The following is a 52,851-nucleotide window of genomic DNA, read 5'->3' as shown; positions in this document are numbered from 1 at the left end:
TCTAAGGTAGGAACTTGATGGGATAAAAACCAATAAAAAAGCCCCACAATGAAAATTGCAGGGCTTAGGAGGTAATCAGAAAAGCATCTTCAACAGAAGATCGTATATTGCTATGTAGAAATCAACATAGATATCAATCACCCAAGAAGACCATTTATAGATAACATTAGGCAATGCAACAGCTTCTTTGGTGAACTCTACAGCAACTGCCACTATAAATGGTATGTTTAGTAATACCCATATGTAAGCTACAATCATGGTGTAACCTATCACTCCCATCATAGGTGCAGGAAAATATTTAGACCCATTCTCGACTACATTATACACAAAACTAAAATAGGCATTTTCTTTGTAATCTTCCGCACCGCAATGGGGACATGCCTTTGCAGTAGTGCTTACCTTACCATTACATTCTATGCATTCAGTAATTGACATCACGACCTCCATTGTCTTTTATTCAAAAATAGCAGCAGTATCAACATTGGTAAAGCCATCTCTTATTGATGGAATGCTGTTAACAACATCAACAAGAACCTTTGGAGATAAAGCTTTACCGTACCTATCGTAAGTAATAGTTCCCGTTGAGTGCCCTAACAGTGCTGCAACTAGATGGGACTCAGTACCTTTTTGCTTCAGTATATTGGCACCAGTATGCCTAAAGGAGTGGTATGAGAGCCTTTTCCCTTGGCTAATCTCTAGCTTTCTTAACAAAACAGTGAACCATGTAGACACTTTGGCACCATACCCGTACTCTTTTGAGTATTTAAGCATTGGGAACAAATGCCCATCATGTTTGTTCACATAATCCAAGAACCCTAAAGCCATCAAGTCATGGTGTATTGGTATCAGTCTTTCACTATTAAGGTTCTTTAGCCTCTGATATTCATTTCCTGCTCTTATATGAATACACCATGTACCCTCTATCTTGTAAACGTCACTGGTGTAAAGCTGTGCTAGCTCATTCAATCTGGCTGAGGTGTAATAGCCAAGGTACGTTAGCCAGTACCTATCAGCCCTTAAGATATTCTTTGAAGCATCTTTGTACTTCCTTTCTCCTATGTCTACCTTTCCTTCTACATAGGAAAATATCTTTTGAAGATCACTATCACTGAAAGCTTCCCTGTAAGAAGACTTCAACCTTTTCTGGTGTATCCGTGTCTTCCTGAATGGATTGTTTTCTATATACCCTTCCTTAATAGCATGGTTAAAAACTGCAATATACATAGCCATGTAATTATTGAAGGTTACAGTGCTTATAGTGCTACCACCCTTATTGAGGTTGACCACCTGCTTTACTGACATTCCCTTAGTCAACTGCCTTTGAAACCTTGGAGGAAACTTCAACAGGGTATCTTGTAGCAAGCGAACATCGTCTCGTGTATACAAGTCCACCTGCTTATCACCTATTATCTTGAATAGGATATTAAGGACAGGGTCTTTCCCATCTACGGTTCTTCCTTGATAGCCCATCAACGTGAGGTGTCGTTTGTAGGCTTTGAAGAGATCGCTTAGCAGGGGCTTTTGAGATACCTCAACAGGTACTTGGTGCCCTCCCCTTGGCAGAGATGCACAGGACAGCATCCTCATTGCCTCCATGAACGCTTCAGGAAGCCGCCTGTTGGCCTCTCTCTTCGATTTCGTACTGAGGGAGCGTCTGTACTCCTTTCGTCCGAATTGGGCTTGCTGATTCTTATTGAGAACGATTCTCAGGTAATAGGTCTGGTGCCTATCCTTCATCAGGTACGCCATTTTGACTGTCTCCTTGTACCACCTATCAAGATTTCTGGTAGTTGGAGAGCAGTAAAACCATTCATTAACAGTAACTTACCTATTATCCTATCAAGGTTAGACTCGATCAGCTTCGATTCACACCTTCTCGGCTCAAGCGTCGAATACGACGCCGATCAGGATCGGCTGATCATCAAGAAAGTGCCCAACCAGCTTCGCGACCAGCTGAAGCAGAAGTAAGGGCCACCGCGGCACGGGGCCTGAAAAACAGGCGCATCTTTCCTCCAATCCAGCGCCGCCCAGCGCGAGGTTGGCTACCCTTTATGCAGTGCCTGCGCCTTGGCGCAGCCTGGTCTTCCAGATATGGAAGCCAGAGGAGAAGCCAGCCAAGGGGATACAATGAGCCGTATTCTGATCGTCCAGGGACATCCGGACACTACTCAGCCGCACCTTTGCCATGCGCTGGCCGACCATTACCGGGAAGGGGCGGATTCAGCGGGGCATGACGTGCACCAGATCAGCATTGCAGCACTTGATTTCCCGCTGCTTAAAAGCCAGCAGGAATGGCAGCATGAAGCCCTGCCGCCCACGCTGGAGGCCGCCCAACAGGAGTTCAAGTGGGCCCAGCACCTGGTGCTGATCTTCCCGCTGTGGCTCGGCGGCATGCCCGCACTGGTCAAGGGGTTTCTCGAGCAGGTGGCGCGCCCGGGGTTCGCCTTCCAGTATCAGGACAATAATCCGCTTGGCAAGAAGGGCCTAACGGGCCGCTCGGCACGAATCATCGTGACCATGGGCATGCCAGCACTGGTCTATCGTCACTTCTTCCGGGCTCACAGCGTCAAAGCGCTGGAGCGTAACATCCTCGGCTTCGTCGGCTTTGCGCCTATACGCGAGACCCTGGTCGGCAGCGTCGAGACGATGAGCGACAAGACCCGCCAGGCCTGGTTTCGCAAACTGCTGGAACTGGGCAAGATCGCCCAATAGCACGCGCTGCGTACATTACTGGAATCGCCTGTTTTAGCAGTACAGCCGCGCCAGCACCGGCGCCTACAGATTCGGTTCTCAACACACCAGGCCTCGCCAGAGGCATGCAACGCCAGTTATGGGCGGCGTCACAGGCAGGACATCGGAGATTGACGCTATTGAAGGCGCACGGAAAACCGGCGAGCAGGGTTTGCCGCTCGCCGTATCTACTGAATGAGCGCTTGGAGCGCTACTTGACCTCGACCTTGCGCCGATTGGCTTCCTTCTGCTTGGGCAGGGTCAGTTCAAGCACGCCATCGCTGAAGCTGGCCTCGACCCGGTCGGTGTCGACATCACAGGGTAGCGCCAGGGTCCGGTAGTAGCTCTTTCGTGAAATCTCGCTGCGATAATACTCGCCGGTCTCCTCCTTGGTTTCCTGCTTGCTCTCACCCTTGATCGTCACGCTGTCTTCGGTGACGGAGATGTCCAGGTCCTCGCGCTTGATGCCGGGTAGCTCCGCCTTGACGAGCAGTTCGGCGTCCCGGTCGATGACGTCGACCTTCGGCAAGTCCTGTGGCTCCAGCGCACCTAGGCCCGACCATCGCGGATGTTCGCGGCGCCACATCGATGGCATCCAGCCTCGCTCGAACATCTTGTCGAACATGCGTTCCATTTCTTGAAACGGGCTCAACGCCTGATTCTGGGGTTGTACCAGCGACTGGTTCGGCTCGGTTGGTCCCTTTTGGACTGCAGCGCTGGAGGGATTGATATGCTTGACGTTTTTGCGGGCCATGATGTGCCCTCCTGATGAGTGAACCAATACCCGTCAGAAAAGATAGTCAGGCCCCCGCAACGACTCATTGACGCGCATCAAGAAAGCGACGGGGGCCACGGGACATGAGCACAAATTCAGTCGCCGGCATGAGCGCCTAAGAGCCATTACAAACGAGCGCTTTCATGCCTTGTCTCGCCAGCCATCAGTCGTGTGACTCACAGGCCGGAAGGATAGGTCTCTGGCACCTCTTCCGTGCGCCATGGCCCGCCGGTGTCGAAGGGCTCCACCGCAGTCGTCTCATCAAGGTGAAAGATGGCATCGAACTGCCTGGCCAGCGAGGCGCGAAAGTAGTGGCTGCCCCGCTCGGTCTCCGGGCGATAGATCACGCCGATGGCGCGCTCGAGCGATGTCGCGTTGAGCGGCTCTGCCTCTCCCCCACGCATTCCTTGAGTCTGGTCGCGCTCGATGCCGCCGCGGCCAGGCAACTGATTGATCCTTGATATGGGTCACGCACTTGCTTTGTCGGCAGGCACGCCGCAGGGTACAGCCATGCGAAATGATAGTGAGCGAAGGGAGGGCAAACGATGAACAGCGCCAAGGTGGTCTACATCACGGGCGGTGCCCAGGGCATCGGCCGGGGCATGGCGCTTGGGCTGTTGTCGCGGGGCTACCGGGTGGTGATCGCCGATCTCGACCGGGAGGCCGGCGAGGCCTGCCTGGCCGAGCTGGGCGAATGCGTGAAGGGACAGGCGGTTCCAGGCGACCCTGAGGCTCTGAGCTTCCAGCAGGTCGATGTGACCAATGAGGACCAGGTCAAGGCCAGCCTTGCGGAAACCCTGGCCCGCTACGGGCGGCTCGATGGAGTGATCAACAATGCCGCCCTCGCCGATCCCTTCCAGGGGCCTGTCGAATCCTTGACGCTCGAGACCTGGCACAAGGTGCTCGACACCAGCCTGACCGGCGCCTTTCTGACTGCCAAGCATGCGGCGCAGGCTCTGCGTGCCAGTCAGGGGGTGATCGTCAACATCGCCTCGACCCGGGCCCTACAATCCGAACCCGACACCGAGGCCTATGCCGCCAGCAAAGGCGGTATCGTGGCGCTGACGCATGCCTTGGCGATGAGCCTTGCCCCAAGGGTGCGCGTCAATGCCATCAGCCCAGGATGGATCGAGGTCGGCGAATGGCAAAAACCCTCGCGTCGCCAGACCGCCGAACTGAGTGCCGAAGACCACGCGCAACATCCGGCTGGGCGGGTCGGCGAACCCCGTGACATTGCCTCTATGGTCGCCTTTCTGCTCTCCGACGAGGCGGGGTTCATCACCGGCCAGAACTTCGTGGTCGACGGCGGCATGACGCGAAAGATGATCTATGCCGACTAGGCTTGGCCTCGACTCCCAACCGAGCCCCCGCCCCGTCCAGCAGCCTCTCTAGATGCCCGCTCATAAGAAAGGGCGCGATAGCGTGGCGCCCTCCTCTCTGCAACGAAACCTGCTCTACAAGCACTTAGCGAACAAGCACTTAGCGATAAAAGCGTGACAGCGCCTTCAGAACCTCCTGGGACGTCGACGCGCCGGGACCAGCCGCATTGAGCGGCTGCATCTGATAGTCGTACACCTGGAAGCGCCCAGTCGGCTCGACATCCACCTGGCGATCCGGCAGCAGAATGCCGTAACCCATGTAGCTGCCAGAGAGCATCCAGTCCCTCGAAGAGGGACCTTTGATCAGGTTATGGCCCAGCGTATAGCGCTGTGGGGCAGCCTCACAGCCCAGCACCTCTTCGAGCAGGGTCGGTGCAATATCGGCATGCTGTGTACGGTAGTCGATCTTGCCTCCCGAATGCCCTGGCAGATGCATCACCAAGGGCACCTCGACCTGTTCACGAGAATAGTTGCTGCCGTGTCCCCAGTAGTTCTTGCCATGCTCGTTGAAGGACTCGCCGTGATCCGCGGTGATGACCACCGCCGTGTTGTCGAGAATCCCCCGCGCCTTCAGGTCATCCAGCACTCGACCGAGCTGTTGATCCACATAGTGGGCCGCAGTGCGATAGCGATTGAAGTATGGCTCGGCATCGAAGTCGGGCCCCAGCGCCAAATGGTTGACGGTCTCCCAGTAGGGCGTGAAACGCGGAAAATCAGGCGGGCTGCTATATCCATGGACGGCATCGAAGAACAGGAAGCCGAAGAACGGCCGTTGACCATTGCCTGGCTCGCCACCTTGGTCACTGCTTTGGCCAGCACCCTTTTCATTGCCTGAGATCCACGCCAACCAATCCTCGGTGATCTGTTGATCCCGCTCCCAGGGCTCGCCCTCGGCAGGCTTAAGGGAGACATCATCGAGCCCCGAGAACACGTTGCGGTCAAAGGCAGGACTGACCAGGGTAGCCGACGACAACACCTTGAAGCGGTAATCCTGGGACTCGAGGGTGTCCAGCAACACTGGCGGCTGCTGGCTAGCCGTGAAGGCATCCCAGTAGTTCACCGGCAGCCCATAGAAGAGGCTGAAAATCCCCGCCTTGGTGGAGTTGCCGCCGCTGAAATGCTCTGACGCATTGATCCAGCCCGGGCTCTGGGCGTAGCGGTATAGATTCGGCATCACTGTGGGGTTGAGCATATCATGACGCAGGGTATCGACCACCACCAGCATGACATTATCCGGCGATTCGCTCGCACGACACGCGAGGGGCGCTAGAGGATAATTGAGGCCTCGGCTGGCCTGGGTCGAGGCGCCCAGTTTGACGTTATCGCGGACTTCCTGTGCGTCGACCCAGCCCTGCTCGATAAAGAACCGCTTGGCCGTTGCCGGATAGAAGAGCGGAAAATGGCGGGTCATGGCGGTGATCTTCTGGTCATAGAACGCATCCGCCCAGGCATGCCAGCCATGCACGCCCAGCAGCGCCAGAAAGGTCAGCACAAAGGCGATTCGGCTGGCCCCACCGGCACTAGGTTTCTTGAGCAACCGCCCAAGAAGGCCCTGCAGCACCAGCATGCCCAGAATCCCGGCCAAGGTCATCGAGATAGCCACCCAGGAGAAGCGAAAGACATCTCCTCCGGCGTTGACCAACAGATCGAGGATGAAGCCGCTCAGGTGGAAACGGTATTGATCGTAGACCAGGGTATCGAGCAGCAGCAGCAACTGCAGCGAACTGGCCCAAAGCGTACCTAACAGCCACATCACCCGCCCTCGCACCAAGGGAGCGAGCACGAACAGCGGCAGCGCACCCAGCCATACCAGCATCGAGATATGGCCCAGGAACACCAGCCCGAGGTAGCTCCACTGAGCTAGGCCGCTGGGTTCGATGTAGTCGACGTAGCGACTGGCGATCGACCAGGCCAGCAGCATATTGGCCAAGGTCCAGGCACCTATCCAGCGCCAGCGGAGAAAGAGAGTAGAGCGCATGATGGCAAACCGGAAATGACAGCAGAAGCACGGCTCGCAGTGACCGCCGCATTGACGGCTGAATCACTGCAAGCAAACAGTTAGCGTGCTAATATTAACCGGATTGCATCGCTGAGCCAACCCATGACGCCATCACTACCTTCGTATTATATCCAGCCTGCTATTGTCAGGTGAGTGGAATAGCAAGCTCATCAAGCACTCAGGTTCCCCATGCTGCGTTCCGTTATCGGCGTCACCGTTCAGCGCCGAGATTTATTGACAGGCACGTATCACAGAAGGTGCGGGGCCAACCACTGTTTCAGGTGCGGCCCCTGCATGACACCGGCCTGGCGGGCGACTTCCTGGCCGTGACGGAACACCGCCAGGGTGGGGATACTGCGGATGTTGAAGCGCCCGGCCAGTGCCTGTTCGGCATCGGTATCCAGCTTCGCGAAGCGCATACGCGGTTCCAGCTCGCCGGCCAGCTGGGCGAAGATCGGTGCCATCGCTTTGCAGGGCCCGCACCAGTCTGCCCAAAAATCCACCACCACCGGCAGATCGCTGCGATTGACGAGGGCATTGAAATTGGCGCCGTTGAGTTCGACGGGCGTGCCGGTAAATAGCGCCTGCTTGCACTTTCCACAGCGGCCCTGAATCAGCCGAGCCTGCGCCACCCGGTTCAAAGCGGCACAATGCGGGCAGGCCAGTGTCAGACTGTCGGCGGATCCGTCCTTTGATGAGTCAGTCATGATGATGCCTCCAAGAATTGATTCAGTCGTGAATTGCCAGAAAGCGGTCAATCGTTCGCAATATGGCCAAGCACCCCGCTGCCTGCAAGGCACAACGCCCCGCCGCGTTACCGCCGACGTTGAGGCTTTTTTTCACTATTTTGCATCACGCTTCAACCACTTTTTTACAGCTCCAACAGGGCCCTGACATATCCCCATGACATCACGACCACATCCGCGCATCCTGCTTCGCCTGCTTTCGTTGTTAAGCCCCTACCGCGCCCGCTTGATACTGGCCGCTGTCGCGCTACTGGTGGCATCGGTCAGCGTGTTACTGGTTGGCCAGGGACTCAAGATGGTCATCGACCAAGGCTTCATCGCCGAGGATGCTGCGCGCCTCAATCAGGCCTTGCTGGGCTTACTGGTGATCGTTGCTCTGCTCGCCGGGGCCTCGGCGTTTCGCTATTACCTGGTCACCTGGATCGGCGAGCGGCTGGCAGGTGACCTTCGTCGCCGGGTGTTCGATCATCTGCTGACCCTCGAGCCGGCCTTCTTCGAGCAGCCGTCGGTCATCGCTGGCGAAGCCGGTCATGGCGGGGCCGGAGAGATCCAGTCGCGGTTGACCGCCGACACCAGCGTGCTGCAGAGCCTGTTCGGCTCGTCGCTGTCCGTGGCGTTGCGCAATCTGCTCATGCTGATCGGCGCCGTGATCATGATGGTGGCCACCCAGCCCTGGCTCTCAGCGGTTGTCCTGCTGGGCATTCCTGCGACGCTGTTACCCATCCTGTGGTACGGGGGCCGGGTCAGGCGTCTTTCGCGCTCGAGTCAGGACCAGGTCGCCGAGCTTGGCCGCTACGCCGGTGAGGCGCTGACCGGCATCCGCACGCTCCAGGCTTTTGGCCATGAGGACATCGACCGACACGACTATGGCAACCGGGTCGAGACCGCCTTCAGCACGGCCATCAATCGGACCCGTCAGCGGGCCTGGCTGACCGGTATCGCCATGCTGGTGGTCTTCACGGCCGTCGGCCTGATGCTCTGGCAAGGGGGCCATGCGGTGCTGGCAGGCGACATGAGTGCAGGCGAGCTGTCGGCGTTTGTCTTTTATGCGGTGCTGGCCGCTGGTGGCGTAGCGGCGCTGGCCGAGGTTGCCGGGGATGTTCAGCGTGCCGCCGGCGCCGCCGAACGCCTGCTGGAATTACTCGACGCCCGCCCGATGATCACGGCTCCGGCCGAGCCACGACCGCTGCCCGACCAGGTCGAGGGAGCGATCAGCATCGAGGCAGTGCGCTTTGCCTATCCTCACCGTCCCGCTACTCCAGTGCTGAATGGTATCGACCTGCATATCCGCCCCGGTGAACGGGTCGCGCTGGTGGGACCTTCTGGCGCCGGCAAGAGCACACTGCTTCACTTGCTGTTGCGCTTCTATGACCCCCAGGCCGGGCGACTTACCCTGGACGGTATCGATCTTCGCGAGCTCGATCCCCATACCCTGAGGGCACAGTTGGGCCTGGTTTCGCAGGAGCCAGTGCTTTTTTCGGGCTCAGCGGCCGACAACATCCGCTACGGCCATCCAGAGGCGAGCCTTCAGGAAGTGCGTGAGGCAGCCCGAGATGCCAACGCTCTAAGCTTTATTGAGGCCCTGCCAAGGGGCTTCGCAACTCCTCTGGGGCCCGGTGGCGTGCAGCTATCGGGCGGCCAACGCCAGCGGCTGGCCATCGCCCGAGCCCTGCTGCGCGACCCACGTGTGCTACTGCTAGACGAGGCCACCAGTGCCCTGGACGCGGAAAGTGAACGCGTCGTTCAGGAAGCACTGGACCGCCTGATGCAAGGACGCACCAGCTTAGTGATCGCTCATCGCCTGGCGACGGTGATCGCCGCCGACCGCTTGCTGGTGTTCGACCATGGAAAACTGGTTGCATCGGGAAGCCATGCCAGCCTTTTGGAATCCAGCGCACTCTACCGGCAGCTCGCGAGCCTGCAATTCAGCACGGATCTATCAAGGCGTGACGCGACGTAATAAAATGTGATTAAAGGTACAAGCATATCAGCCGATGGTCTGCATATTAGCAACTGTGCTAACTAGCCGACCTCGTCGTCACTCACGGTCATGGACGAGCCGATATTCATGTCTACCTTGCTACTCATCGTCATGCCTGCCAGCGTCGTAGTGCTCGCCTGGTGGTCGATCGAGCACCGCTACCGACGTCCATTGAAGCAGATGATCACGCACATCGACGCTCTGGACTTGGCCGCCAACGCAGAGCGCTTGCCACCCGACCAGACCATGCATGGATCGCTGGCGAGTCGGCTAGCACAGCGCGTCGATCACCTCTGTGCAGCCAATCTCCAGCTGCAGGAGCAGGCGATCAAGGACCCGCTAACCGGGCTTGGCAACCGCCGACTGCTGGAACAACGTCTCGATATCGCTCTGCCCCTCAGTCGTCGCTGGATGCGCGCTGTTTCGGCGTTGGTGATCGACGTCGATCACTTCAAGGAATATAACGATCTCTACGGTCACCAGGCAGGCGATGAGTGTCTGGTCGAGATCGCCAATGTGCTACGCGACACCTTCCGGCGCGAGACCGATATCGTGGTGCGCTTGGGCGGCGAGGAGTTTCTGGTAGTGCTGCTCGATGCCGATGAAGAAGAAGCCGTGCGCCTTGCCGAGGCCATGCGTGGCATGCTGCAAGCGGTAGGTATCGAGCACCGGGCCTCCAGTGTCACCGACGTGGTCACTGTCAGCATCGGCGTTGCTGTCACCCATTCCGGCGAACCGGTCAGCCTCGATGACATCATCGCCACCGCCGATGCCGGCCTCTACGAATGCAAGGAAACCGGCCGCAACCGAGTGATAAGCCGATCTGTCACTCAGACCAATATCTCGGATTCCAAAGTCTCTGCCTGAGGCGGCATACTGGACCGAGCTCAGCCAAACCTTGGCCCCGGTGGCGCCCAAGAGGAATCCCATGAAGCCCCCTGCCAGACTCATAGGCGTTGTCATCCAGGTCACAGCCATGCTCAAGCGCTCACTGGCCAAGACCAAGTCGTCATGCACAAGCTCGTCGCCATTCTGATGCTTGGCCTGGGGCTTGGCGCCTGCGCGGGTCCGGCAGTAGAGCAACGCGACGGCTACAGCGTCGATCATCGCCATAGTGCAACTTCTCACTCGAGCCGGGTGCGTTCTCTGGTGATTCACTACACCGATGCTGATGAGGCCGACTCGCTCCGCACACTCACTGGCCCAAGGGTCAGCAGCCATTACCTGATCCCTCCGCCGCGAAACGGCAAGCCACCACCGGTCTACCAACTGGTCGATGAGACTCGGCGAGCCTGGCACGCCGGCGCCAGCAGCTGGGCCGGACGCGAGAACCTCAATGACACCTCGGTTGGCATCGAAGTCGTCAATACAGGGCCGGATCATCGCTTTGTGGACATCGAGGCCGGCCTTAAGGCCAGTTGGGCGCCCTTCCCCGATGCCCAGATCACAGCGCTGATCGCGCTGGCTCAGGACATTATCGCTCGCCACGGGATTGAAACTACCGCGGTGGTGAGTCATGCCGAGATCGCCCCCACCCGCAAGATCGACCCAGGCCCGGCTTTTCCCTGGCAGCGCCTTCACGCCGCGGGGATCGGTCCCTGGCCAGACCCGGCGCGAGTCGCCTGCTATCGCCGACGGTTCGAAAAAGCGCCACTCCCGCTTGGCAGCCTGCAGCGGGCGCTGGCCGAGTGGGGCTTTGCGGTCACGCCCAGCGGAGTCCTGGATAACACCACCCGGGGGGCTCTGCGAGCCTTCCAGATGCGCTACCGCCCCACTGACTATCGCGGCCTTGCGGATACCGAATCCATGGCGATCCTCTGGGCACTGTTAGCGGAGTATCGCCCCGAGACCTTATCCGTGCGTCCTGCCACTGCACCACCTTGCCGATGGCCTGCGGCGAACCTTACGACATCCCGTCATGTTCCTGACAGGATCACTGATTTTGGACCGGCGAATGCGTCAGGCCTCGCCAGACATGAGTCAGGCCTCGCCAGACATGAGCTTCTCTAGAATGGCCCGACTAGGCAATGTCTGAAACGTACTGCGCTCGTCGACTTTTTAGACAAAGCCTTTTGCCGCCGCCTTTTGCCGCCACTCTGGCTTCACCGTACAATGCGGGTAACTCCGACCACCGGCCACAAAGCCGGCCGGTCCCCGTTCAAGATTCCAAGGAAACGCCGGACCCATGCGCGCCAGCCAACTATTGCTCTCCACCCTCAAGGAAACGCCCGCCGACGCCGAAGTGATCAGCCATCAGCTGATGCTACGCGCGGGGATGATTCGCCGCCTGACCTCGGGGCTCTACACTTGGCTGCCGATGGGCCTGCGCACGCTGCGCAAGGTCGAGCGGGTCGTCCGCGAGGAGATGGATCGTGCTGGCGCCCAGGAGGTGCTGATGCCGGCCGTGCAGCCCGCGGAGCTTTGGCAGGAGTCCGGCCGTTGGGAGCAGTACGGCCCGGAGCTGTTGCGCCTCAAGGATCGCCATGAACGCGACTATTGCGTGGGACCAACCCACGAGGAAGTCATCACCGACTTGGTGCGCAAAGAGATCTCAAGCTATAAGCAGCTGCCATCGAACTTCTATCAGATCCAGACCAAGTTCCGTGACGAGATCCGCCCGCGCTTCGGGGTGATGCGCTCGCGGGAATTCATCATGAAGGACGCCTACTCCTTCCATATCGATGAAGACTCCCTGAAAGAGACCTATCAGGCGATGTATGACGCCTACGTGCGCATTTTCACCCGCCTGGGACTGGATTTCCGCCCGGTGATCGCCGACAACGGCTCCATCGGCGGCACCGGCTCCCACGAGTTCCACGTACTGGCCGACTCGGGTGAGGACGATATCGTTTTCTCCACCGCCTCCGACTATGCCGCCAATATCGAGAAGGCAGAAGCCCTGCCGGCACCGCTGGGCAGCGAGGCCAAGGCCGCCGCGCCGAGCGAGGAACTGCGCATGGTCGACACTCCCGAGACCAAGACCATCGCCGCCCTGGTCGAAAAGCATGGCCTCGCCATCGAGAAGACCATCAAGACGCTGATGGTCCACGCCGAGGCCGGTGGCCTGATCGCCCTGCTGGTGCGTGGCGACCATGAGCTTAACGAGATCAAGGCCGAGAACCTACCCGAGGTCAAGGCCCCGCTGACCATGGCAACAGAGGCCGAAATCCGTGCCGCCGTGGGCGCAGGCCCGGGCTCGCTTGGCCCGGTGAACCTGGACATGCCGGTGATCGTCGACCGCAGCGTGGCGCTGATGAGCGACTTCGGCGCCGGCGCCAATATCGATGACAAGCACTACTTCGGCATCAACTGGGAGCGTGATCTGGCACTTCCCAAAGTCGCCGACATCCGCAATGTCGTCGAAGGCGACCCTTCACCAGACGGCCAGGGCACGCTTGCGATCAAGCGCGGCATCGAGGTTGGCCATGTTTTCCAGCTGGGTACCAAGTACTCTGAGTCCATGAATGCCACCGTGCTTGGCGACGACGGCAAGGCCGTCCATCCCTGGATGGGCTGCTACGGCATCGGCGTTACCCGGGTGGTGGCCTCCGCCATTGAGCAGAACCATGACGACGCTGGCATCACCTGGCCGGATGCGCTGGCGCCCTTCGAAGTGGCCATGGTGCCCATGAACGCCCATAAGTCAGAACGCGTGCGCGAGACCGCCGAACGCCTCTACGACGAGCTGAAGGCACAGGGCATCGATGTGCTGCTCGATGACCGGGACATCCGCCCCGGGGTCAAGTTTGCCGACCAAGAGCTGATCGGGATTCCCCATCGTCTGGTCATCGGCGATCGCAGTCTCGACAAGGGTGAGCTCGAATACAAGGGACGTCGCGATGACGAGGCCACTATGGTGCCTGCCGACACCATCGTCGATTTCTTGCGTTCCCGCATCGGCTGATGCCCGTCGTCGGTCCTCGCCTGCCACGCACAGCGCTGCTGAGTCTGGCCATTCTGGGCTCGGCACTGCTGATGGCCGATAGCCTGGCCCGGGCCGAAACCGGTCCGGGGTACTCCGCGCCCTTGCATCAGACCCTGGAAAGCGTACTCGATGCGCCGCGACCCGCCATCGAGCGGTGGGCCGACCTCCAATGGCGATCGACCATGGCGACACGGCTTTCCCGCTATATCAACGACCCCGCCAGCAGCTCACGCCTGCTGGATCATGTCCAGCAGGAAGCGCGGTTGGCGGGACTGGCACCTGGCCTTGTGATGGCATTGATCCAGGTAGAGAGCGCCTTTCGGGCCAATGCCGTCTCCAGTGCCGGTGCCAAGGGTTTGATGCAGGTAATGCCGTTCTGGGTCGAGGTACTGGGGCGTCCCGAGGATAACCTCTTCGATCCTCTGCTCAATCTTCGCTATGGCTGTACTATCCTCGCCCACTACTTGGCCGTGGAAAATGGCGACCTGACGCGCGCACTGGCCCGTTACAACGGCAGCCGGGGAGAAACTTGGTACCCTGAACGGGTAATGAAGGCCTGGCGCCGGCACTGGTGGCAGGCGCCTTGATAAGCCCGGTTATCCCAGGTTTGATGCAATCACGCTTTATCAGAAAATAATGAGTGTCGTTGTTAGAGCTTGTGCTGCCGTTAGCGTCGATGTTGTAGGCACAACGATGCTCTGGCTGTCTCGCCCTCCTATGAAACGCCAGCAAGAAAAGGACCCCATGTGACCAGAGCCCCTCACGTATTGCTAAGCGCCTTGTTGTTGGCCACAGGCCTCTGGAATAGTCTGGCCGCCCAGGCCGCGCGCATCACCGTCACCGATGCCGCAACCGGGGAACCGCTCACAGAAGCAGTGGTCGAGGTCGATACCGAGGGCGCGCCCAAGGCGACCCCGTCATCGGAGGAGATCTTCCAACGCAATGCCGCCTTCCATCCCCATGTCAGTGTGGTAGGCACAGGCAGCCGCGTCAGCTTTCCCAATCGCGATACCACTCGCCACCATGTCTATTCCTTTTCGCCCACCGGTGTCTTCGACTTGAACCTCTACCGACAGGAGACACCGCCCCCCGTACTATTCGATACGGCCGGGGTGGCGGTCCTCGGCTGCAACATCCACGACCACATGCAGGCCTTCATCGTGGTCAGCGATGCCGCGTCTTTCGCGATCACCGACGAAAATGGCCAAGTCAACCTGACGGATCTGCCACCAGGCGAACACCATCTGCGGGTCTGGCATCCTCGTCTCGAGGAAACCCATCAACAATGGTGGGAAGCCCCCCAGCCGCTCGGCGATAGCGATGTGCGCAGCGTTTCCCTGTCGCTCTCAGTCCCAGAGAAATCTGCAGCCGAGCAGTCGACGCTGCAACAGCGCTTCGACCGCGCCCTGAGCCAGTGAGGCCCGTATGACGTTCCGCTCCCGCCTGCTGATTACCATGCTATCGGTGGTGATACTGGCCCAGATCGTCACCGCTGCCGCCACATTAAGCGCCATCCGTGCCGACATCATGGCGTCCGGCCAGCGCAATCTGGATGTCGGCCTGAGCATGCTGCGTGAGGTGCTCGATGCCCGCGGCCAGCGACTGCGTGATACGGTCGATATCCTTACCGACGACTTCGGTTTCAAGAGTGCAGTGGCCACTAAGGACACCTCCACGCTCGAATCGGTGCTGATCAATCATGGCACCCGCGCCGAGGCAGATATGGTACTGCTCGCCGATCCCAACGGGCGCTTGCTGGCAAGCAGCCATCACGAGACCGGCAGTCAACTGCCCTTCAAGGGACTATGGCGCGCAGCTCAGGAAGGCCAGGGCAGCGTCGAAGTAGTATTGCAGGACGGAATTCCATACCAATTCGTCCTATTGCCCGTGCATGCGCCCAACCTGATTGGTTGGGCGGGCATGGGCTTTCGGCTAGATGCCGAACTCGCCAAGGAGATCAATACCCTCACCCGGCTACCAGTCAGCTTCATTGGCCACCAACTCGGCCAGAACCAAGCAACCTATACGGCGACGTCTCGCACGGACCTGCCGCCCGAAGAAATGACCCAACTGCTAACCGCACTGGATGGTATGGGCTCCGTTGCGGAACTGGATGCAAACGCCGACTACCTAACCCGGGCCCGCTTGCTGCGCCGCAGCGGTGAAGATGAAGCCTTCGCTCTGATCCAGGCGTCACGCACGAACCTGATGGCACCCTATCGCCATATTCAGTGGCAGTTGCTGGCGCTGTTCGCCATCACCCTAACGCTGACAGCCGTGGTCGCGGCATTCAGCGCCAAAGGCATCAGTCGCCCATTGCGCCGACTCGCCGACGCCGCCAGGCGCATTGGCCAGGGCGAGCAAATAGCCGACATCAAGTCCGGTCAGCACGGCGAGATGCGCGTGCTGGCTGACACACTCATGACCATGCAGGAAGACATCGCACAGCGGGAGGCAAGCCTCCTGCACCAGTCTCGGCATGATATTTTGACAGATCTCCCCAACCGCACATCGGCGCAGCACGACGTTCAGCGAGATATCGCAAGAGGGAGCGGTTTCACCCTGCTACGCATGGCGATCGGCGACTTCCGCCGCATCAATGATACCTTCGGCTACGCCCTCGGTGACCGAGTATTGATCACGCTGTCACGCCGGCTCGATCGCTTGCCGGCACCAACCGTGCAGGCCTACCGCATCGGCGGGGACGAGTTCCTGCTGCGCCTGAATACTCCGGCCTGCCCGCCCGACTGGCTCGAGGCGCTCCAGCATGAACTCGCCGAGCCAATCGACCTGGAGGGATCGCCCATTCGTCCACAACTGTCGTTCGGCGAGGTTCGCTATCCCGAGGATGGCGACACCCCGCACCTGTTGATGCGACGCGCCGACGTGGCCCTGGATATCGCCCGCCATCACCACCACGCACACCAGCGTTATATTGCCGGCCAAGACGAGCGGCACCTGCGTCAGTTGACCCTGATCCGCGACCTGCATGACGCGGTAGAACAGCATCAACTGACCATGGTCTACCAACCCAAGGTGCTGGCCACGAACGGCAATATCGTCCAATTCGAGGCACTGATGCGCTGGGAGCACCCGACCCTAGGTTTCATTCCTCCCGACGAATTCATCACCTTGGCCGAGCGCTCTGGCAATATCCGCATGCTCAGTAGCTGGATGATCGACACCGTCTGCGCCCAGCTACATCATTGGCAGACACAGGGCCAGGTTCTGCGCGTGGCCATCAACCTGTCGGCCGAAGACATCATGGACGAGACCCTGACAGCGCGGCTGCAAGAGGTGCTGGTGAGAAACGGCCTAGTGCCCGACCAATTGGGACTGGAAGTGACCGAGAGTACCATCATCAAGGACCCGGCACTCGCCACGCGCCATCTGGAAGAGCTGCGCGGTGCTGGCATGACGCTGGCGATCGACGACTTCGGTACCGGTTATTCGTCCCTCGCCCAACTGAAGCGGCTGCCGGTGCAGGAGCTCAAGATCGACAAGTCATTCATCCTGCGCCTGGATGACTCACCAGACGATGAGGTGATCGTGCGCTCGACCATCGAGCTCGGTCAGAACCTCGGCCTCAAGGTCGTGGCGGAGGGCGTCGAGAACGAGGCGATCCGCAGCATGTTGAAAGGCTTCGGCTGCCACTACCTGCAGGGCTATCTGATTGCCCGCCCGCTGCCCGCAGACGAGGTCACTTCATGGGTCGAGCGCTATCAAGCCCAGCAACCCCCGACACAAGGAGCCTGAGGATGAGACGATCCGGGTTGTCTTTCCTCCCCATCATGCTGGCCCTTATCGCCCTGCTGAGCGCCCCTGCCGCCCAAGCGGGCAGCCGCCTGCTGGCGACTGGCGGCGTCACCCAGGTCGAGGGGGCGTCAGGGGGTGGGATATCACCCTGGGGGGTACTGGCCGGCACCGCCAGCGAAGGTGAGTTCGCCGCCACCGCCAGCGTCAGCCAAGCGCGAGTGGATGATTACTCGCTAGGAGTAGCCGGTATTGCCGGCAACATACAGGACCGTCTCGAGCTGTCTATGGCTCGGCAACGTTTCGACCTTGACACCCTGGGCGGTCGGCTCGAACAGGATATCCTAGGCGCCAAGCTGCGCCTCTACGGCGACCCTCTGTATGACACCTGGGGCACCTGGAGCCTGGGGGTTCAGCGCAAGCGGATGGTCGATGGCGAACTGGCCAAGGCGCTTGGAGCCAAGGACACGGCAGGCACCGACCTCTATCTCGCGACGAGCAAGCTATGGTTCGCGGCGGTTGGCGGACGCAATCTCTTGACCAACCTGACCCTGCGCTCGACCCGCGCCAACCAGGGCGGGCTGCTGGGATTCGGTGGCGATCAGAAGGCTAGCCGTTCGCTGGTCGTGGAGGGCTCACTGGGGCTGATGCTGGCGCCGGACTGGGTCGTCGGCATCGAATATCGCCAGAAACCCGACAACCTGGGTGTCGCCGCCGAAAGCGACTGGCGTGATATCTATGTGGCGCATTTTTTCAACAAGCACGTCTCGCTGACCGGTGCCTGGCTCGACCTTGGCGATATCGCCGGCCTGGCCGACCAGCAAGGCGGCTATCTCTCGCTGCAGGTGGCGCTATGACCGGCTGTTTTCACACGCCAAATGACGTCGTTTCTCGAAGCCGCGCTTCTCGGCACGCTGCCCTTGGGAGCGATGCTTCTCAAGTCAGTGCTTTGCGAGCCTGTATTGCCCAAGCCATATGGAAGCCGGCCCTGCTGGTCATCGGCCTTGCGGTGCTGGGCGGCTGCGCTCATTCATCTTCCGCCCCCAGTGCGGACACTCATCAGGCCAGCACCGGCGATGCCGGCTCACGTGCGGCGCCACACGCCAGTGACGACAGCCTGTATGCCGCTCTTGGTGGCAAGCCCGTCATCGACGCCGTGGTCAATGACTTCCTCTATCGCATTGCCGGCGACGAGCGCATCGTCGACTTCTTCGCCAACACCAACATTGATCACTTCGCCGAGGCCTTCACCACCCAGCTATGCGATATCAGCGACGGCCCCTGTGACTACGCCGGCCCCTCGATGGCTCGTGCCCACCAGCAGATGGGCATCACGGACGCGCACTTCAACGCCGTGGTCGACCATCTGCGTGCCGCACTGATCGACCAGCAAGTGCCAGCAGGTCCGCGCAACCGGTTACTGGGACGCCTGGCTCGTCTCCACGATGCGGTGATGCTGCGTCAGCCGTAAGCCCCTCACGTCGGCTCTTGGGCAGGCGCGCGCAGGAAAAGGCGAGCCGCCATAAAACCTATGGACATAAAACCTATGGACATAAACCGCATCGACATAAAAAAGCCGGCCCGAAGGCCGGCCACAGGAGGCAAAGCCCCCTTCCCCTGACGACTCATGTCGCGCGGCTTGGATGCCCTTGCGGGCGTCTTCGCTGTCAGTGCCGATGTTTGCTCTTGCACCGATGATCACGTATCACGAAGCCTACCCAGCCGATCATGAAGGTGATCATCAGTCCCAGGGTGCCCAGTCCGAAAACCACGGTTTCATCCCAGTACATGGCACTGCTCCTGCCGCGACGTGATGGCGTCACTCTAAGGGGCGGGGACAGATAGCGCTCTGACCTAGGTCAATTTTCTCGAGCCTCGGCCATCTGGCAGCCCTGGCGCTTGATCTAGATCAGCTTTTCCCACCTTCACAGCACCTTTCGATCTTCGACCTTGGCATGATCCGTGCCTTCCGGCAGCGGGTGTCCCTTGGCCAGCTCGGCGCGGGTCGCTTCACGCACCGAGAGCACCTCGAGCTCGTAGGTGAGGGTCTCACCTGCCAATGGATGATTGGTGTCGACGGTGACCTGGGTGGCACCGACCTCGAGCACCGTCACGACCTGAGGGCCGTCCTCACCGGGGGTCTGAAAGCGCATGCCGGGAGTCAACTCGGCGACCGGGAAGGATCCACGGCCCACCTGCTGTACCTTGGCTTCGTCTCGCTGACCATAGGCTTCCTCAGGGCCCAGGGTGGCGCTCAGGGTAGCGCCGGAAGCCTGCCCCTCAAGAGCATTCTCAAGGCCAGGCACAATGTTGACGTGACCATGCAGGTACTCGAGGGGGGTCTCACGGGCACGGGAGTCATCGAGCAGGGTGCCGTCGGCATCCGTCAGGCGATAGTGCAGGTTGACGACCCGATGAGGGGCGATTTGCATGAAGAACACTCCTAATGCTGGATGCGCAGCCCAGCGTTCACTGGGTGCGGCGTAGCTGGGCGATGGGCATTTCCAGGCGTTGCTGCTTGTGCAGCATATTGAGCAGCACGATGGCACGCTCCTCGCCTTTCTGGGCTTCAAAGACCGCCTTGAGATCCTGGAAAGGCCCCTCGATAATCTCGACACTGTCGCCGGCACGAAAATACACGTTGACCGTTTCGTTATCCGGCGAGGTACTGGCATTGCGCCTCAGGGTCTCGATCAGGCTATCGGCTACCGCCACCGGTTCGTCGCCGAAGGTCAGCAGCTTGAGCACCCCTCGAGTCGAGCGGATCGGCCGCCAGTTGCTGGCGATGCGATCCAGGCGAATGAACAGGTAATAGGGAAACAGCGGCTCAGCGATCCAGGCAAGCTTGCCACGGCGCTTCTTTTGCACCTCGAGCACCGGATGAAACACCTCAAAGCCCTGATTGGCGAGATGTTCAGCGGCTCGAAACGACTCACTCCCCTTGCACTGGATCACATACCAACGCGCGATAGCATCACTCACGATGCCATCGGCATCATCTCCCTGGCCATCAATGGCATCACTCATAAGTCTCCCTTCTCCTCGCGCGCATCCTTGGCAGCGACTACAGCGATTGTCACACTTACGGCTTCGTCGCTTTGGTCGCAGTGCATCGTGAGCTTCATGAACGGCCATCTGGCGGCTACCGCCACCTCGCCGCCGTCCATGCACAACGATAGGTATTTGATTTTCAATAGCGTCATATGACGTAGTCAGGGATCATTCTAGCATCGCCCTAGCGACCACGTGTACGCCCCACCCTTTTCCGGAGTGTTTTGATGCCCTCGTTATCCCCACGCCGAAGCTGGCGCGACGCCCTGGCGGTCTACCTGCGTGCACCGGTCATCACCATGCTATTCCTGGGGTTTTCCGCCGGCCTGCCGTTTCTGCTGGTATTCTCCACCCTCTCGGCCTGGTTGCGCAGCGACGGCGTCGAGGTAGCAGCCATCGGCTTCTTCTCCTGGATCGGCATCCTCTATTCGATCAAGTTCTTCTGGGCGCCGGTGGTCGACCGTCTGGCGCTGCCCTGGCTGACACCGCTGCTTGGCCAGCGCCGCAGCTGGATGTTGCTCGCTCAGGCAATGATCGCAGCGGGACTGATCGGCCTTTCCAGCCTTGATCCCCAGGGCCGCCTGCCCGTGGTGGCAACATTCGCCCTGCTGGTGGCCTTCGGCTCGGCCACCCAGGATATCGCCATCGACGCCTTTCGCATCGAATCCGCTGCCGAGGACGTCCAGGCCGCCATGGCCTCGACCTATATCATCGGTTATCGGGGCGGCCTGATCGCGGCCGGCGCTGGCGCCTTATACATCGCCTCACTGGTCTCCTGGCAGGCGGCCTATCTCGCCATGGCCGCGCTGGTCAGCGTCGGCATGCTGACGGTATTGCTACGCCCGGAGCCCAGGCGATCGTCGCTGTCGGTGCAATTGATCCACGAACCCCGAGTACGCGCCTTCCTCAGGGCAACCCGGGGTCGCCACCGTGGGCTGCGTCGTCTAGGGGCCTGGGCCATTGGCGCGGTGGTCTGCCCCTTCACCGACTTCTTCGCTCGCCATGGCCTGAAGGCCCTGTGGCTCCTGGTCTTCGTTGGCGTCTTTCGCATCAGCGATCTGGCGATGGCCTCGATGGCCAATCCACTGTACATCGACCTGGGCTTTTCGCTGGCCACGATTGCCAACGTCACCAATGTCTTCGGTATCGCGATGAGCATCGGGGGCGGGATTCTTGGCGGGCTGCTGGTGGTGCGTTACGGCATCGGACCAATCCTGGTGCTGGGCGCCCTGGCGGTGGCACTGACCAATCTGCTGTTCGCCTCGCTGGCATTGGCCGGCGACAGCCTACCCATGCTGGTCGCCACCATCACCGCCGATAACCTGGCCAACGGACTGGCCAGCGCGGTCTTCATCGCCTTTCTTTCGAGCCTGACATCGCGAGCCTACACCGCCACCCAGTATGCGCTGTTCTCATCGCTGATGACCTTGCCTGGCAAGTTTCTAAGCGGTTTCGGCGGCATGATAGTCGCCGCACAGGGCTATCCCACCTTCTTCGTGGCGGCATCGGCGCTCGGTCTGCCGGCGATCCTGCTAGCCTTGTGGATTCATCGCCGGTCTGCGCTCCTGACCTAGCCGATATCCAGCCCATGAGGCAGATCGGGCCGCAATATGCATCGCGGCCCGATCAGTGATCGCCCGCAGCCGGGCGCCGAGTAGCGCTAGCCGAGCCTGCCTGTAACCCAGAAGTCAGCTCCCCGGCTTATCACGCTCAGGGGTGGTCCAGCCCCATCAAGGCTTGAGACTCTGACGCTGTGCATCCAGCCAGCCCAGGGCGCCCTGGGTGTTGGACCACTGATCGCGCATCAGGGTGCGGTACTGCCAGGCTTCGGCGCGGCTGCCGGGCTCGGGGGCATCCGCCTGGCGGCCGCGCACCTCGCGCCCCTTCGGGTCGCAGAGCATCGCCATCACGTGCGGATTGATCCGACGAACTTCCTCGAGTGCCTCGCGGGCCTCATCCAGTCGCTCGAGACGATACAGCGCCAACACCCGGCCCATCAGCACGCCAAGCAAAGGCGGTGTCTCGCTGGCCTGCAGGCTGACCTCCAGGGCCCGGCGGTTGCGGCTCTCGCGCAGCAATTGATCGAGCACCAGCTCACGCAGACCCAGCGAGTCCTGAGCGTCCAGGCTCAGCAGCCGCTCGGCAAGCTCCCTCGAGCGCTCTCGGGCACCACGCTCCATGCCCACCACCAGCGCCAATCCGGTACGCAGCAACACCGCATTATCGGCGGCGTCCCATTCGAAGTCGCCCTCCCCTTCGCTCTCGAGCTGCGTCAACCAACGCTCCAGACGAACCGCCAGCGGCTCGAACAGACTCGGCGCCATCCACGGCAGACTGCCAAAGCGACTGGTCAGCGCCAGCGTCAACGACTGCACGACCTGGGGCGAATCGAGCCACTCGGGATGCGCGCACAGCTCACCCAACCAATCGCTGGCATAAGGCCAGGGATCGTCGACAAAACCCAGTGCTGCTTCTTCATCGACCAGCACCTGGAAGTGCTTTTGCCAAGCAGCGAACAGCGTGTCCTGACGGGCCGTCGTATGGAATTCAAGGCTGCCCTCTGCAGTCCGCTTGAACTCGAGAAGTGGCGCGATCGGTAGCGACTCGAGAAGCGCCTGAAGGGCTGCCAGGGGGTCGGCCAGGTCTTCTTCGGAACTGACCATCTGCTCGGCCAGGGTGGCGCCGGGATTCTCGGCCAGGTCGGCCAGGAACTCGAGCTGCTCTGGGTCGAGATCACCGCGCCGCGACAGCCGGCGAAACCAGAACCGCGCCCGCTCGGCGGCCTCCTCGACGTTACCTTCATGAAGCAGCAGCATGGCCTCGATATAGGCAAGAGTGGGCGAATCCGGCAGCGCCTGCTGGGCGCGCACGAAGGCCTCCCGGGCGCTTGCCAGGTCATCGTCGTCGAGATACATCAAGCACAGCCGCTCGAGCGCCACGCCACGCAGAAAGAGCGGGCCTCGATCGAGCACTTCATCGAGCAGTGCGGTGCGCTTGTTATGAAAACCGCGTTCCTGATAGAGATCGATCAAGAGTTCGAAGGCCGGTTCGGCCTGCTCCGGCAGACGCTCCCAGTCGGATGTATTGAACAGCGCCTCGAGAATCTGCTGGGCCCGGCCGCGCTGGCCGCCCTCGGCGGCAATCAGCCCGGCCTCGAGCAGTGCCTGAGCCGGCGCCTGACCACTATCCAAGGCGGCCTTTAGCGTCTCGCCCTTCCATTCACGCAGCGATAGCATCCACATCAGGTGAGTGGGTATCGGGCCGGGGAAGCGCTCGGCTCCGCAACACTGCTTGGTCTTGAGGCCAGAATCGCACCAGCAGGGCTCGTTGCGCCCCGGACGTGCCAGCGGTTCGCAGGCAAAATCCAAGCGTTCAAGCGGCGTCTGCGACCAGAGTTCCGGGCCCAGCGCCTGCGCCAGCGAGAGCTTGCCACCGACCAGCGCCGGGCCGTCCTCGCGCACCCAGGCCATGAAGGACGGGTAATGCTCGTTGTTTCGAATCGCCATCAGCGCACCGGAGGCGAAGCCCAGCAACTGTTCTACCCATACCGCCAGCATGTCTTCTCCCTTCACCGAGGCTTTGCGCAGGCCGAACCTGCACCTAATAATAAGAACAGCATGCTACCACGCCGCCCCAGGCCCCTCACTATTGTCCACCTGACTCGCTTTTCTGCATCAGCCGCAGCGCTGAGCCCCTGGCCATGATCGCTCGGCTCGAGTATCGCTATCTGGTCAAATTGGGCTCAGGGCCGCACCAACGCATGCCCGCGCTCGCCAAGGGATTCGGCCAGCCGCGCGATATGCGCAGGCCCCACCTCACAGCAACCGCCGATGATCTCGATGCCATGATCGATCCAGCGCGTCGCCGTACGGGTGAAGGCCTCGGGGTCAAGATCATGGCGTGCTTCAAGTGCACTGACGGTGCCGCCCGGAGCCAGCGCCTCGACGGAGGTAAACCCATTGGGGTAGGCGCCGGTCGCTGCGGAGAAACCGGTCAGCACGTCGAGGCTAGCCTCGATGGTTTCAGGCTGACTGCAGTTGAGCAGCAGCGCCTGGACGCCGAGCGACTCTGCCAGCACCACGGCGTCGGCCAACGACTCCTGGCTACGCAGGCGATCGGGGCGAGCATCATCGAGCGTTACGGCGACCCAGACCGGCAGGCCTGTCTCAGCGGCGGCGGTTGCCGCCGCGCGCATCTCGTCAAGCGAGGCCATCGCCTCGCACAGCCACAGATCTACGCCCTTCCCGGCGGTGACCATACGTCGATAGCTGGCCAATGCGACCTCGCCGGTCGGTGACTGGTCGGGCCGATAGCTGGCGACCAGCGGTGGCAGGCAGCCAGCAATCGCTACGTCCTCACCGCAAGCGGTCACCGCTTTCTGCGCGCAATCCAGCGCTCGTTGATGCAACATCTCGAGAGACTCGGCCTGGCCGTCACGGGACAGACGCTCCGGCGTGGCCGTGTAGGTCGCAAGCGTAATCACCCGAGCGCCTGCTCGAATGAAGTCCTCATGCAGGCCCTGCACCAGATCGGGGTAGTGCTCGAGGATATGGGTAGACCACAGCGGAGTGGGCGGTTCGCCAGCACGACGGACAAGCTCCTGACCCATGCCGCCATCCAGCAGCACAATTGATGACATACCTAGACTCCTGACTTGCTTGGCGTTTCGCATCACCACTGCATTTTCGACGGACAATTTCGACACCTGTGCGCAGCGCCACTTGCAGCGCGTCAAACGCTACCCGCACAGCGATCTAAGACGCATGGGCCAAGCACCTGCGGGGACAAGATTCTAGCACGCCGATGGCGGGACTGTTGCGCTCGGGTAAGGGGTGCTAATGTGTCGCCCGCCGACGGCTGTCGGCTTCCCCGTTTGATGCTGATGAAGGCTGCCGTGCTCGTACCCATTCCCTTTCGCCGCCGTGGCAAGGACACTTCACACGAGACATCTCAGGTCCGCCTCGAGCGCGAGGGTCGAGACGAGATTGATCGCATTACCCGCGCCGTGGAGAAGGTGCCTTGGTCGGTCAGTCTGCTGCAGATTCTCTGGACCGCGGGGCCCGTTACCCTGCTGGGCGCCTGGGGCGGCTATCTGCTGGGCTATGGGCGCGCCCCCACCGCCGAAAACTACATCTTCTTCATCAGCTACACGGTGATTACCGGTGCCACCGGCATCATCGCCAACCTGGTGCACCAGTTCACCGGGGCGCGCCGCGCCGAGAAGACCACCGCCAAGATAGAACGTGTCATCAAAGCGCTGCCGGATCTGCTGCTGACGACGCGCGATCTAATCGTCGAGAGCCTAGAGGGCGACGCCCGGCGTCGCGAGGCCGCCGCCATGTTGCTGCGCAAGCAGGACCTGTCACCCGAGGGCGTCGAGCTTGCCGCCCTCGAGCTTCTCGATGACCGCGACAGCGCCCGGATCATCAGTCAGATCGATATCTACCGGCGTGTTGGCCTGCATGCCCGTATCCGCGACATGGTCGCGCTCTATGGCGAGACGCTGGAACCGCAGTTCCAGGAACTCACTGCGCTGGCCCCAGAGGCCACCGATCTGTTGCGCGCGCGCTTCACCGGCCAGGCGCCAGCGCTGCAGCACGGGGTCTCGCGAGATGACAACTTCATCGAGCGGGTACTGGCGGCCATCGAGCAGGATGATGAACTCTTGATGACGCTGCAGGACGTGGAAGAGATGCTGATTCTGGCCTTCGAGCTGATCAGCGGTCGCCAGATCCCCATGCTGACCTTCGAATACAAGGGCCGCTGGAGGCTGGCGCAGGCCTTCGACGCCCTCGAACAGGCCCGCGCTCGGCACCGTATCGCCCAGGCCACCGGCCTCTCACGTCTCAAGGCCCTGATGGCCTATCTGGCGGAGCAGTCGGGTACCCTGGTCGAGGATTCTGCCTCTGGACTGCGCGCCGAGGTACTGGTCGAACGCTCGCGCAACGCCATGGATGCCCTTGCCGAGCAGATCCAGCATCTGGCCAAGGCGGTACGCAGCGGCCAGAGCCAGCATCGCCGCGCCCTGGATCAAAAGGCCGAACTTCTGGCCAATGCCGTACGCCTGCACAAGCAAGTATCGGAGGCCTATGAGCAAGTGGGTCGCCACCATGCCCAGCTGCTCAAGATGGTCGAACGCTGGGAGCGCATCAGCCATGCTCAGGACAGCGCCGGGGCTCGCCTGCAGCTGAGCCCCGGTCGGCGTGGCCTGCGCATACGCGAGCATGTCATCGAGCTCGATGACGAAGCCAAGGCTAAGGTCTGCAAGCGGCTCGTCAAACACCTGGGCAGCAGCGAATTCGATCAGCATCGCCGCACCACCCTGGGCATCGAACGCGAGCGTCGGCTGTCGGTCGGCGTCGAGGTCTCCAAGCGCCTGGCGGTCGAGATCGCCCTGGCGCTCGAGCCGCATATCCATCTTTCCCGGCCGGCGGTGCAGCGCGCCATCAACAGCACCAACGCCGCAGATTTCGGCCAGCTGGAACCCAACCTGTCGGCGGCCGCAAAGGCGGCAATGGGGGCGGCCATGGTCAAGGAGATCGAGGTCGACCTATCTCGCCCCGCCGAGCAGTTGGCCCTGGCGCTGGTGCGCCACTACCACGTGGAACTCGAACCCGAAGCCATCGACTTCCTGGCTCAGCACTACGGGGCTCGGGAAGCCACCCTGACCATGCTCTCCAACTACCATGCCAGTCATGCTGGCACTGACACGCCGAACGTCAGCTACCTGAGCCAGCGTCCGCCGATGGTCGGCAAGCCCCACCGGGACTGGTACCGTGCCCTGGTCAGGGCGCGCCGAGCGCTGGGCCTGAAAGGCGGCGAACGCCGCTGAAACCAGACCTGAGACGATGAGAGCCGAGACGTATCAAGGGCCTCAGGCCTGCCGCGCCCACTCGAGCAGCGGCCTGGCTCGCCCGGCCATATCCAGCCGGGCCTGAAGACGCACCAAGTTCCAATAGTGGCCGTTGAGCGTACGCGACAGCAGCAAGGTATCCGCCGGCGGCTGAAGACGATCCATCGCCGCCCAGACGCGTGGGCTGAGTTCACGCAGGCGCCGATGGACCCGCACGTCGCCAAGATCCTGCACGCCGCTGGCGAACAGCGGCGCGACGGCCGCGGCGCTGTCTCGGTAAAGACTCAGTGGCGCCCCTTCGCCCTGACGCCCGCCCATCGCCAGCAACGCCGCATCCATGGCCACCGGATCTTCCTCAAGGGTAGCCTCGAGCAGCTTGAGCATCTGGCACAGCCGCGCTTGTGGTACCGGGATCACGGCGCCAAGATCATAGATGACCAAACGCCCCTCGGCGTCGGCGGCAAAGTTGCCGGCATGAGGGTCGGCATGCAGCTCACCGAAGGTAAAGAGCTCTTCGGTCATCCAATCGGCCAGGCGCACCGCCACGGCCTGGCGCAGCGCATCATCCGCCTGATCCAGTTCGCGCAGCGGCGTGCCCGGCACATAGGACATGGCCAGCACCCGTGAGGTGCACAGCGACTCGATCGGCGCCGGAATGACGACATCAGCGTTTTCTGCATAGCGCTGGCGATAGCGGGTCAGGGCCGCGGCCTCGGCTCGATAGTCGAGTTCGCCACGCAGGCTCTCGGCGAGCTCCTCGAAGAGCGCATCCAAGCGCGCCTGCGGCACCTTGAACCAGCGGCCCAGACGCATCATGCGCCGCACCTGGGCAAGATCGCTCTCCAGCACATCCTCGAGCCCGGGATATTGCACCTTGAGCACCAGGGTCTCACCCTCGTGAGTCGTGGCACGATGCACCTGCCCCATCGAAGCACTGGCGAAGGGACGCGCCTCGATATTGGCGAAACGCGCCTCGAGATCGCCGTATTCGGCCTCGAGGGTGGTACGGATCTTCTCCCAGGGCATCGGCTCTGCCTGGCGCTGCAGGCGAGCGAGCTCGTTGGCAAGCTCCGGCGGCAGCAGGTCATCCCACTGCGACATGACCTGGGCCAGCTTCATGGCCGGCCCCTTGAGTTCCGATAGCCCCTCGAACAGCGCCTCTCCCAGCGAGCGCCAATCGGCTTCGCCGCCGAGGCGGGTCTTGAGCATCGCGCCGCCGGTTCTTGCCCCCAGCCCCAGCAGCCGCCGCGTTCTGCCGCGTTCTCGCATAATGGTACAAACCTTGTACGGATTTCGATTCAGGTTACACCTGGCGAGCCGGCCAGGATACTGGAAGAATGTCCATTACTTTGACAAGCTGGCGAGCCCGCCCTGTATCCCGCCATTCACTCTCATGAGACCTCCATGCGCCTGATTATCGCCGAGAAACCGAGCCTTGCCCGCGCCATCGCCGATGCCTTACCCGGTCAGTCCCGGCGCAGCGACGGTGCCCTGACGGTCGGCGATACCACCGTGACCTGGTGTTTGGGCCACTTGCTCGAACAGGCGCCTCCGGATGCCTACGACCCGGCCCTCAAGCAATGGCGCCTCGACCATCTGCCGATCCTTCCCGATCCCTGGCGGCTAATGCCAAGACCCAAGGCCCGCGGTCAGTTGGCGGTGATCCGCCGGCTGCTCAAGGAAGCCAGCAGCGTGGTGCACGCCGGGGACCCGGATCGTGAAGGCCAACTATTGGTACAGGAGGTGCTCGATTACCTGAAGTGGCGCGGGCCGGTGGCGCGACTCCTGGTCAACGACCTTAACCGCCCGGCGGTGGTCAAGGCACTGGGGCAGCTTCGCGATAACAGCGAATTCCAGGCGCTGTACCGGGCCGCTGAGACCCGCTCTCGGGCCGACTGGCTGTATGGCATCAACCTGACCCGTGCCTGGACGCTGACCGGCCGGCAGGCGGGGCACGACGGCGTGCTCTCGGTGGGCCGGGTGCAGACCCCGGTGCTCGGGCTGGTGGTGCGCCGCGACGCCGAGATCGCCGCCTTCAGGCCGCGCCCCTTCCATGTATTGTGGGTCGACCTGGCCGTCGAACACGGCCAGCTGCGGGCCTGGTGGCAGCCCGGCGAGCACAACCCGCTGGATGACCAGGGTCGCCTGCTCGAGCGCGGCCCCGCCGAGGCCCTGGCCGCCCGCCTGCCGGGCAGCCAGGGCACGCTTACCAGCCTCAACGCCAAGAAAAGCCGTCAGGCCGCGCCATTGCCCTACTCCCTGTCGGCGCTGCAGGTCGATGCGGCCCGTCGCTACAAGCTCTCGGCCAAGGCGGTGCTCGATACCTGCCAGAGCCTCTACGAGCGCCACAAGCTGATCACCTATCCGCGCTCGGACTGTCGCTATCTGCCTGCCGCTCACCATGGCCCATCGAGGCAGGCGCTGACCCACGCCTGCCAGGGCGATGCCACCCTGGGCCCCTGGCTTGCCGGCGCCGACTTTTCGCTGCGCTCCAAGGCCTTCAACGATGCCAAGGTCAGTGCCCACCACGCCCTGTCGCCCACCGGTACACGACCGGACTTCTCTCGGCTCTCGGCCTCCGAGGCCAATGTCTTCCGGCTGATCGCCCGTAACGTGCTGGCGCAGTTCTATCCGCCCCTCGAGACCCGCGAGGTCAAGGCCGAGTTCACCATCCTAGAGGAGCGCTTTCGCGCCCAGGGCCGGGAGATTCTCGCCCCGGGCTGGAAGCCGCTATTCACCACCCGCGACGAGGCGCCGCCGCTGCCGCCGTTGCGCGAAGGCGAACCGGCCCGAGTGCAGGAGACAGGCGTCGAGGATCGCGAGACCCGGCCGCCGGAGCCCTTCACCGATGCCAGCCTGATCAAGGCGATGATGAACATCGCCCGCTATGTCCAGGACCCGGCGGTCAAGCGCACCCTGCGTGACTCCGATGGCCTGGGCACCGAGGCGACCCGCGCCGGCATCATCGAAACGCTGCTCGATCGCGGCTATCTGGTGCGCCAGCAGCAGGCCCTGCGGGCCACCCAGACCGGCCATGCGCTGATCAACGCTCTGCCCGAGGCGGTCGGCCGCGCCGAACGCACCGCGCTTTGGGAACAGCGCCTGACCGACATCGCCGAGACCGGCAGCGACCCGTCGCCCTTCCTTTCGGGCCTGGTCGAGGACCTGCGAGGACTGCTGGGCGCCGCCGACGCCGGGCGCATGCGCAGCGCCCTGAGTGATGCACGCGGGGTAGCGCCGGCCGCGCCGAGCGCTGCCCCATCAAAACGCAAGCCGCGCCGGTCAGGCACCGGCAAGGGGGCAACCACCAAGCGCGGTTCGAGCAAGCGTTCATCGACCCAAAGCGCCTCCGGCAAGACGACCGGCACCTCGAGCGGGCGTCGCAAGGCCGGGACGAGCAAACCGCGCAGCAAGAAGACGGACGACGCATGAACACGCCCCAGAACAAGATGAACAAGAACGAGACGGCCAGAAGCGAGACGACCCCGGCTCAGCGCTCCCCGCATGCGCAGCCGAATCACTGGGTCGTCGGCCCCGGCGCCGTGGGGCGGCTGCTTGCCTTGCGGCTGGCGGGCCAGTTACCGGTGGTCCTGATCGGGCGACGCGAGCCGCCAGGCCGGCTGACGCTGACCACGCCAGAGGGCGAGCAGATCCCACGCGCGCTGCCCGGTGCCACGCCGAATGCCCTGCCCACGATGCCCCCGACGATGATCCACCTGACCACCAAGGCACAGAGTGCCGAAGCGGCCATAGCAGCCTTGAAGGGTCGAGTGCCCGCCACCACGCCGCTGGTGCTCTGGCAGAACGGCTTCGGCGTCCAGGAGACCCTGACCCGGTCCTGGTCCGGCCCAGTGCTCTGCGCCAGCACCACCGAGGGCGCCTTCGTGGACGACACGCCACAGCGTCAGGCCGTGGTGCACGCCGGCCATGGTCGCACCGTGATTGGCCACCTCGATGGCACCTACCCAGACCTTGCCGGCTGGCTGGCCGAGACCCTTGCCGCGGCGGGCCTGCCCTGTCAGGCGGTCGATAACATCCGCGTCAGACTCTGGCACAAGCTCGCGGTCAATGCCGCCATCAACCCTCTGGTGGCGCGCTTTCGGATCCGCAACGGCCAGCTCAGGGATCGTCCCTTCCGACCGATGGTCGAAGCGCTGGTAACAGAACTCGCCTTGATCATGGCAGCCGAGGGCATGCCCGCGCCCACTAGCTGCTGGTCGGCGCTGGTGTGGGGCGTAGTGGAGGCGACCGCCAATAACCGCGCCTCGATGCTGCAGGACGTGCTGGCGGGCCGGCCCACCGAGGTCGATTCCATCCTCGGCCCGCTGCAGGCGGCCGCCCGGCGTCACGCCATCGCCATCGCCATCCCCAGGCTTGACGCCCTCTGGGCCATCACGCCTTAGTTTTATGCGAAAAAATTGAATCGAAAAAAGTTGTACCCAAAAAGCGGGTACGCATAGCGTGCGGCCCTCGCCGCCATGCACTGCCCGGCGGCGCGGATTCTTCTTCCATCCCCCTCCTTTCTTCCTTACCCCCTGCCTCTTTCATCCTCGCGTTAGGCCGCCATGCCTGGTCAAGCAGCGCCCCGCCATGCACCGACGGGCATGTCCATGACACTTTGCTTGACCCTTGGCTAACACAAGGGTTCTAGGCTTGCTGTATGTAATGGCTAAATACCCGCAGGGGAGTTCTTTCTCCTTCTGCTCGTTTCACTCCGGCTAGAGGCGGGGAAACAGACTTGAAGCACGACAAGTACGTGACGGAGACGACCCCATGACGCAGCACGATCACGAACATGGTCAACGGGATGCTTCGGCATCGCCAAAAGACAGTGGTGAAACGGGCCACCACCAAAACTACGCAAGCCAACAGAGTGATCACAAGGGGAGTCGCGAGACGGACGAACGTTACACCTGCCCGATGCATCCGGAAGTCATCAAGGACAAACCGGGGGAGTGTCCCAAGTGCGGCATGGCACTCGAGCCGATGGCGCCGACGGCTGCGTCACAGAAAACCGAGTGGATCTGCCCCATGCACCCGGAGATCGTCCGTGACGAATCCGGCGAGTGCCCCAAGTGCGGCATGGCACTCGAGCCGCGGCAAGTGAGTGCCGATGCTGAGGAGAACCCCGAGCTCATCGACATGACCCGTCGCTTCTGGGTTGGCGTCGCGCTCACCGTGCCGCTGTTCCTGCTGGCCATGGGCGGGATGGTGCCCGGCGTCGACATGGGAGCTCTGGTGCCTCACGGCATCCGGGTGTGGCTGGAGCTGACACTGGCCACGCCGGTGGTGCTGTGGAGCGGCTGGCCCTTCTTCGTGCGCGGCTATCGCTCGGTGATCAACACAAGCCCCAACATGTTCACCCTGATCGCGCTGGGCACGGGCGTCGCCTACCTGTATAGCCTGATCGCCGCGGTGTTTCCGCACATCTTCCCGCTTTCCTTCCGCGACGAGGCCGGCCAGGTCAGCGTCTACTTCGAAGCCGCCGCGATGATCGTCACCCTGGTGTTGCTCGGCCAGGTCATGGAGCTGCGGGCGCGCAGCCAGACCAACTCCGCGATCAAGGCACTGCTGGGGATGGCGCCAAAGACCGCCCGCCGGATCAGTGACGACGGCAGCGAAGAGGATGTAGCGCTGGAGCAGGTGCAGATCGGCGACCGGCTGCGGGTCCACCCCGGCGAGAAAGTGCCGGTGGACGGCGTCGTCATCGAGGGCAACTCTTCGCTGGACGAATCAATGATCACCGGGGAACCGATTCCCGTCGAGAAGAAGACCCACGACAAGGTCATCGGCGCCACCATCAACGGCACCGGCGCGCTGGTCATCGAGGCGCAGCGGGTGGGCAGCGACACCCTTCTCGCTCAGATCGTGCAGATGGTCGCCGAAGCCAGCCGAAGCCGCGCCCCGATCCAGAACCTGGTGGACGTGGTGGCCGCCTACTTCGTGCCGGCCGTGGTGCTCGCAGCCGTCGCCACCTTCATCATCTGGAGCCTGTTCGGACCCGAGCCGGCAATGGCCTACGCGCTGATCAATGCCGTGGCGGTGCTGATCATCGCCTGCCCCTGTGCGCTGGGCCTGGCGACCCCGATGTCGATCATGGTCGCCAGTGGCAAGGGCGCGTCGCTGGGCGTGCTGTTCAAGAACGCTGAAGCGATTCAAACGCTGCGTGATGTCGACACCCTGGTGGTCGACAAGACCGGCACCCTCACAGAGGGGCGCCCCAGGTTGCAGGATGTGGTGGCCGCCGAGGGCTTCTCGGAAGCGCAGGTGCTGGGCCTGGCGGCAACGCTGGAACGTGGCAGCGAGCATCCGCTCGCCGCTGCCATCGTCCAGGGCGCCGAGACGCGCGAGGTCTCCCTGGAACGCTATACCGACTTCGCCTCCATCACCGGCAAGGGGGTCACCGGCCGGGTCGGCGAACGGCAGGTAGCGCTGGGCAATCGCGCCCTGATGGAAAGCCTGGATATCGAAGCCTCGGCGCTCACGGAGCGTGCCGAATCCCTGCGGGCCGAGGGCAAGACGGCGATGTTCGTGGCCGTGGATGGCAAGCCAGCGGGGCTCGTCACGGTCGCCGATCCGATCAAGGACACGACGGCGGAAGCTATCCGTGCCCTGCATGAAGAAGGCATCCGCATCGTCATGCTCACCGGTGACAGCCAAACCACGGCGGGAGCCGTGGCTAAGGAGCTGGGGATAGACGAGATCATCGCCGGGGTGTTGCCAGAGCAGAAGGCCGAGAAGGTCAAGGCACTGCAGGCCGAGGGGCGCTTCGTCGCCATGGCCGGCGACGGCATCAACGATGCCCCGGCGCTCGCCCAGGCCCAGGTCGGCATCGCCATGGGCACCGGCACCGATGTCGCCATGGAAAGCGCCGGTGTGACCCTGGTCAAGGGTGACCTGATGGGCATCGTGCGTGCTCGCCGGCTAAGTCGCGCCACCATGCGCAATATCAAGCAGAACCTGTTCTTTGCCTTCGCCTACAATAGCCTCGGCGTGCCTATTGCCGCCGGGGTGCTGTACCCCGCCTTTGGCCTCTTGCTGTCGCCGATCTTCGCCGCTGCGGCCATGTCATTGAGTTCGGTGTCGGTGGTGGGCAATGCCCTACGACTGCGCCGAACAAACATCTGATCCTACATCTTGTGATCGAAGCGCACGCTGGCGTTTGAGCCAGCGTTGCCCAACGGCACTCTCGAGAGGTCATCTCACCATGCAAACTCAAGTCACCGCACTGTGTCTCGCCGGCAGCCTGTTGCTTGGCGCCAGCACAGCCCACGCCGCGCTGCCGGGCAGCGCCCGCCTCTACAAGACCCCGTCCTGTGGTTGCTGCGAGACCTATGCCCGTCATCTCGAGTCCAGCGGCATCGACGTCGAAGTGATCGACAGCCAGCCCATGGGACAGATCAAGGAAGCGGCCGGCATCCCCTACGGCCAGGGGTCCTGCCATACCGTCATGATGGATGGCTACGTCATCGAGGGGCATGTGCCCATCGCCGCCCTGGAGATGCTCTTTGAGCAGCGCCCTGAGATCGACGGCATCGGACTGGGCGGCATGCCTCAGGGCACTCCGGGCATGCCCGGGGAGCAGCTCGCACCCTATGAGGTCTATCAATTCACTGACGGGCAGGCTAGGCCATTCATGACCCTTTGACTGGCTTGACTTAAGCAACGCTTAAGCCAACGGCTGCACACTGGTGAAACATTCTTCCAGACCCGTCTCGCCATGCCGCCTTCACGACTCTCCCCTCGCCGGCAAGCCTCGTCTGCCGGCGCCACTACCCGCACCCGCTCTTCGGTTGCCGACGCTTGGCCACAAGCGGCCCTGCGGCGGAAGAGCGGGCGCCCGGCCTCAGGCTGGCTGCTGATCGGCTGGTTCCTGTTTCTGACCATGATGCTCGTCGGGCGGGCCGCCGGCCTGGACTTCAAGCTCGCCGATACGCTTTATCATCTTCAGGGCGACGCTTGGTCACTGCACCATGCCTTTCTTACCGAGCAGGTACTGCATGGCGGTGGACGCATGCTCAGCCAGAGCATGGGCGTAGCAGCCATCCTTGCGCTGATCGCCAGCTGGCTGCGCCCCGCCTGGCGGGACTGGCGCCACCCATTGGGCTATCTGGTGCTGGCCGTGGCAGCGTCGACCCTCGGCGTCTCGATACTCAAGCAGCTGATCAGCATGGACTGTCCCTGGGACCTTAGCCGCTATGGGGGCGCTCGTGCCTATATCGGCCTGCTGGCGACACGGCCCGCCGACTACCCGGACACGGCCTGCTTCCCCGCCGGGCATGCCAGTGCCGGCTATGCCTGGATCGCGCTTTACTTCTTCTGCAACGCCATCCGCCCCCGTTGGCGCTGGGCCGGCCTCTGCCTGGCGCTGGCCCTGGGCCTTGCATTCGGCATCGCCCAACAGCTTCGCGGTGCGCATTTCCTCTCACACGATCTGTGGACGCTAATGCTTTGCGCGACCCTGAGCCTGTTACTGGCCCGTTGGCTACTCCCCTCGTCCGTCAGCCTGGCCGCTTCCCCATCATCTCTCGAGGAAGCCTCGCATGCATGAACGCTTTCGCATGGCCACCACCTGGCTGGCCAGCCTGGCGCGCCCGTCGCTGACCCTGTCACCAGAGCGCCTGACGCTGTTGGTCTGCCTGGTCTTCACGCTCTTCTACCAGCAGGCCTTCTGGCAGCAGGTCATGGCCGCTGAACCGGCCCTCACCGCCTGGCAGTTGCTCGCTTACGGGCTAGTGCTGACGGGGCTGCAGTTCATCGTCTTCGTGCTGTTCGTCACCCGCCATACGGCCAAACCCCTGCTTTCGGCCTTGATCCTGCTGGCGGCCACGGTGAGCTACTACACCGGTCATTACGGCACCTACTTCGATACCCATATGATCGATAACGTGTTGCAGACCGACACCAAGGAAGCGGGTGAACTGCTTACCCCGGGCTTCGCGGTCTACCTGCTGCTGTACGCGGGGCTGCCGATGGCGCTGCTGTGGCGAGTCAGGCTCTCGGCAAGCACCTGGCCACGGGCGCTGGGGCGCCGCTTCGCCTACCTGGCCGGGGGGGGTGGCGATGCTGGCAGTGGCGCTGATGGTGTCCTATCAGAGCCTGTCATCACTGATGCGCAACCATACCGAGCTGCGTTACCTGGCCACTCCGGGCAATGCCCTGATTTCCTCCGGTCGGGTGCTGGCGGCAAGTGACCCGCTGCCCGAGCAACGCCTGCCGATCGGCGAAGACGCCACTCGCCTGCCGCGTGCCGGCGACAAGCCGCTGCTGATGGTGTTGGTGGTGGGGGAAACCGTCCGTGCCGCCAACTGGGGGCTGAATGGCTATGCGCGCCAGACCACGCCTCAGTTGACGAAGCGTGGTGTAATCAACTTCACCGATGTGAGTACCTGCGGCACCAGCACCGCCGTTTCGCTGCCCTGCATGTTCGCGCCTATCGGCAAGGACGACTACGACAAGCGCTATATCAAGAGTCATGAGTCGCTGCTGGATGTGCTCGATCATGCGGGCTTTAACGTGCTATGGCTGGATAATCAGGCCGGGTGCAAGGGCGTCTGTGATGGAGTGAGTCAGCAGTCGATCCAACCCGATGATCACCCCAAGCAGTGCCAGGATGGCCGCTGCCTGGACGAGGCGCTGGATGAGGAACTGCGCGCCCGTCTCGACAACCTCGAAGGCGATACCGTCATCGTTCTCCATCAGCTCGGCAACCACGGCCCCAGCTATTATCAGCGCTATCCGGAAGCGTTTCGTCGCTTCACGCCGACCTGCGACAGCGCCGACCTGAACAGCTGCTCGCAGCAGGCCATCACCAACAGCTACGACAACGCCATCCTCTATACTGATAGCGTGCTGGATCATGTGATTGGCGCCCTGGCGGAACAGTCGCATCATGCCGCTTCGCTGCTGTATCTCTCGGATCATGGCGAATCGCTGGGTGAACACGGCCTATACCTGCATGGACTACCCTACGCAATCGCCCCGAAGGAGCAGACCCAGGTACCCATGGTGTGGTGGTCATCGGCGGCCTTTGACGCGGCAGTAGGGCTCGACAAGGATTGCCTGGCAACAACCCGCGACGCCCCTATTGGCCATGCCAACCTCTTTCACAGTGTGTTGGGAGCACTCAGGGTCGAGAGTCGCATTCTGAACCCGCAGCAAGACATGACGCGGGTCTGTAGAAGTGACGCCTAGTCATTCAACGTTGATACTTTCGTCGACATTTCCAGTTGACAGCAGGACTTAATATAGCAGTAAGATAGATATTCTGAGCTTGCTAACTTTTAAGCCCCCGATGCTCGGTCACTCGCGCACCGGAATCGACACGAGGAGTACCATCATGCCAGATATGTCGCATCCCACCCTGTCGCTCGAGTCACTGGCCGGTGACCTGCCGATCGCCGCCCCCGCAGCGTCGCTTTCGCATCTGACGGTCGACAGCCCGGCGAGTTCGCTGCTCACTGACTTCACCAAGGTCAGAGCCCGCACTATCGGCACGGAGACTCCCGCTGAAGAAGCCCGCCTGATCATGCAGGCCAGTGGCGTGCGTCTACTGCTAGTGGCAGACGCCGACGGACACTGCCAGGGCATCGTCACCGCCAAGGAACTGCTCGGCGGCCGCCGGACGACCCAAGCCATGCAGACCCATCAGATCGCCCGCGCCGATGTCACCGTGGGGATGGTGCAGTCCCCTTGTTCGACGCTACATGCGCTGCCGTTGTCACGGCTGTCGAAGCTGACCATCGGCACGCTAGTCAAGGCACTGCAGGCTCATGGCGACCAGCACTTGCTGATCATCGACCATGACGAACAGCAGCAGCCCCGGCTGCGCGGTTTGATCTCCGCCTCGGATGCCGGTCGCGCGCTGGGTGTCGAGCTTGGTCAACTGCTCAGGGAACCCCACAGCTTCGCCGATATCTGTCGCGTGATGCTCGGCCACGAGCTATGAGCCCCCGGCACTGACCGAGATCATGCTAGCCTGATGGGCATTGCCCCATGCCGGCCCCGTGCCGGCATGCCAACATCATACAAGGCGCTTCATGGCACACGATCACGCGCATCATCACAGTGACAGCGAAACCAGGCTACTCTGGGCCTTGGTGCTGACCGGCGGCTTCATGATCGCCGAAGTGGTCGGCGGGTTACTGTCGGGCTCGCTGGCGCTGCTGGCCGATGCCGCCCACATGCTCACTGACAGCGCCGCTCTGGCGCTGGCTTGGTTCGCCGCCCGCTTGAGCAGACGCCCCTCAGACAGTCGTCGCACCTTTGGCTATCACCGAGTGCAAATTCTGGCCGCCTTCGTCAATGGCCTGACGCTGATCGGCTTGGTCGTGTGGATTTGCGTCGAGGCCATAGGGCGCCTGCTGAACCCGGTCGATATCCAGGCCAATACCATGATGGTGATCGCGACCCTGGGGCTTTTGGTCAATATCGTGGTGTTCGCCATTCTGCATTGGGGTGATCGCGAGAACCTCAATATCCGCGGTGCGGCTCTACACGTGCTGGGTGACCTGCTGGGCTCGGTGGCGGCCATCATCGCCGGCGCAGTCATCTTCGCCACTGGCTGGATGCCGATTGATCCTCTGCTGTCGCTGCTGATTGCAGCGCTGATTATGCGCAGCGCCTGGAAACTGACCCGTGAATCTGCCCACATCTTGCTCGAAGGCGCCCCGGATGGCCTCGACGTGGCTCAGATCGAACACAGCATTCCGCAGCAGATTGCCGCCGTCTCGGAGGTGCACCATGTGCATGTCTGGTCACTGACGCCGGCCCGACCGATGGTGTCGCTGCATGCCACCTTGGTCGACGGCATGGATCGCCACGAGGCGCTAGTGGCGATCAAGGGGGTGCTGGATCAGCGCTTTGGCATTAGCCACGCCACCATTCAGCTAGAGGTTCGCGACTACTGCCTGGACTCGCCGACATCGAATAGCTGCGGGGAGAGCGGAGCGACGGCAGCACACGCTCACTCCCATGCACATTCTCATTCGCATGGATAGCGCGATAGAGCACTATCCGTGCGATACCAACTCAAGTCACTCTTCAAAGCGCACTCGCCAAGAGTGCTATTCAAAAACGCTATCAAATCAAAAACGCTATCAAACTAAGACACTAGGATTACCATGTGGCTTTCAATTCTCGCCGTTAGCGGCGGTGCAGCCATCGGCGCCAACGCCCGCTGGCTGCTGGGTGTGTGGCTCAACCACTATTACCCCGCCATCCCGCTTGGCACGCTATTCGCCAATACGCTTGGCGGCTATTTGATCGGCCTCTTCGTGGCTATTTTCAGCGAAAACCCCCACATTTCACCGGAATGGCGGCTGTTTCTCGTCACCGGCTTGTTCGGTGCCTTAACGACGTTTTCTTCCTTCACCGCTGAAATTCTCGCTAACTTTCAGGCCGGCCGCCCGGGGCTAGCGCTAGCCGGCATTGGTTTGCACCTTGGCGGTTCGCTGCTGTTCGCTTGGCTGGGCATGCTTACTGTAAGCCTTGTCAGCGATTTGATCGGCTCCGTTCCCTGATGAGGCGTCGTTGAGATTCAGCCTGCTAATCACCCCGCTTTAACGACGGCGTCGGCAGCCTTCAGCCGGGCCTGTCGCTGGATCGCGACTCCCTGATACCGGCCGCGACTGGTAGGATTGGCTTCCTTGTCCCGACTGAACCGATTCCCTTATGAGCCCCGACCGGCCTTCAATGGATAGCCCTTCGACTGAGCCGCCATCCGAGGTACCCACTCCGGCGTCGTCTCAGGACATGACGAGCCCTTCAAGGCCCGCCGCACTAACCCCGGCCAACTCACGGCTGGTAGGCATGCAGGCCAATATCGCGAAACTCAGTCAGCGCTTGAAACCTTATGCCTGGCTGTGGCCTCCGGTCGCTTTCAGTGCCGGGGTCGCGAGTTTCTTTCTGGTCGATCGCCAGCAGTGGCTGGGGGGCGCTCTAGCCCTGGCGATGCTGCTCGCATGGCTGCTGCTGCTCTCAGAGAGTCTGATTCAACAATGGCTTTCCAACCGCGGCTACCCGCACCTTTCACGGGGTGTGACCACCTTCATTGCCCAGATGATCCACCAGGAGACCCTGTTTTTCAGCCTGCCTTTTCTGCTTGCCACCACTGTCTGGTCGAGCGGTCAGGCGGTCTTCACGGTGCTCTTCATGGGGCTGGCCCTGCTTTCGATTCTCGATCCGCTGTACTTCCGCTTGGCCGAACGCCATCGCTGGGTGTATTTCGCTTTTCATGCCTTGTGTGTGTTTGTCGTGGTATTGGTCACGCTGCCGATCATGTTGTACCTGAACACCGGCGAGAGCCTGGCCATCGCGCTGGCCGTGATGGTGGTATTTACCTTGCCAAGCCTGGTAAACCTCTTGCGCCCCAAACGCGCCAGCAGTTGGCTGGCGATGATCGGCTTGGCCTTGCTATTGGCAGGTGCCGGCTGGGCCGGACGGGGCTGGGTGCCACCCGCTAACCTCTGGCTCAGCGGTTATGCCTTGTCACCGGGGTTAGAGATCTCGAGCCGCAGCCCAAGCGGCCAAATGGCTTTGACCAGCGAGGCGGTCGCCTCTAGAGGCCTCTTTGTCTTCACGGCAATCCGTGCGCCGAGGGGCCTGAGCGAGACGGTTTATCATGAGTGGCGCCACAATGGCAGGCTGGTCGACCGCATTCCATTGGAAATTCGTGGTGGGCGCGCTCAGGGGTACAGAGCCTGGACCCACAAGCAGAATTTCCCAGAGAACCCCGGCGGCGCCTGGCGGGTGGATGTGATGACCCCGTCAGGCCAGCGGATTGGCGTGGTGCGCTTTACCGTGCAAGAGGATGCGAGCGACGCCCAGGTAGTGAACGGCGACATCCAGACACCGAGGGGCCTGCCCGGGCTCGATTGGCGCCAACTGATCCCCGGCAAGGAAAGCGACGCATCATGAGCGCAGGCAGCCTGACCGGTGAGCATCTCTTAACCAAATGTGGGGTTGCATTGCCCAGGGTGAGTTCCCACAATGCAACTATTAGCTGGCGAACAGAGGGCTACCATGCAAAAAAATATCGGTTTCAAGCTGGCCCGCCTGCCACGACTCTGGCGAGCCATCATCGATCAGCGTCTGGCACCACTGGGACTCACGCAGACCCGCTGGGTCACCATCTATCATCTGTGGCGTCTAGGCGATGGTCAGCCTCAGTGCGACCTGGCGAGGGCAATTGGCGTCGAAGCCCCATCGCTGGTGCGCACCCTGGATCAACTGGCCCAGCAAGGCCTGATCGAGCGTTGCCCCTGTGACCATGACCGCCGCGCCAAGCGTATCTACCTAACGGAAGAGGCCACGCCCTTGCTCGAGCAGATTGATAGCGTTGTCGAGCATGCTCGGGAAGAGATGCTCGAAGGGCTGAGCGATGAAGACATCGATCGGCTCGATGCCCTACTCTCTCGCATCGAAGATAACGGACTCAAGATCCAAGCCAAGGAAGACGTCAAGGCCTAGGCGTGACCTGACAACTCGTCTCGCAGAGCGGCGGTATCAATCACCGCCGCGCCTGATCTCGCTTTTCTCGAAATCCCAGCTTGCGGGGCGCCGGTTCATCCGACCGCCCGGCAAGCTGCTGATTAAGGTTCAGGATATTGTCCCGATGCCGTTCGAAAGCATCGACACCGAGCGACTCTTCCCACCATAGCGTCAGCGCCTCACGGCTCGACTCCACTACCTTCGCATCCGCCGGCAGTTCCGCAAGCACTGTCACCAGTCGTTCCTTGGCCTCACTGGGCAAGGGGCGTATCGGTTCGATCCGCCAGCGCCAGCCGTCCATGAAGGCTTTGAGCGCGTCGCTTGCTACCGCCTCACGAACCAGCACGAAGCGCGGCCCTGGGTACTCGCTGGGATACGCCCAGCGATAACTCACCATCTGCCCCCCCTCATGCAGCGGCGAATCGCCCAACTTGACCCCGATGCCTGACTGTCTCGCCGCCTCTCGCAGCTGCCCCATGCGCTGCTGCTGGGGGCTGGGCCGCAGCCACATCATGGGTGAGAGCATCAGCCCCATCACCAGCAAAATGATCAACCAAACCATCTTCACCTCTACCTGGAGAAAGGCGATCGAGCCCACACGGCTGACCATCGGAAAGCGGGGGCGAAATATCGCCCTCCTGGCGCACCTCGATCGACCAAAAAGGATGACTAAAATATGCTAAAAGATTGATATAAATCGTTGTCGTGAGCTATTGGCACGCCTAAAGTTGAGTCAGGCCCATTCACTTTCTACCGGGAGACTCTCATGAGCAACGAGTATGGTCACATCCTGGTCGCCGTCGACCTCACCAAGGATTCCCACAAGGTGCTGGAACGCGCGCTGCCGATTGCTGACCGCAACCATGCCAAGCTTTCCATCATGCATACCTTGGAACCCTTGGGCTTCGCCTATGGCGGTGATATTCCGATGGACTTGACCAGCATTCAGGACCAATTGGACGAACACGCCAAGCAACGCCTGGCCGAGATTGCCGATCCGCATCAGGTCGCCAAGGAAGACCAGCACGTGGTGGTTGGCATGCCCGATACCGAGATTCATCGCTTTGCCGAGGAGCATGACGTCGACCTGATCGTGGTCGGATCGCACGGCCGCCATGGCTTTGCGCTGCTGCTGGGCTCCACGTCCACGGGCGTCCTGCACGGCGCCAAGTGCGATGTGCTGGCGGTGCGGGTCGGCGAGGAAGACAGCAAGGAATAGCGCCACATTGAGCGCTAACGCCATGCCCATAGCATCACTTGGCTAATGCCTCGCGCAAACAACACAGTACGACAACTCAGTGCACATCGGATCAAGGGCGGCGTCCAAATGGACGCCGCCCTTGTATCGTTACCCGTTCACGCTTCGCCTACGGCCATCGCTTCGAGCTCCATCCAGCGCTCCATGGCCTCATCCAGCTCGCCCTGCTTGGCGGAGAGCGCCTCCAACGTGGCGGTGACGTCCGCGGCTTCCTGCTGATAGAAGCTCGGATCCCCGGTCTTGGCCTCGAAATCGGCGACCTCGGTTTCCAGGCGCTCGATCAAAGCCGGCAACTGATCCAGCTCCCGCTGCAGCTTGTAGGACAGCTTGACCCGCTTCTTTTCTGTGATCGTCTCAGTGGCGGCAGGCGCAGGCTCACCACGCGACGCCTTGGCTTCGCTGGGCGACTCCGTCTTGGCCTGCCCTGCCGCCTGGGCGGCGTTGAAGTCCCAGGGGGCCGGCGGTAACTTGCCACCCTGGCGTATCCAGTCAGTGTAGCCGCCGACATATTCTCGCACGATGCCATCGCCTTCGAAGGCCAGCACTCCGGTCACCACGTTGTCCATGAAGGACCGGTCGTGAGACACCAGCAACAGGGTGCCATCGAAGTCGAGCAGCAACTCTTCAAGGAGCTCCAGGGTCTCGACGTCCAAGTCGTTGGTCGGCTCATCGAGTACCAGCACGTTGGCGGGCTGAGTGAACAGCTTGGCCAACAGCAGGCGGTTCGACTCGCCACCAGACAGCGCCTTGACCGGCTGGCGGGCCCGCTCAGGGGTAAACAGGAAGTCCTGCAGGTAGCTGATGACGTGACGGTCCTTGCCACCCACGGTCACTCGGTCGCTGCCCTGAGCCACGTTGTCGTAGACGGTCTTCTCCGGTTCGAGGCCGGCCCTCAGCTGGTCGAAGTAAGCCACCTGCATCTTGGTGCCCAGCTTGACCTTGCCTTCCTGCGGTTCGAGCTCGCCGAGCAGGATCTTCAGCAGGGTGGTCTTGCCGGCGCCGTTGCGCCCGATCAGGCCAATCCGGTCGCCACGCTGAATATCGAGACTCAGGTCGCGGATCACATAATCGCTACCGAAGGACTGGCTGACATGCTTGAGCTCCACCACCTGCTTGCCGCTGCGCTCGCCGCTATCAACCGACAGGTTGGCATTGCCCTGGCGTTCGCGGCGCTGGCCGCGCTCACGACGCATTTTCTCCAGGGCCCGTACGCGCCCTTCATTACGGGTCCGGCGCGCCTTGATGCCCTGCCTGATCCAGGACTCTTCCTGGGCGAGCTTCTTGTCGAATTCGGCGTTCTCACGGGCCTCGACTTCCAGCTCGTGGTTCTTCTGCTCCTGATACTTGGCGTAGTCGCCGGGATAGCGTCCCAGACGACCGCGATCCAGCTCCAGGATGGCGGTGGCAAGGCGCGACAGGAAGGTACGGTCGTGGGTGATGAACAGCACGGCGCCATTGAAGGCGGCGAGCTGATCCTCGAGCCAGCCGATGGTATCCAGGTCCAGATGGTTGGTGGGCTCGTCGAGCAGCAGCAGATCCGGTTCGGCAACCAAGGCTCTGGCCAGGGCCACTCGCCGCCGCCAACCGCCGGACAGAGCATCCATGGCGTCGTCGGCAGGCAGGCCGAGTCGCGTCAGCACGGTGTCGATACGCTGATGGAACGACCAGCCGTCGATGGACTCGAGCTGCGTCTGCAGGCGCTCCAACCGCGTCATGTCAGGGTCCGGATCCTGAATCAGGTGGTGATACTCGGCCAGCAGCGAACCCGCCTCGGGCAGGCCCTGGGCGACGACATCGAAGATGGTCTCCCCGGAGGCCGCTGGCAGGTCCTGTTCGAGCACGCCGATCTTGAGCCCAGGGGCTCGCCACAGGCTACCGCCATCGGCCTGGATCTCACCCGATACCAGCTTGAGCAGGGTCGACTTGCCGGTACCGTTGCGGCCCACCAGCGCCAAGCGCTCGCCGCGCTCCAGCACCAGATCGGCCCCGTTGAGCAGCACCTGAGGGCCATAGGCCAGTTGCAGCTGTTCCAGACGTAGCAGGGTCACGCGTTTACCTCTTGGTGTTCATCATGAGGCGCGCCACGCAGGCACGCACAAGTGCGCCTAGTGTAACGCGGACGATGCCTCGCCGTCGGCCCTTGTCGCATCTTCGCGACCATACCAGCCGCATCTTCGCGACCACATCGGTCGCACGTGACCCTGCCGCCGCTGGCCGGGTACAATAATTGGCCATTTTTCCAAAGGAAATGCCCCTTGGCCGAACCAACCGCCACCTTCGACGATGTACTGCCCGAGGCGCTGCGCTTTCGCTCCCCGGCCCCGCTGGTGGACATCGGCGCCAACCTCACTCACGAGAGCTTCGGTCGCGACCTCGAGGCGGTGATTCACCGCGCACGTGCCGCCCATGTCGACACCCTGATCCTTACCGGCACCGACCTTGAGCATGCCGAACAGGCCGTGGCGATGGCCCGACAATATCCGGGGCTATTTGCTACTGCAGGCGTGCACCCCCACGATGCCAGCGGCTGGACGCCCGAGCTTGCCCGCGCCATGGCAGCGCTTCACCGCGAGCCTGAGGTGGTTGCGGTTGGCGAATGTGGGCTCGACTTCAACCGCAACTTCTCCACGCCGGCCGAGCAGGAGCGCGCCTTCGAAGCGCAACTAGGGCTCGCGGCCGAGTCCGGCCTGCCCGTGTTCATCCACGAACGGGATGCGGGACGGCGCATGCTGGAGATACTGCACGCCTGGCGCGACGACGTCAGCCAGGCGGTGGTGCACTGCTTCACCGGCGAGCGCGAAACCCTGTACGGCTATCGCGACCTGGACCTGCACATCGGCCTGACCGGCTGGCTTTGCGACGAGCGCCGCGGCCATCATCTGCGCGAGCTGGTGCGCGAGATTCCCCTCGACCGGCTAATGGTCGAGACCGACTGCCCCTACCTCGTGCCGCGCAACCTGCCGGCCAAGCTCAAGGGGCGTCGCCACGAACCGGCCCTGCTGCCGTGGATCGTACGCGAGATCGCCCACTGGCGCGGCCTCGATGAACAGGCGCTGGCCGAGGCGACTACCGCCACGGCGCGCGCTTTCTTCCGCCTGCCAACCGATGCCGCTGACTGACGTCAACGATAGTGACTGACTGCTGATACCCCTTCAGAAGAGGATTCCTGACATGGCCGACGTACCCGGCTTCATTGCCGTCGAGACCGGCGAAGAAGGCGGCCTGCCGCTGGCGATCGCCTGGTCGCTGAACGACGGACGCATCAAACACACCCTGATCCAGCCCGACAGCGACTGGCTCGAGGATGATACCGTCGCGCTGGGCGACTACAGCCAGGAAGAGCTGGAAAGCCTGGGCATCAGCCCGCTGGATGTGATCCGCGAGCTGGAGACCGATCACTTCAACGCCACGCTGTATACGGCTGGTGTCAGCGATGACGAAGCGGCGTTATCACGGCTGTTCGAGACCTTCGGCCTCGACCCCTTCGTCGAGATGGCGCCCGCGGAGTCGCTCTATCCTGATCTGGACGCTGGTGAATGGTCGCGGGAACGCGGCATGCTGTTTGCCGAACAGGGGCTGGAGCCCATGCGCCCGGAACAGGAAGTCGAGGTAATGCTATTGCTGCATCGTCGGCTCGTGCTGGGTGAGGACACCGAGTTCGGCCATGACGGCAATCACGACATCGACCTGGAAGAAGATTAAGCCAGGCCGAGTCAAGCGCAAGGCAGTACAGCACACGCCCGCCGCGATGCTAGGCCAACACTGCTAGGCCGGGACAGGCGCAGGCGACGCGGCAAGCCTGCCTCGGCCAAGACTGATCGCCGCGGACAGCGGCTGCCCTTCCTGGTAGAACGCCTGCAGGGCATCACGAAAAGCCCGGGCGCGCGCGGGCAAGCCTTCGGCCTCGACTCGCGCCGCCCGCGCCTCCACCCGAGCGCGAAACCCTTCCCGATCGACCTCCACATCGCCCAGATTATCGACGCTGACATTGAAGGGCAGCCCACAAGCGCTGGAGAACAATAGCTCCAGGGACTGGGGGGCGACTTCTACCGCCTCGAAGCATGCCTGCTGCTCGGCATTCCGACCGTCCGGCAGGTACCAGTAGCCATAATCCTCGCGCATGCGACGCCGCGCCCCGGCGATGCACCAGTGACTGACTTCGTGCAGGACGCTTGCGAAGAACCCGCGTGCGAAGATCACGCGATGATGGTCGCAATCGGCATCCGCTGGCAGGTAGAGCGGCTCATCACCGCCCCGCACCAGGCGGGTCTGATAGGTGGTGTAGAACAGGCCATCGAACAGGGCGATGACGTCCTCGAGACGATGGGTCACGGCATCTCCGGGTGGCGAATCGACGGGGCGCAGTATAAGGGCATCACAGCCAAGCGAAAACCATCTCTGCTTGCTAGACTACGGCTCCGGTCTGCCCCTGGAAGGGCCACCCTTGCCGCATTTGAAAGGAGTCTTAGGTGCCATCGTCATCCCTCTCCCCGCTGTCTGAGTGGTACAAGCAGACTCGCCTGCTGATGGGCCTGGCCTTGCCGATCTGTGGCGCCCAGCTCGCCCAGGCCGGTATGAGCACCGTCGATGTGATCATGACCGGTAGGCTCAGTGCGACCGACCTGGCCGCCGTCTCGGTGGGCTCGAGCCTATGGCTACCACTGATGCTGTTCATGGCCGGCACGCTGATGGGCCTGACGCCGATCGTCGCCCAATTGCTCGGCGCCGAACGCACGGACACGATCCGCTCCCGCGTCCACCAGTCACTTTGGGTCGCCCTGGCGATGGGAGTGATCGTCGCTGTAGTGCTCCATCAGGCGGTCATGCCGATCTTCACCTGGATGAGCGTTCCGCCTGCGGTCGCCGAGCGCTCGTCGGCCTATCTGGCCGCTGTGGCCTTCGGCATGCCCGGCTCGGCCCTTTTCATGGCACTGCGGGCCTTTTCCGATGGCATGAATCATACTCGCCCGGCGCTCTGGATCAGCCTGTTGGGTCTTGCCGTGAACATCCCCTTTAATTATCTGCTGATTCATGGCGGTACCGGCTTGGTCGAACTTTTCGGTGAGCAACTGCCGGCGACCCTCAAGGCCCTGCCAGCACTAGGCGCCTTTGGTTGTGGCATCGCTACGGCAATCTCCATGTGGGCGATGGCGCTGGCCATGCTGCTGTATACCCGCCAGAGTCGTGCCTATGGATCGGTCGCCCTGTGGCAGACGCTCACCCGGCCACACTTGGAGCAAATCCGTGAACTGCTGGTGGTCGGTGTACCGATCGGCGTCTCGATCTTCGTCGAGGTGACCCTCTTCACGTTGATCGCGCTGTTCATCGCTAGCCTCGGTGAAGTGGTCGTCTCGGCACACCAGGTAGCCCTCAACGTCACCTCATTGCTGTTCATGCTGCCGCTGTCGCTAGGCATGGCGCTGACAGTACGGGTCGGCAACACCCTGGGGGCCGGCAACCTGACCACGGCCCGCTTTGTCGCCTGGCACGGCATCGCCCTGAGCCTGGTGATCGCGCTATTCAACGACCTGATTCTTTGGTTCGCCGCTGAACCCGTACTGGCCCTGTACACTCATAACACCGAGGTGCAGCAGGTCGCCCTGTCGCTGATCGGCCTGGCGATGCTCTATCAGATTTCCGATTCCCTGCAGGTCAACATGGCCGGTGCACTGCGCGGCTACAAGGACACCCGTATCATCATGATCATCACACTGATTGCCTATTGGCTGGTCGGGTTAGGCGGGGGGCATATGTTGGGGATCGGTGCCCTGCCCGGCCTCGCGACACCGCTCGGCGTGCATGGCTACTGGATTGGCCTGGTGGCCGGCCTGACGGTCGCGGCGGTGCTACTGGGCATCAGGCTCCATACCATCAGCAAGGCGGTAAGCAATGGAGAGCGCAGGATTCAGACCGACTAATGGTCGCAAGCCGAACCGGGGGGCACAGTTTGCTATCAGAGACCTGATACGGCTTGGCCTGATGATGGCCGTTACCCTGACGCTCGCCGGCTGCGAACGCGGCACTGAGGTCAAGGCGCTGTTCACGGACTACCTGCAGCAGTTGGCAACCGCCCTGGAGGTAGACGCACCGACCCTGGCCTCGCCGCCCAATATCGCGGCCTTTCCGGAAGACGACGCGAGACTGTTTGATATCCCCGACATTCGCGAGGGCATGCTCGATATCTATGCCCTTCGCGAGTGCCAGATCGCCGCACTGGTTGCCAATCGCAACAACCAGCTCGGCAAGGTGGCGGCCCCCAGCCAACGCTGGCTGTATGAGCTCAAGCTTTGGCGGCGCCTGGAGGCCTGTCGTCATTCACCAGTCGCCCAGCGGCTGGACGACGAGGACAGGCAACGCCTGGAACGCCTGACGCGCATCAAGGCCGAACGGATGCCCAAGGCCAGTTGGAACGCCCTGTTCGGGTCTGAGGAGTGGATCGCGAGCTTCTCTCGGGCCAGTGGTCCGCTTTCACCCGATGCGCTGACGCGCCCTAGTGATGCCCTGGCGGCGCTTGGCTACCTGCGCACCATGACCGCTCGGCAGTTGGACCCCGGCTGGCAACCGGACTCCGCTACCCTGGAGCAGCACCTCAAGGCCCTGCGTGAAGAGCCTCTGAACGCTCAGATATTGCGCAGCCTCCAGTTGACCGCCTTGCGCCTGGAGGAGGCCAACCGCTTATTCGACGCCGCCGAGGCCGAGTCCTCCTGCCCACTTGCGGATGCCGATCGTTTGCCGCCCCTGCGCGGCCAAGTAAAGGATCAACTACGCCCCTATCTCGAGGGCCTTGAGCAGTTCGCCAGCAGTTGGCTCGGCGCCGTGGACGCCTTGCTCAACGTTCAAAAAGTCTCCCGCCAGGCGATCGATGATTACCGCCACGACTGGCTGTCACTGGACAACCCTGAAGCCCCCTGGCAACGCTTTCTCAACGCCCGAAAGACCCATGCTCAGCACTGGCAGCGGCTCATACGGCGCTGCAGCAACAACGATGGCGTTTAAGGAAGGCTTAACTTTCATACACTGACTGTGCTAATAGTGAATCTAGGCCAGTCAAATGCCGTGATGACGCGCTTAAGGAGGGTTGTGATGGGAATCCCAATGTCCCGCCCCGCTCAGGTCATCGACCTGGATACCATGCGAAAGCGGCAACGCGCCAAGAAACGGCTAGTCCGGTTGTCCCCGGAACTGGATGGGCTGGAAATGCTCTATCATCTAGCCTCCGATCCGGAAACGCTATATGGCATGCCATTGCTTGCCTGGGGCATGCGCGAGGATGGAGAAGTCGTTGGCCTTGTGCCTTGGATGGAAGCGCTGACGCCTTGTCATCAGTTGGATGACCCACAGTTTGGGCACTTCATCGGTTATCGGGACCCAGAAACCGACGAGGTCTTTCATAGTGCTCCCGACCACAAGGTCTTCGAGCTGGAGCATGCCGCCGCCTACTTCGACTACGAGGAAACGCTCGAGTCGACCTTGATTCAGCAGTTGCCGGACACTCTCGGTACCCATGCCCTTTGCATGGATAGCGAGGATGAGCCCTGGCAACTCAAGCAGGTCTTCGGCTGGCGGCTCTACAACAACGGCGAAATCGAGGCCCTGCTGGTCGATGAAGAGCTCGTCGAGTCGACACCTGTGGTCGCCGGAGACCCCTGCCTGTATCCCGGCCATAGCCGACATCAGGTGGTGTACTTCTTTCAGCGGGTTATCGCCAACCGGATCAAGCAGGAGGACACGGCAACCCTCGAGGCCCTGGCGCTGATGATCAGCAACGATTGAGGCGACACCCGCTCAAGAATCACCGTCAGCCGAGGCGAATCAGGTACAGGTAGGTCGCCTCGTCCTCGTGCTGATGGATCAGCTCATGTCCCAGAAAACTGCAGAACTTCGGGATGTCGCGGGTCGTTGCCGGATCGGTAGCGACCACTTTGAGAATCTCGCCCTGTGACATGTCCCGCACCTTGTTGTGCATCAGCATGATCGGCTCGGGACAGTAAAGGCCACAGGTATCCAGTTCGGCATCGTGATCTGGCAGGTCATCAGCGTAATCGGACATCGGCTTCTCGATTGGGTTACGGGTGGAATGATATTTGGCGGCTCAGGGACCTAGGTCACGGGTGACAATTGCGGGAGCTGGAGCAGCACCATGATAAAAGTACTCATCAGGCGGCGCATCATGCCCGGGCTCGAGGAAGAATACGACCTAGCGGCGCGCAGCGCCATGAGAGCCTCGATCAACGCCAGTGGCTTCATTGCCGGCGAGAGCTTATGCGAGCGCCATCACCCCGACCGGCGCCTACTGATTACTCAGTGGCGCGATCTGGCCGCCTGGAAGGCGTGGCAACAGGGGCCAGAGCGGGAGCGCGTCATGCAGCACGTCCTGCCGCTGCTGGTCGAGGATGAAGAGATCAGCCTCTTTGAGCACTGCTGATAACGTCCAGGCCACTGATAACGCCCAGGCTAAAGCAGCCTTCCGGATCATGACCTGAATGAAGTCAGCTGCTATTACAGTGATAGATTTCTGACGCTTATCAGCGACTGCATCTTGATGTTGCCAACCTGGGCGGCCAGGCCAGCCAAGCTCGCGCTGGCTAGTGCTTGAGCCGCACATGGACCGTGACTTCTTCACGGTCATGGTAAAGGTGGTGACAGTGAATCTCCGCGGCGACGCCGGCCCCCTTGAGTTGGTCATCCAAGCGCGCCAGACACCGCGCCACCTCGGCCCACCGCTGCTTCATCGGCAGCTTGAGGTTGAAAACTGCCTCACGACACCAGCGCTTGACCAGCCACCGCTCCACCATTTCCACGACGCGAATCGGCTTGTCGACGATGTCGCAGACCAACCAGTCGAGGCGATTGGGCGGTGTCCAGGTAAAGCCGTCCTCGCGCAAATGCTCGACCTGACCGCTAGCCATCAGCCCCTTGTCCATGGGGCCGTTATCGATCGCATAGACATACATGCCCTGATGCACCAGCTGCCAAGTCCAGCCACCGGGCGCCGCGCCCAGATCGGCGGCCTGCATGCCCTCCCCCAGGCGCATCTCCCACTCATCACGCGGCACGAAGACATGCCAGGCCTCCTCGAGCTTGAGCGTCGAGCGACTGGGTGCATTTTTGGGGAAGCGCAGACGCAGGATACCGCCCAGCCGTTCGCTGCGATTACCCGGAAAGCTCATGCCGAGCTGCACGCAATCGCCAGCTGTCCAGTAAAGGTGCAGACGCCGACCGCCGGCCTTGCGCCGCAGCGCTCCGCGTTTCTTCAGGATGGACTCGAGGGGGCGGGTCAGCGCCTTGATCAACCCACTCAAGGCCTTGCCATCATTGGTGTCGGGCGTTTCCTGCCAAAGGCTCTCGAAGCTCCAGCCACTGGCCACCACCTGCTCGATGATCGGCGTCAGACGGTCATCCCGAGAAAGACCTTCAAGTGCAGGAAGCGCCACTAGGCTCTGACGGGCAAACACCAGGGACGCAAGCGGCAAGTCACGGTGCAGGGCATTGGCCGGCTCGTCACCGCTAAGCATGAAGCTCACGAAACCGCTGTTCGGCGTTGCCTGGGGGTAACCTGACCAGCCGAGCTGAGCAGCCTTGTCGGCAACTTCCGCGCTGAGATCATTCTCGAAGCCCGGACGGCAATAGAGCAGCAACTGCTGGGGAATCATGTGACTTCTCCTGTGAAGGGGCGCCAGTCTAGTCGTCGTCAGATCCGCTCACAAGCCGGGCAGTCATGCGACGACCAGCTGATTGCACTGCACATCTAACGCGCGGTGATCCATACAAAACCTACCGCCCAGACACGAAAAAACCCCGACCTGTAAAGGACCGGGGTTTTCTCTCAATAAATGCCTGACAATGACCTACTCTCGCATGGAGAAACTCCACACTACCATCGGCGCTAAGCGGTTTCACTTCCGAGTTCG

General features: G+C 61.9%; 49 protein-coding genes, 1 rRNA gene and 1 pseudogene. 33 read left to right on the top strand and 18 right to left on the bottom strand.

Annotated features, from left to right (window positions below; genetic code table 11):
• Nucleotides 1–75: 75 nt before the first annotated feature.
• Nucleotides 76–435, bottom strand: a complete 360-nt coding sequence (locus HUS66_RS16115) for a hypothetical protein (protein WP_175072212.1) — start codon at nucleotides 433–435, stop codon at nucleotides 76–78.
• Nucleotides 436–453: 18 nt separating this feature from the next.
• Nucleotides 454–1,749: a site-specific integrase gene (locus HUS66_RS16110; protein ID WP_175072211.1), complete on the bottom strand. Its 1,296-nt coding sequence runs from the start codon at nucleotides 1,747–1,749 to the stop codon at nucleotides 454–456.
• A 102-nt stretch (nucleotides 1,750–1,851) separates the two neighbouring features.
• On the opposite strand from HUS66_RS16110, the pseudogene HUS66_RS17880 reads away from it, so the two are divergent.
• Nucleotides 1,852–1,968: pseudogene (locus HUS66_RS17880) on the top strand (nucleoid-associated protein); the annotation flags it as partial.
• 159 nt (nucleotides 1,969–2,127) lie between these two features.
• On the top strand, nucleotides 2,128–2,712 hold the full coding sequence (locus tag HUS66_RS16105) for an NAD(P)H-dependent oxidoreductase (protein ID WP_175072210.1): 585 nt from the start codon (nucleotides 2,128–2,130) through the stop codon (nucleotides 2,710–2,712).
• A 229-nt stretch (nucleotides 2,713–2,941) separates the two neighbouring features.
• On the opposite strand, the gene HUS66_RS16100 is transcribed toward HUS66_RS16105, so the two are convergent.
• Nucleotides 2,942–3,484 carry an Hsp20/alpha crystallin family protein gene (locus tag HUS66_RS16100; RefSeq protein ID WP_175072209.1) on the bottom strand — a complete coding sequence of 181 codons (543 nt, stop codon included), beginning with the start codon at nucleotides 3,482–3,484 and terminating at the stop codon, nucleotides 2,942–2,944.
• 197 nt (nucleotides 3,485–3,681) lie between these two features.
• The gene (locus HUS66_RS16095; protein ID WP_254628874.1) at nucleotides 3,682–3,951 is read right to left on the bottom strand and encodes an erythromycin esterase family protein; all 270 of its coding nucleotides are present in this window, start codon (nucleotides 3,949–3,951) and stop codon (nucleotides 3,682–3,684) included.
• A gap of 99 nt (nucleotides 3,952–4,050) precedes the next feature.
• On the opposite strand from HUS66_RS16095, the gene HUS66_RS16090 reads away from it, so the two are divergent.
• A complete protein-coding gene (locus tag HUS66_RS16090) occupies nucleotides 4,051–4,845 on the top strand; it encodes an SDR family oxidoreductase (RefSeq protein WP_175072208.1) in 795 nt (264 codons plus the stop codon).
• 139 nt (nucleotides 4,846–4,984) lie between these two features.
• Here the strand turns inward: HUS66_RS16090 and HUS66_RS16085 are convergent, their stop codons facing one another.
• Together HUS66_RS16085 and trxC are read right to left on the bottom strand one after the other, a co-directional pair.
• Nucleotides 4,985–6,862 carry a DUF3413 domain-containing protein gene (locus tag HUS66_RS16085; protein WP_175072207.1) on the bottom strand — a complete coding sequence of 626 codons (1,878 nt, stop codon included), beginning with the start codon at nucleotides 6,860–6,862 and terminating at the stop codon, nucleotides 4,985–4,987.
• A gap of 269 nt (nucleotides 6,863–7,131) precedes the next feature.
• Entirely contained in the window at nucleotides 7,132–7,590 is a 459-nt protein-coding gene (gene trxC / locus HUS66_RS16080) for a thioredoxin TrxC (RefSeq protein ID WP_175072206.1), read from the bottom strand.
• A 196-nt stretch (nucleotides 7,591–7,786) separates the two neighbouring features.
• Between trxC and HUS66_RS16075 the strand changes: the two genes are divergently transcribed.
• The 9 genes from HUS66_RS16075 to HUS66_RS16035 all read left to right on the top strand — a co-directional run bounded on the left by HUS66_RS16075 (nucleotide 7,787) and on the right by HUS66_RS16035 (nucleotide 18,759).
• Nucleotides 7,787–9,589, top strand: coding sequence for an ABC transporter transmembrane domain-containing protein (locus HUS66_RS16075; protein ID WP_175072205.1), 1,803 nt, complete (start codon nucleotides 7,787–7,789; stop codon nucleotides 9,587–9,589).
• A gap of 108 nt (nucleotides 9,590–9,697) precedes the next feature.
• Nucleotides 9,698–10,477: a GGDEF domain-containing protein gene (locus HUS66_RS16070; protein ID WP_175072204.1), complete on the top strand. Its 780-nt coding sequence runs from the start codon at nucleotides 9,698–9,700 to the stop codon at nucleotides 10,475–10,477.
• 144 nt (nucleotides 10,478–10,621) lie between these two features.
• On the top strand, nucleotides 10,622–11,620 hold the full coding sequence (locus HUS66_RS16065) for an N-acetylmuramoyl-L-alanine amidase (RefSeq protein ID WP_254628873.1): 999 nt from the start codon (nucleotides 10,622–10,624) through the stop codon (nucleotides 11,618–11,620).
• 175 nt (nucleotides 11,621–11,795) lie between these two features.
• Complete coding sequence (locus tag HUS66_RS16060) at nucleotides 11,796–13,514, top strand: proline--tRNA ligase (RefSeq protein ID WP_175072203.1); 1,719 nt, start codon at nucleotides 11,796–11,798, stop codon at nucleotides 13,512–13,514.
• The gene (locus HUS66_RS16055) at nucleotides 13,514–14,122 is read left to right on the top strand and encodes a transglycosylase SLT domain-containing protein (RefSeq protein WP_340162768.1); all 609 of its coding nucleotides are present in this window, start codon (nucleotides 13,514–13,516) and stop codon (nucleotides 14,120–14,122) included. The genes HUS66_RS16060 and HUS66_RS16055 overlap by 1 nt, the downstream gene beginning before the upstream one ends.
• Before the next feature lie 159 nt (nucleotides 14,123–14,281).
• A complete protein-coding gene (locus HUS66_RS16050) occupies nucleotides 14,282–14,953 on the top strand; it encodes a Cupredoxin (protein ID WP_175072202.1) in 672 nt (223 codons plus the stop codon).
• Between the two features lie 7 nt (nucleotides 14,954–14,960).
• A complete protein-coding gene (locus HUS66_RS16045) occupies nucleotides 14,961–17,291 on the top strand; it encodes a putative bifunctional diguanylate cyclase/phosphodiesterase (protein WP_175072201.1) in 2,331 nt (776 codons plus the stop codon).
• Nucleotides 17,292–17,293: 2 nt separating this feature from the next.
• Nucleotides 17,294–18,145, top strand: a complete 852-nt coding sequence (locus HUS66_RS16040) for a DUF3034 family protein (protein ID WP_175072200.1) — start codon at nucleotides 17,294–17,296, stop codon at nucleotides 18,143–18,145.
• Between the two features lie 92 nt (nucleotides 18,146–18,237).
• On the top strand, nucleotides 18,238–18,759 hold the full coding sequence (locus tag HUS66_RS16035; protein ID WP_254628872.1) for a group I truncated hemoglobin: 522 nt from the start codon (nucleotides 18,238–18,240) through the stop codon (nucleotides 18,757–18,759).
• Between the two features lie 196 nt (nucleotides 18,760–18,955).
• Here HUS66_RS16035 and ccoM read toward each other — a convergent pair whose 3' ends face one another.
• The 3 genes from ccoM to rfaH all read right to left on the bottom strand — a co-directional run bounded on the left by ccoM (nucleotide 18,956) and on the right by rfaH (nucleotide 20,315).
• On the bottom strand, nucleotides 18,956–19,078 hold the full coding sequence (gene ccoM, locus HUS66_RS17985; RefSeq protein WP_282847629.1) for a cytochrome c oxidase subunit CcoM: 123 nt from the start codon (nucleotides 19,076–19,078) through the stop codon (nucleotides 18,956–18,958).
• Nucleotides 19,079–19,213: 135 nt separating this feature from the next.
• Nucleotides 19,214–19,720: an FKBP-type peptidyl-prolyl cis-trans isomerase gene (locus HUS66_RS16030; protein WP_175072198.1), complete on the bottom strand. Its 507-nt coding sequence runs from the start codon at nucleotides 19,718–19,720 to the stop codon at nucleotides 19,214–19,216.
• A 37-nt stretch (nucleotides 19,721–19,757) separates the two neighbouring features.
• On the bottom strand, nucleotides 19,758–20,315 hold the full coding sequence (gene rfaH / locus HUS66_RS16025) for a transcription/translation regulatory transformer protein RfaH (RefSeq protein ID WP_175072197.1): 558 nt from the start codon (nucleotides 20,313–20,315) through the stop codon (nucleotides 19,758–19,760).
• Between the two features lie 251 nt (nucleotides 20,316–20,566).
• On the opposite strand from rfaH, the gene HUS66_RS16020 reads away from it, so the two are divergent.
• Nucleotides 20,567–21,913 carry an AmpG family muropeptide MFS transporter gene (locus tag HUS66_RS16020; RefSeq protein ID WP_175072196.1) on the top strand — a complete coding sequence of 449 codons (1,347 nt, stop codon included), beginning with the start codon at nucleotides 20,567–20,569 and terminating at the stop codon, nucleotides 21,911–21,913.
• Nucleotides 21,914–22,069: 156 nt separating this feature from the next.
• Here HUS66_RS16020 and HUS66_RS16015 read toward each other — a convergent pair whose 3' ends face one another.
• Entirely contained in the window at nucleotides 22,070–23,896 is a 1,827-nt protein-coding gene (locus tag HUS66_RS16015) for an SEC-C metal-binding domain-containing protein (protein ID WP_175072195.1), read from the bottom strand.
• 185 nt (nucleotides 23,897–24,081) lie between these two features.
• Nucleotides 24,082–24,978, bottom strand: a complete 897-nt coding sequence (locus HUS66_RS16010; RefSeq protein ID WP_175072194.1) for a homocysteine S-methyltransferase family protein — start codon at nucleotides 24,976–24,978, stop codon at nucleotides 24,082–24,084.
• 255 nt (nucleotides 24,979–25,233) lie between these two features.
• Between HUS66_RS16010 and HUS66_RS16005 the strand changes: the two genes are divergently transcribed.
• Nucleotides 25,234–27,171 carry a hypothetical protein gene (locus HUS66_RS16005; protein WP_175072193.1) on the top strand — a complete coding sequence of 646 codons (1,938 nt, stop codon included), beginning with the start codon at nucleotides 25,234–25,236 and terminating at the stop codon, nucleotides 27,169–27,171.
• 42 nt (nucleotides 27,172–27,213) lie between these two features.
• On the opposite strand, the gene HUS66_RS16000 is transcribed toward HUS66_RS16005, so the two are convergent.
• Nucleotides 27,214–28,461, bottom strand: coding sequence for an ABC1 kinase family protein (locus HUS66_RS16000; RefSeq protein WP_175072192.1), 1,248 nt, complete (start codon nucleotides 28,459–28,461; stop codon nucleotides 27,214–27,216).
• 135 nt (nucleotides 28,462–28,596) lie between these two features.
• On the opposite strand from HUS66_RS16000, the gene HUS66_RS15995 reads away from it, so the two are divergent.
• From HUS66_RS15995 to slyA, 12 genes are all read left to right on the top strand, one after another.
• Complete coding sequence (locus tag HUS66_RS15995) at nucleotides 28,597–30,624, top strand: DNA topoisomerase III (RefSeq protein WP_175072191.1); 2,028 nt, start codon at nucleotides 28,597–28,599, stop codon at nucleotides 30,622–30,624.
• Nucleotides 30,621–31,595, top strand: coding sequence for a ketopantoate reductase family protein (locus tag HUS66_RS15990; protein WP_254628871.1), 975 nt, complete (start codon nucleotides 30,621–30,623; stop codon nucleotides 31,593–31,595). The genes HUS66_RS15995 and HUS66_RS15990 overlap by 4 nt, the downstream gene beginning before the upstream one ends.
• A gap of 370 nt (nucleotides 31,596–31,965) precedes the next feature.
• A complete protein-coding gene (locus HUS66_RS15985; RefSeq protein WP_282847623.1) occupies nucleotides 31,966–34,320 on the top strand; it encodes a copper-transporting P-type ATPase in 2,355 nt (784 codons plus the stop codon).
• A 79-nt stretch (nucleotides 34,321–34,399) separates the two neighbouring features.
• Entirely contained in the window at nucleotides 34,400–34,840 is a 441-nt protein-coding gene (locus HUS66_RS15980; protein WP_175072190.1) for a DUF411 domain-containing protein, read from the top strand.
• A 72-nt stretch (nucleotides 34,841–34,912) separates the two neighbouring features.
• Nucleotides 34,913–35,743: a phosphatase PAP2 family protein gene (locus tag HUS66_RS15975; protein ID WP_175072189.1), complete on the top strand. Its 831-nt coding sequence runs from the start codon at nucleotides 34,913–34,915 to the stop codon at nucleotides 35,741–35,743.
• Nucleotides 35,736–36,386: a phosphoethanolamine transferase domain-containing protein gene (locus HUS66_RS17875; RefSeq protein WP_254628870.1), complete on the top strand. Its 651-nt coding sequence runs from the start codon at nucleotides 35,736–35,738 to the stop codon at nucleotides 36,384–36,386. The genes HUS66_RS15975 and HUS66_RS17875 overlap by 8 nt, the downstream gene beginning before the upstream one ends.
• The gene (locus HUS66_RS15970) at nucleotides 36,274–37,386 is read left to right on the top strand and encodes a phosphoethanolamine transferase (RefSeq protein ID WP_340162769.1); all 1,113 of its coding nucleotides are present in this window, start codon (nucleotides 36,274–36,276) and stop codon (nucleotides 37,384–37,386) included. The genes HUS66_RS17875 and HUS66_RS15970 overlap by 113 nt, the downstream gene beginning before the upstream one ends.
• Before the next feature lie 145 nt (nucleotides 37,387–37,531).
• Complete coding sequence (locus HUS66_RS15965) at nucleotides 37,532–38,140, top strand: CBS domain-containing protein (RefSeq protein ID WP_175072188.1); 609 nt, start codon at nucleotides 37,532–37,534, stop codon at nucleotides 38,138–38,140.
• A 91-nt stretch (nucleotides 38,141–38,231) separates the two neighbouring features.
• Nucleotides 38,232–39,191: a cation diffusion facilitator family transporter gene (locus tag HUS66_RS15960; protein ID WP_175072187.1), complete on the top strand. Its 960-nt coding sequence runs from the start codon at nucleotides 38,232–38,234 to the stop codon at nucleotides 39,189–39,191.
• A gap of 123 nt (nucleotides 39,192–39,314) precedes the next feature.
• Nucleotides 39,315–39,713, top strand: a complete 399-nt coding sequence (crcB, locus tag HUS66_RS15955; RefSeq protein WP_175072186.1) for a fluoride efflux transporter CrcB — start codon at nucleotides 39,315–39,317, stop codon at nucleotides 39,711–39,713.
• 232 nt (nucleotides 39,714–39,945) lie between these two features.
• Nucleotides 39,946–41,109, top strand: a complete 1,164-nt coding sequence (locus HUS66_RS15950; RefSeq protein WP_175072185.1) for a DUF5924 family protein — start codon at nucleotides 39,946–39,948, stop codon at nucleotides 41,107–41,109.
• 105 nt (nucleotides 41,110–41,214) lie between these two features.
• Entirely contained in the window at nucleotides 41,215–41,661 is a 447-nt protein-coding gene (gene slyA / locus HUS66_RS15945) for a transcriptional regulator SlyA (protein ID WP_175072184.1), read from the top strand.
• A 40-nt stretch (nucleotides 41,662–41,701) separates the two neighbouring features.
• Here the strand turns inward: slyA and HUS66_RS15940 are convergent, their stop codons facing one another.
• Complete coding sequence (locus tag HUS66_RS15940; protein ID WP_175072183.1) at nucleotides 41,702–42,244, bottom strand: preprotein translocase subunit YajC; 543 nt, start codon at nucleotides 42,242–42,244, stop codon at nucleotides 41,702–41,704.
• Nucleotides 42,245–42,448: 204 nt separating this feature from the next.
• On the opposite strand from HUS66_RS15940, the gene HUS66_RS15935 reads away from it, so the two are divergent.
• On the top strand, nucleotides 42,449–42,901 hold the full coding sequence (locus HUS66_RS15935; RefSeq protein WP_175072182.1) for a universal stress protein: 453 nt from the start codon (nucleotides 42,449–42,451) through the stop codon (nucleotides 42,899–42,901).
• Nucleotides 42,902–43,038: 137 nt separating this feature from the next.
• Here the strand turns inward: HUS66_RS15935 and HUS66_RS15930 are convergent, their stop codons facing one another.
• On the bottom strand, nucleotides 43,039–44,988 hold the full coding sequence (locus HUS66_RS15930) for an ATP-binding cassette domain-containing protein (RefSeq protein ID WP_175072181.1): 1,950 nt from the start codon (nucleotides 44,986–44,988) through the stop codon (nucleotides 43,039–43,041).
• Nucleotides 44,989–45,195: 207 nt separating this feature from the next.
• Between HUS66_RS15930 and HUS66_RS15925 the strand changes: the two genes are divergently transcribed.
• Together HUS66_RS15925 and HUS66_RS15920 are read left to right on the top strand one after the other, a co-directional pair.
• Complete coding sequence (locus tag HUS66_RS15925) at nucleotides 45,196–46,059, top strand: TatD family hydrolase (protein WP_175072180.1); 864 nt, start codon at nucleotides 45,196–45,198, stop codon at nucleotides 46,057–46,059.
• A gap of 52 nt (nucleotides 46,060–46,111) precedes the next feature.
• Nucleotides 46,112–46,642, top strand: a complete 531-nt coding sequence (locus HUS66_RS15920) for a hypothetical protein (protein WP_175072179.1) — start codon at nucleotides 46,112–46,114, stop codon at nucleotides 46,640–46,642.
• Nucleotides 46,643–46,705: 63 nt separating this feature from the next.
• On the opposite strand, the gene HUS66_RS15915 is transcribed toward HUS66_RS15920, so the two are convergent.
• Nucleotides 46,706–47,272, bottom strand: a complete 567-nt coding sequence (locus HUS66_RS15915; protein ID WP_175072178.1) for an elongation factor P hydroxylase — start codon at nucleotides 47,270–47,272, stop codon at nucleotides 46,706–46,708.
• Nucleotides 47,273–47,466: 194 nt separating this feature from the next.
• On the opposite strand from HUS66_RS15915, the gene HUS66_RS15910 reads away from it, so the two are divergent.
• From HUS66_RS15910 to HUS66_RS15900, 3 genes are all read left to right on the top strand, one after another.
• Entirely contained in the window at nucleotides 47,467–48,858 is a 1,392-nt protein-coding gene (locus HUS66_RS15910) for an MATE family efflux transporter (RefSeq protein ID WP_175072213.1), read from the top strand.
• Nucleotides 48,859–48,919: 61 nt separating this feature from the next.
• A complete protein-coding gene (locus HUS66_RS15905; RefSeq protein ID WP_175072177.1) occupies nucleotides 48,920–49,936 on the top strand; it encodes a DUF3080 family protein in 1,017 nt (338 codons plus the stop codon).
• Between the two features lie 87 nt (nucleotides 49,937–50,023).
• Nucleotides 50,024–50,713, top strand: a complete 690-nt coding sequence (locus HUS66_RS15900) for a hypothetical protein (RefSeq protein WP_092528259.1) — start codon at nucleotides 50,024–50,026, stop codon at nucleotides 50,711–50,713.
• 25 nt (nucleotides 50,714–50,738) lie between these two features.
• Here the strand turns inward: HUS66_RS15900 and tusA are convergent, their stop codons facing one another.
• Complete coding sequence (gene tusA, locus HUS66_RS15895; RefSeq protein WP_175072176.1) at nucleotides 50,739–50,990, bottom strand: sulfurtransferase TusA; 252 nt, start codon at nucleotides 50,988–50,990, stop codon at nucleotides 50,739–50,741.
• A gap of 90 nt (nucleotides 50,991–51,080) precedes the next feature.
• On the opposite strand from tusA, the gene HUS66_RS15890 reads away from it, so the two are divergent.
• Complete coding sequence (locus tag HUS66_RS15890) at nucleotides 51,081–51,365, top strand: antibiotic biosynthesis monooxygenase family protein (protein ID WP_175072175.1); 285 nt, start codon at nucleotides 51,081–51,083, stop codon at nucleotides 51,363–51,365.
• A 160-nt stretch (nucleotides 51,366–51,525) separates the two neighbouring features.
• Here the strand turns inward: HUS66_RS15890 and rlmM are convergent, their stop codons facing one another.
• Together rlmM and rrf are read right to left on the bottom strand one after the other, a co-directional pair.
• On the bottom strand, nucleotides 51,526–52,593 hold the full coding sequence (gene rlmM / locus HUS66_RS15885; protein WP_175072174.1) for a 23S rRNA (cytidine(2498)-2'-O)-methyltransferase RlmM: 1,068 nt from the start codon (nucleotides 52,591–52,593) through the stop codon (nucleotides 51,526–51,528).
• Nucleotides 52,594–52,775: 182 nt separating this feature from the next.
• Nucleotides 52,776–52,851, bottom strand: a 5S ribosomal RNA gene (gene rrf, locus HUS66_RS18155); the annotation flags it as partial.

Source organism: Onishia taeanensis, from assembly GCF_013349955.1.
GTDB lineage: Bacteria > Pseudomonadota > Gammaproteobacteria > Pseudomonadales > Halomonadaceae > Onishia > Onishia taeanensis_B.
This window is presented reverse-complemented; position numbering and strand designations above follow the sequence as displayed.

Bases quoted from the DNA above. Each gene is read 5' to 3' on its own strand.
- HUS66_RS16020 (WP_175072196.1), top strand. From the start codon at position 20,567: ATGCCCTCGTTATCCCCACGCCGAAGCTGGCGCGACGCCCTGGCGGTC.
- HUS66_RS15890 (WP_175072175.1), top strand. From the start codon at position 51,081: ATGATAAAAGTACTCATCAGGCGGCGCATCATGCCCGGGCTCGAGGAA.
- HUS66_RS15995 (WP_175072191.1), top strand. From the start codon at position 28,597: ATGCGCCTGATTATCGCCGAGAAACCGAGCCTTGCCCGCGCCATCGCC.
- ccoM (WP_282847629.1), bottom strand. From the start codon at position 19,078: ATGTACTGGGATGAAACCGTGGTTTTCGGACTGGGCACCCTGGGACTG.
- HUS66_RS16115 (WP_175072212.1), bottom strand. From the start codon at position 435: ATGTCAATTACTGAATGCATAGAATGTAATGGTAAGGTAAGCACTACT.
- HUS66_RS16040 (WP_175072200.1), top strand. From the start codon at position 17,294: ATGAGACGATCCGGGTTGTCTTTCCTCCCCATCATGCTGGCCCTTATC.
- HUS66_RS16085 (WP_175072207.1), bottom strand. From the start codon at position 6,862: ATGCGCTCTACTCTCTTTCTCCGCTGGCGCTGGATAGGTGCCTGGACC.
- HUS66_RS15910 (WP_175072213.1), top strand. From the start codon at position 47,467: ATGGGCCTGGCCTTGCCGATCTGTGGCGCCCAGCTCGCCCAGGCCGGT.
- tusA (WP_175072176.1), bottom strand. From the start codon at position 50,990: ATGTCCGATTACGCTGATGACCTGCCAGATCACGATGCCGAACTGGAT.
- HUS66_RS16100 (WP_175072209.1), bottom strand. From the start codon at position 3,484: ATGGCCCGCAAAAACGTCAAGCATATCAATCCCTCCAGCGCTGCAGTC.
- HUS66_RS16015 (WP_175072195.1), bottom strand. From the start codon at position 23,896: ATGCTGGCGGTATGGGTAGAACAGTTGCTGGGCTTCGCCTCCGGTGCG.
- HUS66_RS15970 (WP_340162769.1), top strand. From the start codon at position 36,274: ATGGTGTCCTATCAGAGCCTGTCATCACTGATGCGCAACCATACCGAG.
- HUS66_RS15960 (WP_175072187.1), top strand. From the start codon at position 38,232: ATGGCACACGATCACGCGCATCATCACAGTGACAGCGAAACCAGGCTA.
- HUS66_RS17875 (WP_254628870.1), top strand. From the start codon at position 35,736: ATGCATGAACGCTTTCGCATGGCCACCACCTGGCTGGCCAGCCTGGCG.
- HUS66_RS16105 (WP_175072210.1), top strand. From the start codon at position 2,128: ATGAGCCGTATTCTGATCGTCCAGGGACATCCGGACACTACTCAGCCG.
- HUS66_RS16030 (WP_175072198.1), bottom strand. From the start codon at position 19,720: ATGCAAATCGCCCCTCATCGGGTCGTCAACCTGCACTATCGCCTGACG.
- HUS66_RS16110 (WP_175072211.1), bottom strand. From the start codon at position 1,749: ATGGCGTACCTGATGAAGGATAGGCACCAGACCTATTACCTGAGAATC.
- HUS66_RS15940 (WP_175072183.1), bottom strand. From the start codon at position 42,244: ATGGTTTGGTTGATCATTTTGCTGGTGATGGGGCTGATGCTCTCACCC.
- crcB (WP_175072186.1), top strand. From the start codon at position 39,315: ATGTGGCTTTCAATTCTCGCCGTTAGCGGCGGTGCAGCCATCGGCGCC.
- HUS66_RS15990 (WP_254628871.1), top strand. From the start codon at position 30,621: ATGAACACGCCCCAGAACAAGATGAACAAGAACGAGACGGCCAGAAGC.
- HUS66_RS15950 (WP_175072185.1), top strand. From the start codon at position 39,946: ATGACGAGCCCTTCAAGGCCCGCCGCACTAACCCCGGCCAACTCACGG.
- HUS66_RS16090 (WP_175072208.1), top strand. From the start codon at position 4,051: ATGAACAGCGCCAAGGTGGTCTACATCACGGGCGGTGCCCAGGGCATC.
- HUS66_RS16075 (WP_175072205.1), top strand. From the start codon at position 7,787: ATGACATCACGACCACATCCGCGCATCCTGCTTCGCCTGCTTTCGTTG.
- HUS66_RS15920 (WP_175072179.1), top strand. From the start codon at position 46,112: ATGGCCGACGTACCCGGCTTCATTGCCGTCGAGACCGGCGAAGAAGGC.
- HUS66_RS15935 (WP_175072182.1), top strand. From the start codon at position 42,449: ATGAGCAACGAGTATGGTCACATCCTGGTCGCCGTCGACCTCACCAAG.
- rfaH (WP_175072197.1), bottom strand. From the start codon at position 20,315: ATGAGTGATGCCATTGATGGCCAGGGAGATGATGCCGATGGCATCGTG.
- trxC (WP_175072206.1), bottom strand. From the start codon at position 7,590: ATGACTGACTCATCAAAGGACGGATCCGCCGACAGTCTGACACTGGCC.
- HUS66_RS15900 (WP_092528259.1), top strand. From the start codon at position 50,024: ATGGGAATCCCAATGTCCCGCCCCGCTCAGGTCATCGACCTGGATACC.
- rlmM (WP_175072174.1), bottom strand. From the start codon at position 52,593: ATGATTCCCCAGCAGTTGCTGCTCTATTGCCGTCCGGGCTTCGAGAAT.
- HUS66_RS16055 (WP_340162768.1), top strand. From the start codon at position 13,514: ATGCCCGTCGTCGGTCCTCGCCTGCCACGCACAGCGCTGCTGAGTCTG.
- HUS66_RS15905 (WP_175072177.1), top strand. From the start codon at position 48,920: ATGATGGCCGTTACCCTGACGCTCGCCGGCTGCGAACGCGGCACTGAG.
- HUS66_RS15980 (WP_175072190.1), top strand. From the start codon at position 34,400: ATGCAAACTCAAGTCACCGCACTGTGTCTCGCCGGCAGCCTGTTGCTT.
- HUS66_RS16010 (WP_175072194.1), bottom strand. From the start codon at position 24,978: ATGTCATCAATTGTGCTGCTGGATGGCGGCATGGGTCAGGAGCTTGTC.
- HUS66_RS16070 (WP_175072204.1), top strand. From the start codon at position 9,698: ATGTCTACCTTGCTACTCATCGTCATGCCTGCCAGCGTCGTAGTGCTC.
- HUS66_RS16060 (WP_175072203.1), top strand. From the start codon at position 11,796: ATGCGCGCCAGCCAACTATTGCTCTCCACCCTCAAGGAAACGCCCGCC.
- HUS66_RS16045 (WP_175072201.1), top strand. From the start codon at position 14,961: ATGACGTTCCGCTCCCGCCTGCTGATTACCATGCTATCGGTGGTGATA.
- HUS66_RS16065 (WP_254628873.1), top strand. From the start codon at position 10,622: ATGCACAAGCTCGTCGCCATTCTGATGCTTGGCCTGGGGCTTGGCGCC.
- HUS66_RS16000 (WP_175072192.1), bottom strand. From the start codon at position 28,461: ATGCGAGAACGCGGCAGAACGCGGCGGCTGCTGGGGCTGGGGGCAAGA.
- HUS66_RS15975 (WP_175072189.1), top strand. From the start codon at position 34,913: ATGCCGCCTTCACGACTCTCCCCTCGCCGGCAAGCCTCGTCTGCCGGC.
- HUS66_RS15965 (WP_175072188.1), top strand. From the start codon at position 37,532: ATGCCAGATATGTCGCATCCCACCCTGTCGCTCGAGTCACTGGCCGGT.
- HUS66_RS15985 (WP_282847623.1), top strand. From the start codon at position 31,966: ATGACGCAGCACGATCACGAACATGGTCAACGGGATGCTTCGGCATCG.
- slyA (WP_175072184.1), top strand. From the start codon at position 41,215: ATGCAAAAAAATATCGGTTTCAAGCTGGCCCGCCTGCCACGACTCTGG.